Origin of the sequence: Streptomyces sp. NPDC026673, assembly GCF_040638135.1 — a bacterium.
Classification (GTDB): Bacteria; Actinomycetota; Actinomycetes; order Streptomycetales; family Streptomycetaceae; genus Actinacidiphila.
In genome coordinates, this window is sequence record NZ_JBEZXR010000003.1 from 113,797 (window position 1) to 169,953 (window position 56,157).

The window sequence follows — 56,157 nt, forward strand, 5'->3', positions numbered from 1 at the left end:
CGTGCGCCGGAGGATCCAGTAGTCGGCGATGAGGATGCCGGCCACGGTGCCGAGCAGACCGCCGACGGTGCCGAGCCAGGTGAAGATGTACGCCTGCGGGCTGGCCAGGAGCTTCCAGGGGAAGATGACGACGCCCACGACCGCGGTGATCAGCGCGCCGGTGCGGAAGGTGATCCGGCGGGGCGCGATGTTGGACAGGTCGAACGCGGGCGAGACCACGTTGGCCGCGATGTTCACCGACAGGGTGGCCACCAGGACCGTGATCAGCGCGAAGAGCACCGCGGCCCAGTTGTCGAGCTTCGCGGCGAGCGCCACCGGGTCCCAGATCGGCTCGCCGTACACCGCCTGCGAGCCGGAGGTCACCAGCACCGACAGCAGCGCGAACAGCGTCATCGTCGTCGGCAGGCCCAGGGACTGCCCCCACAACTGGGCGCGCTGGCCGGCGGCGTAGCGGGTGAAGTCGGGGATGTTGAGGGACAGGGTCGACCAGAAGCCGATCATGCCCATGAGGGCGGGGAAGAAGACCTTCCAGAAGTCGCCGCCCCAGCCGAGCGCGGACGGCTGGTCGAGCAGCGGGCCGAAGCCGCCGGCCTTGGCGCTCATCCAGATCAGCAGGGCGATGGCGCCGACGATGACGAACGGCGCGGCCCAGTTCTCGAACCGCCGGACCATCTCCATGCCGCGCACGATGATCGCGACCTGGATGATCCAGAAGACGACGAAGGACAGCCACTGGGTCCACGGGTAGCCGCCGATCGTCCCGGCGGTCGCCCACGAGTCGCCGAACAGCTTCCCGGCGAGCAGGAAGATGCCGGAACCGCCGATCCAGGTCTGGATGCCGAACCACACGCAGGCGACGGCGGCACGGACCAGGGCGGGGAGGTTGGCGCCGCGCACGCCGAACGAGGCGCGGGCGAAGACCGGGAAGGGGATGCCGTACTTGGGCCCCGCGTGGCCGGTGAGCAGCATCGGCACCAGCACGATGACATTGGCGAGGGCGATGGTGAGCACCGCCTGCTTCCAGTCCATGCCCAGGGCGACCAGGCCCGAGGCGAGGGTCCAGGAGGCGACGTTGTGGGCCATGCCGACCCACAGGGCGGTGAAGTTGTACGTGGTCCACTTCCGCTGGGCGAGCGGAACCGGGAGCAGGTCCTCGTTGGCGTACGGGCCGGACGGGACGGCGTCGGGCGGGAGCTCGACGCGGCCGTCGGCCCCGGTTCTTCCGGCAGGGGGTGGAGCGGTGGCTGTCATGGCAGCAGCCCCTTCGTTCGAGGCGGGGGAACGGGGATCGAACGTGCCGTGCGGGGGGATGGCGGAGCCGGGTGTCAGTCGCGGAGGGCGGGGATGACGGTGGAGCCGTAGACGTCGATCACGGACTCCTTGGCGTCCTGCATGTTGTACAGGGCGAACTGGTCGACACCGAGGGCCTTGAGGGCGCTCAGCTTCTCGATGTGCTGCTCGGCGGTGCCGATGAGGCAGAAGCGGTCGACGATCTCGTCGGGGACGAACGCGGTGTCGGGGTTCCCGGTACGGCCGTGGTGCGAGTAGTCGTACCCCTGGCGGGCCTTGATGTAATCCGTCAGCTCCTGGGGGACCACGCTCGACACCTCGCCGTACTTGGAGACGAGGTCGGCGACGTGGTTGCCGACCATGCCGCCGAACCATCGGCACTGCTCCCGGGCGTGGCCCAGCGCCTGCGGCGAGTCGTCCTCGGTGACATAGGCGGGGGCCGCCACACAGACCTTGACCTCCGACGGATCGCGCCCGGCGGCCACCGCGGCGTCCCTGACCGTCTTGACCATCCACTCGGTCAGATAGACGTCGGCGAGCTGCAGGATGAACCCGTCGGCCTTGGCCCCCGCGATCGCCAGCGCCTTCGGCCCGTACGCCGCCATCCACACCGGCAGCTTCGCGCCCTCCTTGATCCAGGGGATGCGGACGACGGTACCGCCAAGGTCGGCCTCACGGCCCTCGGCGAGCTCGCGGATGACGTACATGGCCTCTTCGATGCGGGCCAGCGTGTTGGGCTTGCGGCCCGCCACGCGCATCGCCGAGTCACCGCGGCCGATCCCGCAGATCGTGCGGTCGCCGAACATCTCGTTCAGCGTGGCGAAGGTGGAGGCGGTCACCTCCCAGGTACGGGTACCCGGATTGGTGACCATCGGGCCGACGACCATCCGCTCCGTCCGCGCCAGGATCTGGCTGTAGACGACGAACGGCTCCTGCCACAGCACGGCCGAGTCGAACGTCCAGCCGTGGGTGAAGCCGTTGCGCTCGGCGCGCCGCATCAGCTCGACGACCCCCGAGGCGGGCGGGTCCGTCTGCAGGACGAGACCGAAATCCATTGCTGTGCTCCCTGGGGTGGCTGGGCGAGTGGCTAGACGAGGTACTGGCAGGTCTCGCGGGTCTGGTAACGGCCGTGACCGGCCCGGCCCAGGTAGCGGTCCCCGTCGACGATCACGGTGCCGCGGGAGAGCACGGTCTCGACCCGTCCGGTGATCCGCTTGCCCTCGTAGGCCGAGTAGTCGACGTTCATGTGGTGCGTCTGTGCGGACACGACCTGCTCGGCCGCCGGATCGTAGACGACGATGTCCGCGTCCGCGCCCGGCGCGATGGTGCCCTTGCGCGGATACAGCCCGAACATCCGCGCCGGCGTCGCGCAGGCGATCTCGATCCACCGCCGACGGCTGATGCGACCCTCCACCACCGCCTGGTGCAGCAGGTCCATCCGGTTCTCCACCCCCGGCAGACCATTGGGGATCTTCGAGAAGTCCCCCCGGCCCAGCTCCTTCTGCCCCACGAAGCAGAACGGGCAGTGATCCGTCGACACCACCTGCAGGTCGTTGGTCCGCAGCCCCTTCCACAACTCCGCCTGGTGCTCCTTGGGCCGCAGCGGCGTGGAGCAGACGTACTTGGCGCCCTCGAAGTCCGGCTCGGCCAGGTTGTCCGTGGACAGGAACAGATACTGCGGGCAGGTCTCCGCGAAGACGTTCAGGCCGCGGTCGCGTGCGGTCGCCAGCTCCGCGACGGCCTGCTGCGCGGAGACGTGGACGACGTAGAGCGGGGAGCCCGCGACCTCGGCCAGCCGGATGGCGCGGTGAGTGGCCTCGGCTTCCAGCAGCTCCCGCCGGACCTCGCCGTGGTAGCGGGGGTCGGTCTTGCCCGCCGCCAGGGCCTGTTCGACCAGGACGTCGATGGCGATGCCGTTCTCCGCGTGCATCATGATCAGCCCGCCGTTGGCCGCGCCGCGCTGCATCGCCCGCAGGATCTTGCCGTCGTCGCTGTAGAAGACGCCGGGATAGGCCATGAACAGCTTGAAGGAGGTGACTCCTTCGTCGACGAGGAGATCCATCTCCTTGAGGCTGTTCTCGTTGACGTCCGACACGATCATGTGGAAGGCGTAGTCGATCGCGCAGTTGCCCTCGGCCTTGGCGTGCCAGGTGTCGAGTCCGGCGCGCAGCGACTCCCCCACCGACTGCACGGCGAAGTCCACGATCGTGGTCGTACCGCCCCAGGCGGCCGCCCGCGTGCCGGTCTCGAAGGTGTCCGAGGCGAAGGTGCCGCCGAAGGGCAACTCCATGTGGGTGTGCGCGTCGACGCCGCCCGGGATCACGTACTTCCCGGTCGCGTCGATCACGCGGTCCGCCGTCCACCCCTCGGCGACCGTACTGCCGGCGGCGGCGAGGGCGACGATCCGCTCGCCCTCGACGAGGACGTCGGCGTGGACCTCTTCTGCGGCGGTGACGACCAGTCCGCCGCGGATCAGGGTTCGGCTCACGGGTTCCCCTCCCCTCAGGCCTCGGTCAGCGGGCCGTAGGCGTCGGGGCGGCGGTCGCGGTAGAAGGCCCACTGCTGCCGGACCTCCTCGATCTTCCCGAAGTCCAGGTCCCGGACGACGAGTTCCTCCTCCTTGTCGGAGGCGACGTCGCCCACGAACTGACCGCGCGGGTCGACGAAGTAGGAAGTGCCGTAGAAGTCGTTGTCGCCGTACTCCTCCTGGCCGACCCGGTTGATGGCGGCGACGAAGTACTCGTTGGCGACGGCCGCGGCCGGCTGCTCCAGCTGCCACAGGTACGCGGACAGGCCGCGCGAGGTGGCGGAGGGGTTGTAGACCAGCTCCGCCCCGGCCAGCCCGAGCGCGCGCCAGCCCTCGGGGAAGTGCCGGTCGTAGCAGATGTAGACGCCGATCTTGCCGACGGCCGTGTCGAAGACCGGCCAGCCGAGATTGCCGGGCTTGAAGTAGTACTTCTCCCAGAAGCCCTTGACCTGCGGGATGTGGTGCTTGCGGTACTTGCCCAGGTAGCTGCCGTCGGCGTCGATCACGGCCGCGGTGTTGTAGTAGAAGCCCGCCTGCTCGACCTCGTAGACCGGCACCACCATCACCATGCGGAGCTCCTTGGCGAGCGCCTGCATCCGCACGATCGTCGGGCCGTCCGGCACCGGTTCCGCCCACCGGTAGTGCTCGGGCTCCTGCACCTGGCAGAAGTACGGGGCGTTGAACACCTCCTGGAAGCCGATCACCTGAGCCCCCTGGGCGGCGGCCTCGCGGGCGTACCGCTCGTGCAGGTCGGTCATCGACTCCTTGTCGCCGGTCCACTTCGTCTGGACGAGCGCGGCGCGCACTACTCGACTCATCGGTCTTCCCTCCGACGTCGCGGCAATGAGCGGGCCGCGAAGGTGAACTCCGGGCCGCTTGACGGCTGACATTAGGAGGCGTGCGGTACGGGGTGCAGTACCACGCTGTAACGCGATGGGGCCCTCGGCGTTCCGCCGCGTCACCTGCGCGGACACCGTTCAGAGCCGTGTGAGGAACGCCGGCACGGCAGGTGAAATCGGCGTTTCGTCCCGGGCGCCGGCGTTGCCGGCGGATGTCGCCGATCGACCGACAACAAATATGGGCTGGACAAAAAAATTTTTCGGTGAGACGGTGGAGCCATGTTGGACGTGAGCGTGATCGAGGACTCGGCGGCCGCCGCCGCCACCCTGGACCCCGTGCGGGCGCGCCTCCTCGCCGAACTGGCGGAGGGGCCCGCCTCGGCGGCGATGCTCGCCACCCGGGTCGGGCTGCCCCGGCAGAAGGTGAACTACCACCTGCGGACGCTGGAGGCGCACGGCCTGGTCGAGCTGGCCGGCGAGCGCCGGAAGGGCAATGTCACCGAGCGGCTGATGCGGGCCACCGCCGCCTCGTATGTGATCTCCCCGCTCGCGCTGGCCGCCGTCCAGCCGGACCCCGGGCGCTTCCGCGACCAGCTGTCCGCGCGATGGCTGCTGGCGGTCGCCGCCCGGCTCGTCCGCGATGTGGGCACGCTGGTCACCGGCGCGGCCCGGGCGCGCAAGCGGCTCGCGACCTACGCCCTCGACGGAGAGGTGCGCTTCGCCTCCGCCGCCGACCGGGCCGCCTTCGTGGAGGAGCTGACCCGCGGCGTCAGCGCGCTGATCGCCAAGTACCACGACGCGGAGAGCGAGGGCGGCCGCGAGCACCGCATCGTGGTCGCGCTCCACCCCACCGTGAAGGACCCCGCTCCCGCGGCCGGGGAGTCCGCGCCCGCCGTCGAGGCGTCCCCGCGAGCCGAGCTGCCGTGAGCGGCCCCTGACCCGTCACGGCCGGTCCCGCACCGCGGAGCCCACCACCCCACCACCCACCACGCCGTCCGGGCGCCCGAGCCCGTCCCACGAGGAGCGAGCAGCACCATGTCCAAGGAATTCGAGATCGTCCGCGCGTTCGAGACCGAGGCGAGTCCGGAGGAGGTCTGGGAGGCCGTCACCACCGGTTCGGCGGGCTGGTTGTGGCCCCAGGAGTTCGAGCCCCGCAAGGGCGGCGCCGCGCCCTTCGGCGGCACCCTCACCGCCTGGGACCCGCCGCACCACCTGATCGCCCGGGCGGAGAGCCCCGAGGGGGTCGACAACCAGTTCTTCAACCAGCTCGAGCACCTCATCGAGGAGCGCGAGGGCGGCGGTTCCCGGGTGCGTTACGTGCACAGCGGCATCTTCGTCGACGACTGGGACAACCAGTACGACGGAGCGAGCAAGCACACCGACTTCTACCTGCACACCCTGCGCCAGTACCTGACGCACTTCACCGGGCGGCCCGCCGCCTTCGCCACCGTGAACGGCCCCGCCGCGTCCACCGCGCCGGACGCCCTGGAGATCGTCAGCCGGGCCCTCGGGGTGCCGGACGACGCGGCCGAGGGCGCCACCGTACGGGCCGAACTGCCCGGCGCCGGACCGGTGGAGGCCGTGGTCGACTACCGCGACCCGTACTTCGTCGGGCTGCGGACCGGCGACGCGATGTACCGGGTCTTCGGCCGCAACCACTTCGGTGCCCCGGTCGGCATCAGCGTCCACGACTTCGCGCCCGGCGCCGACGGCGGGCGGACCGGCGAGCGCTGGCAGGCGTGGCTGGACGGCGTCTTCGCGTAACCGCCGCCCCGTCCCTCCACTCCCCCGCACACGGGACCGCCCCGGCTGGATCACCAGCCGGGGCGGTCCCGTGTGTGCTGCGGGTCGGGTCAGGCGAGGGTCGCCAGTGCCTCGTTGAGGGTGGCGGACGGACGCATGACGGCCGCGGCCTTGGCCGGGTCGGGCTGGTAGTAGCCGCCGATGTCGGCCGGGGAGCCCTGCACGGCGATCAGCTCGTCGACGATCGTCTGCTCCTTCTCGCTCAGCGTCTGGGCGAGCGGGGCGAAGGCCTTGGCCAGCTCCGCGTCGTCCGTCTGCTTCGCCAGCTCCTGGGCCCAGTACATGGCCAGGTAGAAGTGGCTGCCGCGGTTGTCGATGCCACCGAGCTTGCGGCTGGGCGACTTGTCCTCGTTGAGGAAGCTGCCCGTGGCGCGGTCCAGGGTGTCGGCCAGGACCTGGGCGCGGGCGTTGCCCGTGGTGGTCGCCAGGTGCTCGAAGCTGACCGCCAGCGCGAGGAACTCGCCCAGGCTGTCCCAGCGCAGGTAGTTCTCCTTGACCAGCTGCTGGACGTGCTTGGGCGCGGAGCCGCCGGCGCCGGTCTCGAAGAGGCCGCCGCCGTTCATCAGCGGCACGACCGAGAGCATCTTGGCGCTGGTGCCCAGCTCCAGGATCGGGAACAGGTCGGTCAGGTAGTCGCGCAGCACGTTGCCGGTGACGGAGATCGTGTTCTCGCCGCGGCGGATGCGCTCGAGCGAGAACGCGGTCGCCTCGACCGGGGACTTGATCTCGATCTGCAGACCCTCGGTGTCGTGCTCCGGCAGGTACTGCTTGACCTTGGCGATCAGGTTGGCGTCGTGGGCGCGCTCCTCGTCCAGCCAGAACACCGCCGGGTCGCCGGTCGCGCGGGCGCGGGTGACCGCCAGCTTGACCCAGTCCTTGATCGGGGCGTCCTTCGTCTGGCAGGCGCGGAAGATGTCGCCCGCGGAGACGGTCTGCTCCAGCACGACGTTCCCGGCCTGGTCGACCAGGCGCACCGTGCCGGTGTGCTGGATCTCGAAGGTCTTGTCGTGGCTGCCGTACTCCTCGGCCTTCTGCGCCATGAGGCCGACGTTGGGCACCGAGCCCATGGTGGCCGGGTCGAAGGCGCCGTGGGCGCGGCAGTCGTCGATGACGGCCTGGTAGATGCCGGCGTAGCTGCTGTCCGGGAGCACCGCGAGGGTGTCGGCCTCCTGGCCGTCCGGGCCCCACATGTGGCCCGACGTGCGGATCATGGCCGGCATGGAGGCGTCGACGATGACGTCGCTCGGGACGTGCAGGTTGGTGATGCCGCGGTCGGAGTCGACCATGGCCAGGGCCGGGCCCTCGGCGAGCTCGGCCTCGAAGGACGCCTTGATCTCCGCGCCCTCGGGCAGGGACTCCACGCCCTTGAGGATGCCGCCGAGGCCGTCGTTCGGGGTGAGGCCGGCGGTCGCGAAGGTCTCGCCGTACCGGGCGAAGGTCTTCGGGAAGAAGGCGCGCACGACGTGGCCGAAGATGATCGGGTCGGAGACCTTCATCATGGTGGCCTTCAGGTGCACCGAGAACAGGACGCCCTCGGCCTTGGCGCGCGCGACCTGGTCGCTGAGGAACTCGCGCAGCACGGCGACGCGCATGACGGACGCGTCCACGACCTCGCCCGCCAGGACCGGCACCGACTCGCGCAGCACGGTCGTGGTGCCGTCGTCGCCGACCAGCTCGATGCGCAGGGCGCCGGCCTCGGCGATGACCGCGGACTTCTCGGTGGACCGGAAGTCGTCGGCGGTCATGTGCGCGACGTTCGTCTTGGAGTCGGCCGACCAGGCGCCCATGCGGTGCGGGTGCGCCTTCGCGTAGTTCTTGACCGACGCGGGGGCGCGGCGGTCGGAGTTGCCCTCGCGCAGGACGGGGTTGACGGCGCTGCCCTTGATCTTGTCGTAGCGGGCGCGGACGTCCTTGTCCTCGTCGGACTTCGGGTCGTCCGGGTAGTCCGGCAGCGCGTAGCCCTGCTCCTGCAGCTCGGCGATCGCGGCCTTCAGCTGCGGGATCGAGGCCGAGACGTTCGGCAGCTTGATGATGTTGGCGGCCGGGGTCTTGGCGAGCTCGCCGAGCTCGGCGAGGGCGTCGGGGATGCGCTGGCCCTCCTCCAGGAACTCGGGGAAGTTCGCGATGATGCGCCCGGCCAGGGAGATGTCACGGGTCTCCACGGCGACTCCGGCCGTGGAGGCGTACGCCTGGATCACGGGCAGGAACGAGTACGTCGCCAGCGCCGGCGCCTCGTCGGTGTGCGTATAGATGATGGTCGAGTCAGTCACCGGGTGCTCCGCTCCACGTCTGCAACATTGCTCGACATCAAGATATCTCCTGAGCGCCTGCCACTCGAATGGGCCCTCCCCGCGGGCGGCGCGCCCCGCCGGTGGCCCGCCCGGTCCCGGCGTGCGCCCCGGACGGCCCGGTCATGGTGGCCGCCCGCATACCCGGCGGCACAACTGTGGTGTGCCACCACATGGGAGCGTGACGTGGCCGTTTCTACGGTGTGGCGACACGGAAACGTCCCCGTCCCCCCGCCCGGAAGTGGTGACCATGGCAACCCCGGCACCCGCGCCCACCGCACCCGGCTCGCTCCGCAGAATCGTCGCGGCGAGCCTCATCGGCACCACCATCGAGTGGTACGACTTCTTCCTCTACGGATCCGCCGCGGCGCTCGTCTTCAACAAGCTGTTCTTCCCCGAACAGGATCCGCTGGTCGGCACGCTGCTGTCGTTCCTGACCTACGCGGTCGGCTTCGCCGCCCGCCCGGTGGGCGCCCTCGTGTTCGGTCACTTCGGGGACCGCCTCGGCCGCAAGCGGCTGCTCGTCCTGAGCCTGCTGCTGATGGGCGGCGCGACGTTCTGCATCGGCCTGCTGCCGACGTACGCCACGATCGGGGTCGCCGCCCCGGTGCTGCTCACCGTGCTCCGCCTGGTCCAGGGCTTCGCGCTCGGCGGCGAGTGGGGCGGCGCGGTGCTGCTGGTCTCGGAGCACGGCGACGCGGAGCGGCGCGGGTTCTGGGCGTCGTGGCCGCAGACGGGCGCGCCGGCCGGCCAGCTGCTGGCCACCGGTGTGCTGTCGGCGCTGACCGCGCTGACCTCGGACGCCGCCTTCACCTCGTGGGGCTGGCGCATCCCGTTCCTGCTCTCCGGCGTGCTCGTCCTGGTGGGCCTGTGGATCCGGCTGTCGGTCGACGAGTCGCCGGTGTTCAAGACCGCGCTGGCCAGGGCGGAGGCCCGCAGGTCCGAGGAGTCCGCGATCGAGCGGCTGCCGCTGCTGGCGGTGCTCCGCGACCACTGGCGGGACGTCCTGGTGGCGATGGGCGCCCGGATGGCGGAGAACATCAGCTACTACGTCATCACGGCCTTCGTCCTCGTCTACGCCGTCACGCACGCGGAGGTGGACAGGCAGACGGCCCTGAACTGCGTGCTCATCGCCTCCGCGGTGCACTTCGCCGTCATCCCGGCCTGGGGCTCGCTGTCCGACCGCGTCGGGCGGAAGCCGGTGTACCTGATCGGCGCCGCCGGCGTGGGTCTGTGGGCCTTCCCCTTCTTCGCGCTGATCGACACCGGGAGCTTCCCGGCCCTGCTGCTGGCCATCACGGTCGGCCTGGTGCTTCACGGCGCCATGTACGCCCCGCAGGCGGCCTTCTTCTCGGAGATGTTCGCGACCCGCATGCGGTACTCCGGTGCCTCGATCGGCGCCCAGTTCGCCTCGGTGGCCGCCGGCGCGCCGGCGCCCCTCATCGCGACGGCCCTGCTCGTGGACACCGGCGGCTCGACCTACATCTCCCTGTACGTGATCCTCGCCGCCCTGATCACGCTGGTCGCGGTCGCGGTGGCCAAGGAGACGCGGGGCCGGGACCTGGACGCGATCGAGGCCGAGACCTCGCAGGACGCCCCGCTGGCCCGGTCGGCCCACGCGGGCTGACCCCGGGCGGACGCCTTCCGCACCCCCCGGTACGTGGACCCCGTCACGGTATGTCAGTGGCGGGGTCTACTGTCGTGACCGTGGGTGATGCGAGAGCGGTGACGGGGGTGCTGCACCATGTCGAGCTGTGGGTTCCAGATCTTGAGCGCGCTGACGCCGAGTGGGGCTGGCTGCTGGGTGAGCTCGGTTACGTCCGGTATCAGGAGTGGGCTGCGGGCCGCAGCTGGCGTCTGGGGACGGCCTATATCGTCGTCGAGCGGTCACCGGATCTGATCCCGGGCGTGCACGAGCGCCGCAGGCCGGGGCTGAACCATCTGGCGTTCCATGTGGCGAGCCGCGAGGAGCTGGACACCCTGGTGGCGCGCTCGCCGCTGCACGGCTGGACGCTGATGTTCCCCACGCTGCATCCGTACGCGGGCGGCGAGCAGCACTACGCCGCCTACCTGGAGAACGGCGACGGGTTCGAGGTGGAGCTGGTCGCGGGCCCGGATCAGACCTGACCGGCTGGTCGCGGCGGGTCCTCCTGCCCGGCCGAGAGCCGGTGCAGGCGCAGCGCGAGCTGGATCTCCAGCGCGCGGTCCGGGGCCTGCCAGTCGGCGCCGAGCAGATGGGAGATGCGCTCCAGGCGTTGCGCGACGGTGTTGACGTGGACGTGGAGGGCGTCCTTGGTGCGCACGGGGCTCATCCCGCTGGCGAAGTAGGCGTCCAGGGTGCGTACGAGGTCGGTGCCCCGGCGGCTGTCGTAGTCCGCGACGGCCCCGATCGTACGGTGCACAAAGCCGTCGACGTCGCGCGAGTCGGTGAGCAGCAGCCCGAGGAAGCCGAAGTCGTCACCCGAGGCCCCCTCCCCGGTGCGGCCGAGGGCCCGCAGCGTGTCACCGCAGCGCTGCGCCTCGGTGTAGGCCAGGGCGACGGCACCGGGGTGGTCGGCGGGGGCCTGGACGGCTCCGGAGGCCCCCACGGTGACGGCCGCCTGCACCGCCGTGCCCAGCTGCTGGGCGATGCGGCGCGCGGTGGCCGAGGCGTCGCAGCCCTCCTCGAGCGGGAGCAGCAGCACCGTGCCGCCGTCGCGCGCGGCGGCCAGGCCGCGGCGGGTGGCCGCGAGGTGGGAGGCGGCCGACCACAGCCGCTGCCGGTCGGCGGCGGCCCCGGAGTGCTCCTCGTCCACCCGGGCGGCCAGGACGACATGCGGGGCGTCGAGGTCGGCGTGCAGCCGGCCCGCCCGTTCGCGCAGCAGTCCGGGGTCGCGGTGGGGGGCGTCGAGGAGGTCGTCCAGGAGTTCGCCGCGGTAGCGCCGCTCGGCCTCGGCGGCGGTGCGGCGGGCGAGCAGCAGCAGGGAGGTGACCATGGCGGCCCGTTCCAGCGTGCGCTGGTCGACGGGGTCGAGTCCGGGGTGGCCGTGCAGGACGAGGGCGCCCAGGAGCTCCCCGCCGGCGGTGACGGCGGCGGTCCAGGTCTCGCCCTGCCGTACGGCGTGGCCGTCCTTGCGGGAGCGGGCGACGGCGTCGGCGAGCGCCTCCGGGACGGGGTCGCGGTCGGTGCCGACGACGCGGACGGTCCCGGAGAGCACCTCCGCGACGGCGTCCGCCACGTCGTCGACCCCGCCGCCGCGCAGGACGAGCTCGGTGAGCCGGTCGTGCACCTCGGAGGCGCGTTCCAGCACCGCGCTGTGGTTGCGGATGGTCTCGTTGGCGGTGCCGAGGTCGGCGAGCGCGGAGCGGGTCTCCTCCAGCAGGTTCGCCGTGTCGATGGCGACGGCCGCCAGCGAGGCGAGGGAGGCGAGCAGGGCGATCTGGCCGCGCTCGAAGACCCGGGCCCGGCGGTCCGCGGCGTACAGCACGCCGATGACGCCGGTGCCCAGCACGAGCGGCACGCCGAGGATCGCCACCAGGCCCTCGTCGTGAACGGCCGAGTCGATCGGGTGGGTGTGCCGGAAGCGTTCGTCGTCGAAGTAGGACTCGGTGACATAGGGCAGCGCCGTCTGCGCGACCAGCCCGCCGAGTCCCTCCCCCATTCCGAGCCGCACCCGCTGGAACTCCGCGGAGACCGACCCCTCGGTGACCCGCATGTAGGTGTCGCCCGCCTTGCGGTCGATCAGGCTGAGGTAGGCGACGTCGGTGCCGAGCAGCGACCGGGCCCGCTGCACGATGGCCTGCAGCACCGAGTCCAGGTCGCGCAGCCCCGCGAGGTCGCCGGCCGTCTCGAAGAGGGCCGACAACTCGGCCTCGCGCCGCCGCCGCCCCTCGAGTTCCGCCCGTACGCGCAGGGCCAGCAGCCTGGCCCGCTCCATCTCCGCGAGCACGGCGGGCGGCGCGCCCTCGGCCCGGGCCGCGAGCATCGGCCGCTCGTACTCCTCGGCCGGTGCCCCGCGGGCGAGCAGCCGCAGGAAGGGCGCGTCGGAAGGGCTGTGGGGGGCCATGGTTCCGCCGTGGTCGTCGGGGGCTTCGTGTGGGTCGCGGGGCACGGTGTCAGGGATACCGGCAGATCAGTGCGCCGTCCATCCACCGTCCATGGTCAGCGAGGCACCGGTGATGAAGGAGGCCTGCGGCGAGCAGAGGTAGGCGGCCAGTTCGGCGACCTCCGCCGGCTCCACCAGCCGCTTGACGGCGGAGTCGGCGAGCATGATGTCGGTGACGACGCGCTCGGGGTCGATGCCGTGCGCCGCGGCCTGGTCGGCGATCTGGCGCTCGACCAGCGGCGTGCGCACATAGGCGGGGCTGATGCAGTTGGAGGTGACGCCCCGCGTGGCCCCCTCCAGCGCGGCGGTCTTGGACAGGCCCTCCAGACCGTGCTTGGCCGAGACGTAGGCGCTCTTGTAGGCGGACGCCCGCAGGCCGTGGACGGAGGAGATGTTCACGATCCGCCCCCAGCCCTGCCCGTACATGTGCGGAAGCGCGCCGCGGATCAGCCGGAAGGGCGCCTCGAGCATCACGCGCAGCACCGTGGCGAAGACATCGGGCGGGAACTCCTCGATCGGGCGCACGAGTTGCAGCCCGGCGTTGTTGACCAGGATGTCCGTGCCCGCGGCGGCCTGCTCGGCGGTGTCGAGATCGGTCAGGTCCAGGGCCAGGGTCTCGACGGTGCCGGGGTGGCCGCCCGCGGCGGCCAGGTCCGCGAGTTCGGCCAGGCCTTCGGCGTCCCGGTCGGCGGCCCGCACCTTGGCCCCGGCGGCGGCCAGGCGCAGGACGCACGCGCGGCCGATGCCGCCGGCGGCACCGGTGACGAGCGCGGTGCGTCCGTCCAGGTCCGGCAGCGCGGACGGCGGGACGGGACCTGCTGCGGGACGGGGCGCGGGAGGCGTGAGCGTCATGCAGTGCAGGCTAGGCAGCGCGCGGATGCGGACCGATGTGTGCGCCGCCCACACTCGTGCCGCCGACGGTGGGGGCCGCGCACACTCACGCCTCGGGCGGTCCGGCGGGCTCGAACCAGGTGGGGCCCTCGGTCAGCGCGTGCTTGAGCCGCAGCCGCCCGTGGTTGCCGAGCTCGGGCAGGCCGTCCACGTCGAACCAGGCGACCTCCAGAGATTCGTCGTCGGCGACCCGGGCGTCCCCGCCGACGGCCCGGCAGCGGAAGGTGATGTCCACGTACTGGCAGCGGTCCCCGTTGGGGTAGAGCACCGGGTCGATGGTCTGGACGAGGACGACGCGCTCCGCGACCGCGCGTACGCCGGTCTCCTCCAGCACCTCGCGGACGGCGGTCTCGGCGGGCTGCTCGCCGGGTTCGGCGATGCCGCCGATCAGGGACCAGCGTCCGTTGTCCGCGCGCCGGTTCAGCAGGACGCGCCCGTCGTCGTCGAGGACGACCGCGGTGACGCCGGGCAGGAGCAGCTGCCGGTGGCCGACGACGGCCCGCAGCTCACGGAGGAATTCGGGAATCGGCACGACCCCGAGCCTACGTCGTCGGCCGCGTGCTCCCGTGGATCATGCCCGGAACACCGCACTTGTGCTTCCCGCACGGGATCTCCACATCCCGCCACCCCAGCCGTTACCGTGAGCCCCGGGGTCGGGGGGTTCCCCGGGGTCAGGGGGTACGGGTGATGGACACGCGAACAGGTGGTGCGCGGACGGGTGTCGGCGAGGATGCCGGCGGCCCGGCCGAGCGCCCGCGCTCCGGACGGACCGACGTCGTCGGCGCGCTGCTCCTCGCCGGCTGCGCGGTGTGGTCACTCGCCGCCGCGGCGGGTCGCCCGGCCCGTCCGGAAGGGGTACTCCTCGCGGTCCTCGCGGTCACCGCCGGATACGCGGCCGGGCGCATCGGCGGAGCCCTGCGGCCGGTGGCCGTACCCGCCGTGGCCGCGCTCACCGCCGTCGGTCTGATGCTCGCCCTCCCCGGTCGCCTGTCCGGCGGTCCGGACACGCCCCCGCTCGGCTATCCGAACGCCGACGCCGCGCTGATGGTGCTCGCCACCGGCGCCGCCTGCTGCGCCGCCTGGGCCACCCGGAGGCGATCGCTCCGGCTGGGACTGCGGCTGCTCGGCGCCGCCTCGGCCGCGCTGGCGCTGACCGTCGGCTCCGCCGCGGGATTCGCGGCCTGCCTCGGGGTGATCCTCTGCTCCCTGGCCGCCGACCGCACGCGGCGCGGGCTCGGTCTCGCGGGTCTGGCCGTGGCCACCCTCGTGGCGGTCGGCGGCACGTACGCGGTCGCCGTCGACGCCCTGCCCCCGGGTCTGTCGGCGTCCCTGTCCGGGCAGCTCACACCGGCCCGGGTCCGGCTGTGGCACGACGCCCTGGAGACGGCCCGGGCCAACCCCGTCAGGGGCGTCGGTCCGGGGCGCCTGTCCGAGGCCGGAACGGCGGCGCCGTCCCCGGCCGCGGCGGGCCGCCCCCCGTCGGCGCCGCTGCAGCTGGCGGCCGAGCAGGGCGTCCCCGGCGTCGCCCTGCTCGCCGGCTCCTACGCCTGGCTGCTCTGGGCCCTGCTGCGCTCGCCGCGCCCCACCCCTGTGGTCCTCACCGCGGGAGCCGCCCTCACCGGTCTGGCCATGCAGTCCGCGGTGGACCCCGTCCTCAGTTATGCCGCCGTCACCGCGGGCGCGGGCCTTCTCGCCGGCCTCGCCACCGCCCGCCCGCTCCGCGAGGCGCCGGAACGCCTTCCGGGAGCCTGAGCGGCCACCGGCCACCGGCCACCGGCCCGCGACCCGGCGACGGCCGCCACCGTGACGGCGACCTCAGCCAAGGGGTGTTGCCTCCTCCGCGGGTGGCGGCCTAGCATCGTGTTCCGGTACTGGTGAATCGATTCGACAAATCGATTCGACGACAGCAGCGCGGAGGAGCCCGATGCCCACGACGATCAAGGACGTCGCCGAGCGCGCCGGGGTCGCCCCCAGCACCGTTTCGTACGTCCTGAGCGGCTCCCGCAAGATCTCCGAGGACACCCGCCGGACCGTGCAGCAGGCCATCGACGACCTGGGCTACCACCCGCGCGCGAGCGCCCGGACACTGCGCAGCACGCGCACCAATGTGCTGGCCCTCGCGCTCCCGCGCGTGGCCGGGGGCTACCGGGCGGTCGACGGGCGCTTCGCGATCGAGATCAGCGACGCGGCCCGCCACCACGGTTACGACGTCCTGCTCACGACCGCCCAGGAGGGCGTGCCGGGGCTGCGCCGCATCGCGGGCAGCGGCCAGGCGGACGCCGCGATCCTCATGGCCGTCGAGATGGAGGACCCGCGGATCGCCGCCATGCGCGAACTGGGCTTCCCCACCGCTCTGCTCGGCCGCTCGGCCGACGACACCACGCTGCCCTGGACCGACCTGGACTGGGAGGAGGCCGCGGCCCTGGCCGTCCGCGAACTGGCCGCCGCGGGCCACCGGGACATCGCGTACCTCGCCACCACCGAGCACGAGATCCAGGCGCGGCGCGGCTACGCGATCCGCGGCGTGGCCGGTGCCCGCCGGGCGGCGCCGGAGACCGGCGCGCAGGTGCGCGTGCACCAGTCGACCCGCGACATGGCACGGCTCGGACGGCGTCTGAGCACGCTGCTGCGCGCCGAGCGGCCGCCCACGGCCCTGGTGGTCCAGCACGTCTCGGCGCTGCCGCACATCCTCGCCGCCGTGGCGGCGGAGGGCCTGCGGGTCCCCGACGACCTCGCGGTGGTGGCGGTCGGCAACCTCCCCGACGACCTGGGCGGCCAGGACCTGCCGCGTATCGAACTGCCCGTCACCGAGATGTCCGCCGAGGTGACGCGGCTCGCCGTCGAGGCGATCGCCGCACGCGCGCAGGGCACGCCCGCGACCCCGCCCGGACACCGGCTGATCCCGCCCGCGCTGGTGCCCGGCCCGCCGATCACCCCTCCCCGGACCGGGTCGGCCGGCGTCTGAGCCCGCCGCCCCGGCCGGGCGCCCGAGCCGGGCGCCCGCCCCTCCCCCGTTCCACCGTCCCGTTCGACGTATCCGCACCCAGCCAGGAGCACTACCCCATGGCCACCGAGTTCCCGGTCTTCCCAGCCGGCTTCCGCTTCGGCGCGGCGACCGCCGCCTACCAGATCGAGGGCGCCCACGACGAGGACGGCCGCGGGCCGTCCATCTGGGACACCTTCAGCCACACCCCGGGCCGCACCGCGGAGGGCGCCACCGGCGACGTCGCCTGCGACCACTACCACCGCCACACCGAGGACGTACGGCTCCTCGCCGACCTCGGCGTCGACTCGTACCGGTTCTCCGTCTCCTGGCCGCGCGTCGTGCCGACGGGCCGCGGCCCGGTCAACGCCAAGGGTCTGGACTTCTACGACCGGCTCACCGACGACCTGCTCGCGGCGGGCATCGCCCCCGCCGTGACGCTGTACCACTGGGACCTCCCGCAGGCCCTGGAGGACGAGGGCGGCTGGCGCAACCGCGCGACGGCCGAGGCCTTCGCCGCGTACTCGGCCGTCGTCGCCGAGCGTCTCGGCGACCGCGTCGAGCGCTGGATCACGCTCAACGAGCCCTACTGCTCCGCCTTCGTCGGCTACGCGGAGGGCCGGCACGCCCCCGGCGCCCAGGAGGGGACCGGGGCCCTGGCCGCCGCGCACAACCTGCTGCTCGCCCACGGCCTCGCCGTCCGCGCGCTGCGTGAGGCGGGGGCCCGCGAGGTGGGCATCACGCTCAACCTCGACCACATCGACGCCGCGAGCGACTCCCCCGCGGACCTCGCCGCCCTGCGCCGGGCCGTGACGCTGCACAACGACACGTGGACCGAGCCGCTGTTCGCGGGCCGCTACCCCGCCGGCGAGGCGGAGACCTGGGGCGCGCTCGCCGACGGCTCCTACCGCCGCGACGGCGACCTGGAGATCATCGGCGCCCCGCTGGACTTCGTGGGCCTCAACTTCTACCGCCCCATCACCGTCTCCGACGCCCCGCACCGCGAGCCCGACCCGGCCCGGCGTACCGCCGTCGACATCGGCGTGCGCGAGTCCGACCCGTACGGGACGCGGCACACGACGATGGGCTGGCCGGTGGTTCCGGAGGCGTTCACCACGCTGCTGCTGGGCCTCAAGGAGCGGTACCCGTCGCTGCCGCCCGCGTTCATCACCGAGAACGGCTCCGCCGAGGCCGACGTCCTCACGGCCGACGGCCGCGTCGAGGACACCGACCGCGTGTCCTACCTCCGCGACCACCTCCACGCGCTCGTCGCGGCGATGGACGGGGGCGTGGACGTGCGCGGCTACTACGTCTGGTCGCTGCTCGACAACTTCGAGTGGGCGCGCGGCTACGGCCAGCGCTTCGGCATCGTGCACGTGGACTACGACAACGGCGCCAAGCGGACCCCCAAGGCCAGTTACGGCTGGTACCGAGAGCTGGTCACCGCCCACCGCGCGGGACGGGAGGAGCGGAAGTGAAGTTCACCGACGGCTACTGGATGATGCGCCCGGGCGTGACGGCGAACTACGCGGCCGCCGTCGCCGACGTCACCGTCGCGGACGACCGGCTCACGCTCCACGCGCCGGTCAAGCAGGTGCGCCACCGGGGCGACACGCTCAACAGCCCGCTGCTGAAGGTGGAGTGCTGGTCCCCCGCCGAAGGCGTGATCGGCGTGCGCACCACCCACCACGCCGGGAAGGCCCACAGGGGCCCGGAGTTCGGCCTGCCGGGCGCGGCGGACGGCGGCGCGGGCAAGACCGTGCGCGACGGCTCGGTGGTCGAGCTGACCTCCGGCGAGCTGACCCTGCGCGTCGACACGGCCGGCCCGTGGCAGCTGGACTTCACCGCGGGCGGCCGCACCCTCACCTCTGCCGCCGCACGCGGCACGGGCTTCGTCACCGACGCCGACGAGCGGCACTTCATGCTGGCCCAGCTCTCGCTCGACGTCGGCGAGCTGGTGTACGGCCTCGGCGAGCGCTTCACGCCGTTCGTGAAGAACGGCCAGACCGTCGACGTGTGGCAGGCGGACGGCGGCACGATCAGCGAGCAGGCCTACAAGAACGTCCCCTTCTACCTCACCAACCGCGGCTACGGCGTCTTCGTCAACCACCCGGGCAAGGTCTCCTACGAGATCGGGTCCGAGATCGTCAGCCAGGTGCAGTTCAGCGTCGAGGACCAGTCGCTGGAGTACTTCGTCGTCCACGGGTCCACCCCGAAGGAGATCCTGGAGCGCTACACGGCTCTCACCGGGCGCCCGGCGCTGCCGCCCGCCTGGTCGTTCGGCCTGTGGCTGTCGACCTCCTTCACCACCTCCTACGACGAGGCGACCGTCAACCACTTCGTCCAGGGCATGGCGGACCGCGAGATCCCGCTGAGCGTCTTCCACTTCGACTGCTTCTGGATGCGCGAGTACCAGTGGAGCGACTTCACCTGGGACCCGGAGGTCTTCCCGGACCCCGAGGGGATGCTCGCCCGCCTCAAGGAGCGCGGACTGCGCGTCTCCGCGTGGATCAACCCGTACATCGCGCAGAAGTCGGTGCTCTTCGACGAGGGCGTGCGCGAGGGCTACCTCGTCAAGCGCCCCAACGGCGACGTGTGGCAGTGGGACCTGTGGCAGGCGGGGATGGCGCTGGTCGACTTCACCAACCCGGCCGCCCGCACCTGGTACGCGGAGAAGCTGCGGGTGCTGCTGCGGCAGGGCGTGGACGTCTTCAAGACCGACTTCGGCGAGCGCATCCCGCTGGACGTGGTCTGGCACGACGGCTCCGACCCGGAGCGGATGCACAACTACTACACGCAGCTCTACAACGAGGTCGTCTTCGAGCTGCTGCGCGAGGAGCGCGGCGAGGGCGAGGCGGTGCTCTTCGCCCGCTCGGCGACCGCGGGCGGGCAGCAGTTCCCCGTGCACTGGGGCGGCGACTGCGAGTCGACCTTCACCGCGATGGCGGACAGCCTGCGCGGCGGTCTGTCGCTGGGGCTGTCGGGCTTCGGCTTCTGGAGCCACGACATCGGCGGCTTCGAGGGCACGCCGGACCCGGCGGTGTTCAAGCGCTGGGTGCAGTTCGGCCTGCTCTCCTCGCACAGCCGGCTGCACGGCAGCAAGTCCTACCGGGTGCCGTGGGAGTTCGGGGACGAGGCCGTCGCCGTCACCCGCGACTTCACCCGGCTGAAGAACCGGCTCATGCCGTACCTGTACCGCGCGGCGCTGCAGGCCCGCGACCACGGCACGCCGATGATGCGCCCGATGGTGCTGGAGTTCCCCGGCGACCCGGCCTGCCACCACCTCGACCGGCAGTACATGCTCGGCGACGACCTGCTCGTCGCGCCGGTCTTCAGCAAGGACGGCGAGGTCGAGTACTACGTTCCCGACGGCACGTGGACGCACCTGCTGACCGGCGAACTCGTGCGGGGTCCGGGCTGGCGGCGCGAGACGCACGGCTTCGACACGCTGCCGCTGCTGGCCCGGCCCGGCTCGGTCGTGCCCTTCGGCGCGTCCGAGGAGGGTCCCGAGTACGACTGGACGGACGGGATCACCCTGCGGGTGCACACCCCGGCGGACGGCGGCGAGACGATCACCGCGGTACCGGCGCGGGACGGCTCGACGGCCGCCGTCTTCCGGGTACGCCGTACGGGTGACACGCTCACCGTCGAGGCCCAGGGCGAGCGGCCGCCTGCCGCGCCGTGGAACGTGCTCCTCGTGGGCGCGCACGACACGGACGGCGCCGAAGGCGCCGCCTCGGTCGAGCGCACCGCGCTGGGCGTGCTGCTGGCGTGCGCCGCGGGCACCGCGCGGGTCACGGCACGCTGGTCGTGACAGAACGCCGCAAGTGAGGGGTCTGTGCCCGTGGCCCGCGGGCACAGACCCCTCGGCCTGTCGGGGGCACAGGACCCGCGCCGCGGACCGGCCACGGGAACGGACCCCGCCGTGTGGGTTACGGGCGTACGCCCAGCCGGCTGCGGATGGCCCGGACGGCGCCCTCGGCGTCGTCCACCGTGACGGTGAACTGCCGGCCGTTGCCGAGATCGAGGACGACGCCGGGACCACGCCGGACCACGACCGCGGTGCCCTGCTCGGGCCGCCACCGATAGCCCCAGCCGCCCCAGTGGCGGGGGCTGACGAGGGGCACGAGGTGCGCGTCCCTGATCTCCTCCCACCGGATCCGGCGGCGGGGCACGCCGATGTGGCCACAGCGCACCTGGAGCCCGTCGCGGTCCACGTTCACGCGGACGTGGGTGAACGCGACGGTTCCGAACAGCATCAGCAGCCCCGCCGCGATGCAGCCCACCACCGACATGACCAGCGGCACGGTGCCCGAGGTGTAGGGCGAGTCCACGGCGAGCTCGATGCCGAGCGCCATGCAGGCCGCTCCCGCGGCCGCGAGGAGCCACTGGTAGCGATTGCTCGCGTGGCCCGTCCACACCTGGGATGTACGCGCGTCGTCACGCTGCGCGTCCGTCATACTGCGCAGCCTACTCATCCTGCGGCGAGTTGGCACCGTTGTGCGGACGGGAAAGGGCCGGGCCCGGATGCGCGGAGGCGGCGGTCAGCGCGCCTCGGCCGTGGCGGGAGCCGCGGCGGCGCCGAGGGACCGGCCCTCGGGGTAGGCCAGCGCCTCACGGGTGACGGCTCCGGCCCGGCCGCTGAGGATCACCGCGAGGCTCCCCCTGGCGGCGGCGTCCGGGCGCGGACCGGCGCCGATGCGGCGCAGCGTCTGCGCGGCCACGGCGTCCGCCGAGCCGTACAGCCGGGCGGGGGCGGCCAGGGCGGCCTGGATCCGCTCGGCGACCAGTTCGTAGTGGGTGCAGCCGAGGACGACCGCCTCGACGTCCGGAGGGGTCAGCGCGGCGGCGGCGGTGATGGCGGCCGCGGTCGCGGCGTCGTCGGCCCGGTCGACGGCGTCGGCGAGGCCGGGGCACGGCACCTCGGTGATGGCCGCGCCGTTGCCGAAGTCCTTGATCAGCCCGCGCTGATAGGGGCTCCCGGTGGTCGCCGGGGTCGCCCAGATGGCCACCTTGCGCGCCTCGGCGGCGGCGGGCTTGATCGCCGGGACGGTGCCGATCACCGGGATGGCGGGCTCGAGCGCGGCACGCAGCGCGGGCAGGGCGTGCACCGTGGCGGTGTTGCAGGCCACGATCAGTGCTTCCGGCCGGTGCTCGGCGGCGGCCAGGGCGCAGGCGAGGGCGTGCGCGGTGACGTCCTCGGGGGTGCGCGGACCCCAGGGCATGCCGTCGGGGTCGGAGGAGAGCACCAGATCCGCGTCGGGCCGCATCCGGCGGATGGCGGCGGCCGCGGCGAGCAGCCCGATACCGGAGTCCATCAGCGCGATCTTCACGGGGGACAACCTTACGCGATGCGATTGTCGGCCCGCCCCGGACCGCCCCGCGGCGGCAGGGCGCGGAAATGGCGGACGGGGCGGGGCGGCGGCGGCAGACTGCGGGGGTGACGTGGCTGACGTGGGTGACCGTGGTGTCGTTGCTGGCGTGGATGTGGCTGCTGCTGGCGCAGGGCATGTTCTGGCGTACGGACGTACGACTGCCGGCCGCCGGCACGAGACCCGCCAGGACCACCGAGACCACCGAGACCGCCGGGATTGCCGAGCCCCTGGAGCCCGACGGGTGGCCGGACGTGGCGGTGGTCGTCCCGGCGCGTGACGAGGCGGCGGTACTGCCGCGGAGCCTGCCGAGCGTCCTGGCGCAGCGGTACCCGGGACGTGCCGAGGTGGTCCTGGTGGACGACGGCAGCACCGACGGCACGGGGGAGCTGGCCCGCGCGCTCGCCGCGCGGGGGGACGGGCTGCCGCTGCGCGTCGTCACCCCCGGGCCGCCCCCGGCAGGCTGGACGGGGAAGCTGTGGGCGGTGCGGCACGGCATCGCGGTGGCCACCGCGTCCGGCGGCCCGGAGTTCCTGCTGCTGACGGACGCCGACATCGCGCACGGCCCGGACTCGTTGCGCCACCTGGTGGCCGCGGCGCGGGCGAACGACCTCGACATGGTGTCGCAGATGGCCCGGCTGCGGGTCGCCACCGCCTGGGAGCGGCTGATCGTCCCCGCCTTCGTCTACTTCTTCGCGCAGCTGTACCCGTTCCGCCGGGTGAACCGGCCGCGCGCCGGGACCGCCGCGGCCGCGGGCGGCTGTGTGCTGATCCGCCGCGCGGCGGCGGAGCGGGCGGGCGTGCCCGACTCGATCCGCCACGCGGTGATCGACGACGTGGCCCTGGCCCGTGCCGTGAAGCGCGCCGGCGGGCGGATCTGGCTGGGGCTGGCCGAGGAGGTGGACAGCGTCCGCCCCTATCCGGGTCTGGGCGAGCTGTGGCGGATGGTCTCGCGGAGCGCGTACGCGCAGCTGCGGCACAGCGCGGCGCTGCTCGCGGGCACGGTGCTCGGCCTGCTGCTGGTGTACGTCCTCCCCCCGCTCGCCGCGATCGGCGGGGCCCTCGCCGGGGACTGGCTGCTGTGCGCGGCGGGGGCCGCGGCATGGGCGCTGATGTGCGGTACCTACGCGCCGATGCTCCGCTACTACCGGCAGCCGTTGTGGCTCGCCGCTCTGCTGCCGTTCACGGCGGTGCTGTATCTGCTGATGACGGTGGACTCGGCGGTGCAGCACGGTCGCGGCCGCGGGGCCGCGTGGAAGGGCCGCACCTATGCGCGGCCCGACGCCTCGGCGTAGACGACGGCGAGCCGCGCGCCGACGGCGGCCGTTCCGAAACGGCGCCGGGTACGGTCGGCGAGCGCCGCGGGCCGGCGGCCGGACAGCCGGGCCGCGGCCTGCGCGAGCGCCCGGCCGAGCGCGGGTGCGTCACCGGGATCCACGAGCAGCCCCCCGTCGTGTCCGACGAGTTCCGGGAGCGCCCCGGTACGGGTGCCGACGACGGGCGTGCCGCAGCAGAGCGCGTCGAGCGCGCGCACGCAGAAGCTCTCCACGTGGCTCGCCATCAGGAAGAGATCCGCGTGCGCGACGGTGTGCAGCGCCTCGGCGCGGCCGCGGGCCCGGCGCACCGTGACGAAGTGCGCCACCCCGCACTTGCGGATCAGTTCCCTTATGTCGGCGGGGAGTTCGACCGGGCCCTCGGCGATGATGTCCAGCCGCAGCCGGGGGTCCTTGACCCGGGCGCCGGCGAAGGCCCGGACCAGCACCTCCCATCCCTCGTACGCCTCGAAGCGCCCGGCGGCCGCCACCCGTACCGGGTCCTGGCTGATCCGGGCCCGGGCCGGCACCGGCGGCAGCGCCTCGGGGCCCACGGGGTGCGGGACCAGTCGGTGCCGGCCGGGGAGCCGCAGTTCGCCGAGCCGGAGCAGCAGGGCGTCGCTGACCGCGAGGACGGCGGCGGCGTCGCGGTACAGGCGCGCGCGGGCCCGCCGCAGTGGGAGGCCGGGCAGCGGGCGCGTGGGGTGGTCGAACAGGCGCGGGTCGTCCTCGGTCAGCACATACGGAAGCCCCGCGCTCCGCGCGAGCCGGGGCAGCAGGTCGTCGGCGCCGGGCACATGGCCGTGAAGGAGATCGAACCGGCCGCACTCGGCGGCCTCGTGGCGCAGCACGCCCCCGACCCGGCCGGCGGTGACCCGGCGCGCCATGGCGCCGCCGTGGGGGACGGCGACCTGGTAGTGGTGCGGCCGCTCGGGGTCGCGGCCGGCGTAGGGGAGCCCGCGGACCGCGGGCAGGGACAACTCCCGGACGGCGACCACGTCGACCACATCGGCGACGGTGGCCGCGGCCTTGTGCCACTCCTCCGGCCGCGCCGGCCGGGTCTGCCCGAAAAGCATGGCGACACGCATGGCCCACTGTGGCATATCGGGGGCCTCCCGGGACGAAGTTCGCCGGAGTCACCGAAACGCCGCGTTCCTCCTTCGTGCGGGTGACTTGTTGGTTCGCACGCGTATCGGCGCCGTCACCCTCCGACATCACCCGGCCGGGTACTTCCACGCGACCGCGGCCAGGCGTGACGAGCGGTAACGCCGCAGGCCCAGCGCCTTTACGGGATCCGAACGGCCCGCGCGGACCGATTTCCTCCGATTCGCTCGCAATAGGGGACAGCCGTCACTCGCTGCACATGAAATGACCTGCTAATCGGTCTCCCCAACCAGCACATCGTGGGCTTAACTTATGGGCTATGACCTCCCCCCGCGGTTCTTACAGCGGTGGCTACTACACGTCGCCGTTCTTCCCCGACACCCCCATCTACGACAGCCTGGTCGCAGAGCGGGGCACCCCTCAGATCGCGCCGATCCGCGTACCGTCCGCGTACGACACCGGCAGCAATCTCCCGGCCCTGCCGGCCGCGCTCCCCGCGCTGCCCGCCGGTCCCTCCCACTCCTCCGTGCCGAGCACGCCGCAGGGCACCTACTCCGGCTACTCGGCACCCGGTTACCAGCAGCAGCCCCAGCTGCAGCAGGCGCCGGCCCCCTACATCCCGCAGCAGGCCACCGCGCCCCGGCCCGCGGCCTTCAACGGCGGGTACCCGACGCAGCAGGCCCCGCAGCAGTACCAGGGCCCGGCCGGCTACGAGCAGGTGCGCCCCGCCGCCCCGCCGCGTCCGGCGCCGCCGCGTCCGATGGCGCCCGGCGGCTACGACGAGCAGCCGTACCAGCGGCGCAACCTCGGCCAGGGCTACTACTCGGGCTGATGCCGGTGGGCGGCCCGGTCCCCGCCGACGGGTGACCGCGCCGCCTGGCACGATGGCGGAATGACGACTCCGACGCCGACACCCCGTCTCGGTTCGCTCCATGTCCACCCGGTCAAGTCACTGGGAGGACAGCGGTTGTCCGAGGCGACGGTGGAGCCGTGGGGGCTCGCCGGAGACCGCCGGTGGATGCTCGCGGACGCAGCGGGACGATGCGTCACGCAGCGAGAGCAGCCCCGGCTGACCCTGGCACGCGCGGAGTCGTCCCCCGGCGGTGGGCTGCTGCTCACCGCTCCGGGGATGCCGGTGCTGGACGTCGCCGTACCGCGGGGGGCCGCGACGGTCCCGGTGCATCTGTGGGGAGACAAGGTGGAGGCCGTTCCCGCGGGGGACGCGGCCGCCGCCTGGTTCGGCGTGTACCTGGGGATGGAGGTCATCCTCGTCCACCTCGACGACCCGGCGCACCGCCGACCCATCGATCCGGAGTACGCGCGCCCCGGCGAGACCGTCAGCTTCGCCGACGGCTTTCCGCTGCTCGTGACGACCGAGGCGTCGTTGGCCGCCCTCAACGCGCTGATCGCCGCGGGCGATCACCCGGAGGAGGGCCCGCTGCCGATGGACCGCTTCCGCCCGAACGCCGTCCTGTCGGGGACCGAGGCCTGGGCCGAGGACGCATGGGCCCGAATCCGCATCGGGGAAGTCGAGTTCCGCGTCGTGAAGCCCTGCGGGCGCTGTGTGGTGACCACGACGGACCAGCGCACCGCGGCCCGGGGCCGGGAGCCCCTGCGCACCCTTGCGCGCCACCGCCGGTTCGGGGGCAGACTGGTTTTCGGACAGAATCTCGTGCCCGTGCGACCCGGAACACTCCGGGTGGGAGACGCGTTGACAGTTATTGAGTGAACGCGTCCCAGACCGCGGCACGGTCCGGGCCCCCGGGGCGGACGTCCGCGTGAGATCGCTCTCGCCGGTCCGTGCCGCATGTGCCGTGCCGTGTGCGGTACTCGGACGGTGAAGGGGGTGCGGCCCGATGGCGGCCACGCGCGTGCGGTGGTGGCGTTGGCGGCGGAACAGCCTGCGCCGGCGCTCCGACGTGTTCGAGGCCTGTGCCGGAGTGGTCGCGACGTGCGCGATCGTCCTGGGCGCGCCGGCCGCGGGGTTGACCGCGGGGCAGGCCGTCGACCGGTCCCTGCAGGACACCGTCCGCGCCGAGCACGCCGCCCGCACCCAGGTCGGAGCCGTGGTGCTGAAGGCCGGACCGCGTGAGGCCCCCGACCCCGACCCCGAGTCCGGCCGGGTACGCGAGGAGCGCCGCGACGCGGTCGTCCGCTGGACCGCGCCGGACGGGCGGGTGCACACCGCGCAGGTGCGCGTGGCCGCGGACCACGGCAAGGGCGACCACATCACGATGTGGACCGACCGCAACGGTGCCGTGCCCGTCCCCGCTCCCCTGGACTCCCGGTCCGCCGCCACCCACGCGATGCTCGCCGGCATCGGCACGTTCCTCGCCACGTGCGTGGTGGGGTTGATGGGACGCCAGGTGCTCATGTGGCAGTTGATGCGTCGCAGGCTGGCCGAGTGGGAACGCGAGTGGGCCGCTGCGGGGCAGAGCTGGGGCCGTGCCGGAGCGGGCGGCTGACCACGCCGGGTACGTCCGTCGGCGCCACGGATCATCCGCAATCGGCCTCATCCGGCCGGATCCATCAGGTGATCCCTCGGCATCTGGGTGCTGGCGCGCACCCGGCGCGCGCTACCGTTGAGGCCCCCAGGTCGGCGCAGTGCAAGAGGACGGGGCAGAGCATCTCCATGGCACAGGGCGTGGTTCAGGTGACGCACACCAGCAGCTCGCGGTGGCGCCGCCGCACAGGGGAGTACGAGAGCCTGGCCGCCGCCCTGGAGGCGGCCGCCGAGGGCGACGTGCTCTCGGTCAACCCCGGCACGTACCGGGAGAACCTCGTCGTGGAGAAGGCCATAACGCTCCGCGCGGCCGAGGGGCCGGGCTCCGTGCGGATCGCCCCGTCGGCCGGTGTCGCCCTGACCGTGCGGGCGGCTGCGACGGTCCAGGACCTGTCCGTCGAGGGGCAGGACACCTCGGCCGCCGCCCTGCTGGTCGAGGGTGCCTCACCCGAGCTCACCGGACTGCGGGTCAACACCCGTTCCGCGGTGGGCATAGAGGTCCGCGACGGGGCCAGGCCGACCGTGCGCCGCTGCACCGTGGACAACCCCGCCGGGCTCGGGATCAGCGTTCTCGAAGCCTCCGGCGGGCTGTTCGAGGACTGCGAGGTGGTCGCCGCCGGCCAGACCGGCATCTCCGTGCGCGGCGGCGCCTCCCCGCGGCTGGAGCGCTGCCGCGTCCGCAACGCCTCCGGCGCCGGCCTCGCCCTCACCGGCGAGGGCACCGTCGCCGAGGCGGTCGGCTGCGAGGTGTACGAGGTCAAGGGCAACGGCGTCCAGGTCGCCTCGCGCGCGGCCGGGCACCTCACCGACTGCCAGGTGCACCGCACCACGGGCGACGGCATCACCCTGGACACCGACGCGGTCCTGACCCTCTCCGACTGCGACATCCACGACATCCCCGAGAACGCCGTCGACCTGCGCTCCCGTTCGGTGCTCACCCTCACCCGGACCACGGTGCGGCGCTTCGGCCGCAACGGCCTGTCCGTGTGGGACCCGGGGACCCGGGCGGACGCCAACCAGTGCGAGATCCACGAGAGTCAGGGCGACTACCCGGCGGTCTGGGTGAGCGACGGGGCGGCGGCGGTGCTCGACTCCTGCCGTGTGCGCGATGTGCCCGACGCGCTGTTCGTACTCGACCGCGGCTCGCGCGCCGACGTCGTCGACAGCGACATCTCCCAGGTCCGCAACACGGCGGTCTCGGTGAGCGACGGCGCGACCGTGCAACTCGACGACTGCCGCATCCGGGAGGCCTCCACCGGCGCCTGGTTCCGCGACCACGGCAGCGGCGGCACCCTCTCCGCCTGCACCATCGACGACACGGCGACCGGTGTCATCGTCACCAAGGGCGCCGACCCCACCTTGGAACGCTGCGTCGTCACCAACCCGGCCGAGGCCGGGTTCTACGTCTCCGCGGGCGGCCGCGGCACCTTCACCGGCTGCCGCGTCACGGGCAGCCGCGGCTACGGCTTCCACATCATCGACGGCTGCCGCTCCACGCTCACCCGCTGCCGTACGGAGCGCTGCGCGCGCGGCGGCTACGAGTTCGCCGAGCCCGGGCCGGTGACCGAGGACTGTACCGGGGACCAGAGCGGCGAGCGCCGGACCGTGCCCGAATCGTCACCCGGGCCGGCCCGGACGGCGGAACGGCAGTCCGCGCCGCAGTCGTTCGGGCTGCTCGGCGGGCTGCCCGTGACGCCGACCGATGCCGCCGCGCCGGCCGCCGCGCCCGCGCAGGCCCCGGCGGCCGACACCCGCCCGTCCGACGAGGTGCTGGCCGAACTCGACGCGCTGGTGGGCCTGGACAACGTCAAGCGCGAGGTGCGCTCCCTGATCGACCTGATCGCGGTGGGCCGCAGACGCCGCGAAGCCGGCCTCAAGGCCCCCTCCCCGCGCCGTCATCTGGTCTTCACGGGCTCCCCCGGCACGGGAAAGACCACCGTCGCCCGGCTCTACGGCGAGATCCTGGCCACGCTCGGTGTGCTGGAACGCGGCCACCTCGTGGAGGTGGCCCGTGTCGACCTGGTGGGCGAGCACATCGGATCGACCGCCATCCGCACCCAGGAGGCCTTCGAGCGCGCACGGGGCGGGGTCCTCTTCATCGACGAGGCGTACGCCCTGGCCCCCGAGGACTCCGGCCGGGACTTCGGACGGGAGGCGATCGACACCCTGGTGAAGCTGATGGAGGACCACCGCGACGCCGTCGTGGTCATCGTCGCGGGCTACACCGCGGAGATGGAGCACTTCCTCTCCGCCAACCCCGGGGTCGCCTCCCGCTTCTCGCGGACCATCACCTTCGACGACTACACCCCGGTCGAGTTGCTGCGGATCGTGCGAGCCCAGGCCGAGGAGCACGAGTACCAGCTCTCCGAGGACACCGGCGAGGCGCTGTACAAGTACTTCGTCGCGATCCCCAAGGGACCTGCCTTCGGCAACGGCCGCACCGCGCGGCAGACCTTCGAGGCCATGGTCGAGCGGCACGCGGGCCGGCTCGCCCGGATCAGCGAGCCCAGTCACAAGGAGCTGCAGCTGCTCTATCCGGAGGATCTTCCGCCGCTGGCCTGACCCTGTGCGGGCAGCACCCCCTCGGTGCTCCGGTACAGCCATTTCAGCAACGCGCCGCGCTCGGCCTCGAAGGCCGGATCGGCCTGGTAGTCGAAGTGCGTCAGCAGTGGCGCGGGCAGCGGATGTTCCTCCGTGCGCCCGTACGCCGCGGGATCGGGCAGCGGCTCGCGGTCGACGGGCGGTCCCGGCTCGTCGAGGTGCAGAGGGCCCCCGATCGGATCCGTGCGGCGCCACAGGTTGCGCCAGGCGTGCAGCTCGCCGTGGAGCGCGGTCAAGGCGGCGGGCCCGAAGTAGGTCGGGAACCAGCGCCCGTACAGCCGGCCCAGTGGTGACCCGTAGGTGAGCAGGGCGATCCGCCCCCGGGTCGCCGGATCCAGCTGCCAGACCGCCGCCGCGGCCAGGACGCTGCCCTGGGAGTGCCCGGAGAGGATGATCCGGCCGTGGTGCGTCCTGGTCCAGGTGGTCATGCGCCAGGTGAGGTCCGGGACGGCGCGTTCGGCGTAGCAGGGCGGGGCGAAGGGATGCGCGGCACGCGGCCAGAAGGTGCCGACGTCCCAGAGGATGCCGACGGTCCGGCGCGCCCCCGCGTCGCGATAGGCCCTGCGGCCGAGCGCGATCAGCGCGACCACCCCGGCGCCCACCAGCCAGGAGCCGAGGCCCTGGGCGGTCTCCGCCGTCGTGTGGACGATCCCGGGGGCGGCTGCGCTGGCCCGGCCCGGGACCGAACCGCTGATCCAGGCCCCGGCGAGCGCCCCCGCGCCCAGCAGGAAGGACACCGCCCCGATGACACCGATGAACAGCGCCGCCTGATCGGTGAGTTCGGCCCGTGCCCGGGCCATGGCGATCTGCCGGCTGCGCGCGGGTTCGTGCTCCTCCTCCGGGTAGTCCGCCTCGACCTGCGTCGTCAGTGCCCGCGTCCGGCGCAGCAGTCTCCGGCCCCGGACGACGACCACTACCGCCAGCACCAGGAGCAGCACCGGGATGGCGGAGGCCTGCCAGGACAGCAGCACGGGCGGCCCGGCGACCGCGCTCCCCCCGCCGCCCGGCGTGGCACCGCGGTCCAGCCAGTCGGCGACCCGCTGGGCGATCCCTCCCGTGAGCACCCCACCGAGCGAGCAGGCGAGCAGGGCCACCACCGGCCCGCCCAGACCGCGCAACTCCGTCGGCCCGCCTCCGGAGCGGTGCATCCGATGGGCGACGACGCCGAGCACCACGAGCAACAGCCCCTGCAGCAGGGCGAGCCAGCCGAAGGCCTCCCCGGCCGGCAGACGTCCGGTGGCGCTCCAGCCCGGCCGGTGCCAGCACGCGTATCCGGCAGCGGCCAGCAGCGCGGCCGCCGTCCCGCCCAGCATCGCCCGGGCGAGTCGCGGATCCAGGGCCTCGTCCGGTGCGTGCTCGCTGCGCCCCATGCCGCAGGTCACGGCGACCACGGCGACCGTCAACCCGGCCAGCACGCCGGTCAGCAGCCAGCCGACCGCCGCGAGCGTCCCTATCCCGCCGACGTCCATGTCGCGTCCCAGCGGCGGGACGAGCAGCGCGACCGACACGGTCAGCAGCCCGGCCGCGGTATGGGCCGCGCGGAGCCGCGCGACCAGCCGCCGCCCGTACCAGAAGCCGCGCCGGGCCAGCGGCGTGACATCCGCGCCCTCCGGCTCGCCGTCCGCGGGCGGCCCGGGCAGCGGCCGCTGGGACTCGTAGGCGTACCAGGTCCGCCGGGAGAGCCACCACAGCAGCAGGGTCAGCCCCGCGGGCAGTACGGCCCCGGCGGCGATCCGCCGCCCCGGCTCGTGGTCGGCGAGGAAGGAGAGCCAGGTCTTCCCTCCGGCGCAGGCGGCGTTGCCGGCGCACTGCCAGGCCACGAGATCCATCGCGACCTCGCAGACCGCGGCGACCAGGAGCACCGTCAGCGAGAGCGCCAGCAGGCGCACCAGCACGTCGTACGCCCGGTCCGGACCGGGCCGGGAGACCGGCGGCCGCATCCAGTGGGCCAGGTTGGCCACCATGAAGGGCAGCAGGAGCAGCCACAGCGCGCGACTACCGTCCCCCGAGGTCAGGTTGCACCAGGAGTAGGCGTCCGGCACCGGGCCGCCCCCGTACTCCTCCGGGCGGTTCTCGGCGTCGGCGTCATCGGCGCGACGGTAGATCCCGGCGGTGTCGTCACCACAGACGCGTGTGATGCGCGGATCGTTGAGCATCGTCTGCGGCGTCGTCCCGCCGACGCCGTGCACCAGCAACTCCAGCGACAGCTCCGTCCGCACCGTATCCGACCGCATCGCGATCGCCTCCCCGTACATTCCCCGTGCCGCGCGTACGGCATCGCGCGTATCCAGAATCGGGCACACGTGCCAGGACTGGACAGAGGTGTTCACGAATGCCACCCGAAGGTGTTACGCGCGTTGCGTGTGGGACCGGTCACCCCGCGCCACTCGCCCCCTGTCCGGCGGGGTCGGTCGTGGAAGGATGGCGAGACTGCCGGTCCTGGCAGCGACCGGATCACATCAGAGGATGGGACGGGACCTCGGGTGAGCGACAACCAGAACCTGCTCGCGGAACAGCGGCGTGCGCTGATCCTGGACGAAGTCCGGCGGCGCGGCGGGGTCCGGGTCAACGAGCTGACCCGCAAGCTGAACGTGTCGGACATGACCGTCCGCCGTGACCTGGACGCGCTCGCCCGTCAGGGCGTGGTCGAGAAGGTGCACGGCGGCGCCGTGCCCGTCGCCCCCGCCAGCAGCCACGAGCCGGGCTTCGAGGCGAAGGCCGGCCTGGAGCTCGGCGCGAAGGAAGCCATCGCGCGCGCGGCCGCGAAGCTGGTCACCCCGGGCAGCGCCATCGCGCTGACCGGCGGCACGACCACGTTCGCCCTCGCCCACCACCTGCTCGACGTGCCCGACCTCACCGTCGTCACCAACTCCGTGCGCGTGGCCGACGTCTTCCACGGCGCGTCGCGGGGCGCGGGCGGCGGCGAGGGCGCCGCGACGGTCGTCCTCACCGGCGGTGTGCGCACCCCCTCGGACTCCCTCGTGGGCCCCGTCGCCGATCGGGCCATCGGTTCGCTCCACTTCGACCTGCTCTTCCTCGGCGTCCACGGCATCTCGGTCGAGGCGGGTCTGTCCACCCCCAACCTCGCCGAGGCGGAGACCAACCGGCGCTTCGTCCGCTCCGCCCGCCGGGTGGTCGTCATCGCCGACCACACGAAGTGGGGCACCGTGGGCCTGAGCTCCTTCGCCACGCTGGAGGACGTGGACACCCTCGTCACGGACGCGGGCATCCCGGCGGTCCTCCGGGCGGAGATCTCCGAGCATCTGTCGGATCTGATCGTCGCGGGCGAGCCGGGGGAGGCCGGATCCGGGGATCCCGACGAGGGCCCGGCAGACAACTGACGGCACATCAATTACGGTACGGCGCATGACGCGTCGACTCCGCCCCAGCCGCCCGGTGGACCTGGACTTCCTCGCTTCGGCACCGCTCCGTCTCGTCTTCGCCGCGGACGTCGCGGCGCCGCCGGACGCCGTGCACGCCGCCCTCGCCAAGGACACCGAGGGCTGGACGTCGTGGTTCGGCGCCGTCACGGCCGCCGTTCCGACCGGCACAGGTCGCGCGATCACGCTCCGCGGAGGGGTGCGCTTTGAGGAGACCGTCCTCGCCGACGAGCCCCCGCGGCGCTTCGCCTACCGCGTCGACGCCACCAACGCACCGGGCCTGCGCGCCCTGCTGGAGGAGTGGGAGCTCTCCCCCACCCCCGCGTTCGGAACCCGTGTGCGCTGGACCTTCGCCGCCGACGGCTCGTCCGCCCTGCGCAACGTCCTGCTCCTGGCCCGCCCCGGACTCGGCGTGTCGTTCCGCTCGGCGCTCCGCGCCCTGGATCGGCGGCTGGCGGCCTGATCCCGCCCGGGAGTCGGCTCCCCGCGCCCTCGTGGGCGTCGGCCTCGGTGTCGGCGTAGCGCGGGAGCGCCTTGTCCGCGGGGTCCGCGTACGGGAGACGGACATCGGTTGCGGGCGCTCCTCGCGACGCGACCCCGCGGTATGCGTCCTTCTCCGCGCGGTGCGCGGCCACCGTCTCACCGGTACTCCGCGAGCCGGGGCCTGACGCCCACCACGATCAGGGCGGCGGCGATGCCGAGGACCACGGCGGGAACGACGGGCCGGCCGTCGAGCGCGGAGCGGGCGGCGGTCGTCCGCGCGACGAAGTCGGCCTCCTGGTCCTGGGCGAGGTCGTCCAGGGTGGTCGCGAAGTCCCAGAAGTCGAAGCCGACCTTGCCGCGCCCGATGTCCGTGAGCACCACGGCCGCCTCGTCGACGCGCCCCTCGCCCATGAGCCCGACGAGCTCGCGGTCGTCGGCACGGAAGTGCCCGTGCCGTTCGATCACGTCGGCGTAGGCGGGACGCTCGTCCGCCGCGGCGTAGGCGCCCGGGGCGAGCAGGCCGTCCAGCCGCCGGTCGAGCGCGTCGAGTTCGGCGCGCTGCTGCGGTTCGGCGCCGTTGACGAGCCAGCGGCTCTGCGTGGCGGCGGCCTCCGCGGCGACCGCGCGGGCCTGGGCGAGCCGGGACCAGGGCCGCAGTCCGTCCCGTACACCCGCGTCGAGGTCTCCGGCCGCGGCGCCGAACGACAGCACCGCGGAGAGGGATACGCCGAGGACCGCGGCCGTCGCGGCGGCCAGCGCGGGGTTGAGGACGCGCCGGTAGCGTCGCGCCAGGTCGCGCTGCCACCACAGGAGCACGACGACGGCGGTCAGGCCGAGCGCGCCGCTGGTCACGGCCGAGCGCACGGCCGCGTCCCGCGCTTCACCCGCCGCCGCGACGGCCTGGGCGTCGTAGGCGCTCGCCAGGGTCGCCACCTCGGGCAGCAGCCGGGCGTGCATGATGTCGCCCGCCTCGGCGGAGAAGGACACGGCGACGGCCGGCGGCCGGCCCGCGGGCCGCTCGTGGTGCTGCTCGTCGACGTAGGCGGCGCGACCGCTCGCGTCGTCGTAGCGGCCGAGCAGATCGAGGATGCCGCGCACCTGGGCGGCGTGGGCGTCGTCTCCGCCGAGCTGCCGGAGCAGATCGCTGACATCGGCGCGGCGCTGCTGCGCGGTGATGAGCGCGAGCAGCCGGTTGCCGACGGACACCTCGGGGTCGTCGGCCGCGTGGCCGGGCACCAGCTGGTTGGCGCGCTGGGCGTCCAGATCGGCCAACGCGAAGCGCAGTTCGGCGGCCACGGCGGCGCGGTGCGCGGTGGTGTCGCGCAGTCGCTCGGCGTCCGAGCGCACGGTGACGGCCCCGATGACCGTGGCCAGGGCAAGGACGATGACGGCGGCCAGCGCGGCCGTCGCCTGGACGACCAACCGCACCGGGGGCGGCATACGCCGGCGTCCCGCCCGGACGGGCGGCACCGGCGCCCGGGGCACCGGCGGTGCCGGCACGGCGGGCGCCGCGGGCGGCGGTACGACGGCCGGGGGCGCCACTTGAGAGAGCGTCATATCCGGACGCTAGGAGCGCCCGGGGAAGGGAAGGCGGTACTCCGGCGGCTGCCCGGTGACCACGGCGTAACAGAACGGAACGGATCATTCCGGCCGGGCGCCCGACGCCAGGAAGGCGCCGATGGCGGCGGCGTACGGCGCGATGTCCAGCCCCTGCCCGGCGACCCAGGCATCGGAGTAGTACTTGTCCAGATACCGGTCGCCGGGGTCGCACAGCAGGGTCACGACGCTTCCCGTACGTCCCGCGGCGACCATCTCCGCGATGATCCTGAAGGCGCTCCACAGTCCGGTACCCGTCGAACCGCCGGCCTTGCGACCGATGGCCGCCTCCAGGGCGCGCACCGCCGCCACCGACGCCGCGTCCGGCACTTTCATCATCCGGTCTATGGCGCCGGGCACGAAGCTCGGCTCCACCCTGGGGCGGCCGATGCCCTCGATCCGTGAACCGCGGTCGCAGCAGACGGAGTCGTCGCCGCTCACCCAGCCGTCGAAGAAGACCGAGTTCTCCGGGTCGGCGACGCACACCAGGGTGTCGTACTGCATGTAGTGGACGTAGCGGGCGATGGTGGCCGAGGTGCCGCCGGTCCCGGCGGTCGCCACGATCCACGCCGGGCAGGGGTTCCGCTCCAGCCGGAGCTGCTGGTAGATCGACTCGGCGATGTTGTTGTTCCCGCGCCAGTCGGTGGCCCGCTCGGCGTAGGTGAACTGGTCCATGTAGTGGCCGCCGGTCTCCTCCGCGAGGCGGGCGGAGACCTCGTAGACCGTCCGGGGGTCGTCCACCAGATGGCACCGGCCGCCGTGGAACTCGATCAGCCGCTGCTTCTCCCAACTGGTTGTGCGCGGGATGACGGCGACGAACGGCACGCCGATCAGATCGGCGAAGTACGCCTCGGAGACCGCCGTCGAGCCGCTGGAGGCCTCGATGACGGGCTTGCCCGGCCGGACCCAGCCGTTGCACAGACCGTAGAGGAAGAGCGAGCGGGCCAGGCGGTGCTTGAGGCTGCCGGTGGGGTGGGTCGACTCGTCCTTCAAGTAGAGGTCGATGCCCCAGGCTTCGGGAAGCGGAAAGCGCAACAGGTGCGTGTCGGCGGAGCGGTTGGCGTCCGCCTGGACCTTGCGCACGGCCTCCTTGAGCCACCGGCGGTAGTCGGGGTCGGTCCGGTCCATGTCGACGGTGGGCATGGCCCCGGCCGTCCCCGTGCGGTTGTCGCTGTCACCCTTCCGGTTGCTGCCCACCTGCGCCACCTCCGGTTCGCGCCTGTCTGCCGATCATAGGCAGTCGCTGGTGCGCTGCCGCCCCGAGCGGGCAGACTTCGACCGGACGAAGGAGGGGATGCGCCGTGGCCGAAGCGGAGTTCACCGCCACCGGGGTACGGATCGGACGGCGGCTGCGGTCGCTCACGCGGGGCGGACAGGTCCTGATCCAGGACGGCCGCCTGGTGCTGCTCACCAGCCGCGGACGGGAGATCGACAGCGCGCCGGTGGAGGACGTCCACGCCCTGACCCCGCGTTTCGCGGTGAGACGGCGCGCCCTTGCGCGGCTCAACGGCACCGGCTATCTGCTGACCTTGCGCAAACAGGGCGCGGCGTCGGCGGACCGGTTCCTGGACGCCCTGCGCACGGCACGGGAGAGGGTCGCGCGCCACTGAGCCGGGAGCGGAACGGCACTCTCCGCGTACACGGAGTTGCGGTAAGCATCCATCGGGGTGATCCTTGAGTGGCGTCACGGAGTCACTGCAGCAGTCACTCACAGCAATCCCGCAAAGGTGTTCCCATTCCATGCGGGCGGGGCATGCCCCGATCACAGGGGCGCGCCCTCCGCGGAGGGAGTCGCAGCCGTGATCAGCTCAGAAGGCAATAAGCGGCAGTGCGCTCTGGAACTTGAGGCACTGCCGTCCCGGATCCAGCAGGTACGCCGTATCGTCGCCGCACAGCTGCGGTACTGGCGGCTGGACCCCCTGATCGACCCCACTCTGCTGGGTATCACCGAACTGCTCGGCAACGTCCACCGCCACGCCCGGCCGGACAAGCGCTGTTCCGTCGAGCTGAGCTTCGCCTCGGGCTGGCTGACCGTCGCCGTCTCGGACAACGATCCGCGCCTGCCGCGGGTCCGCGACTTCGAGCCTCTGGCCACCTGCGGCCGCGGACTCGCCATGGTCGTGTCCATGAGCGACAGCTGGGGCACCGAAGCACTCAACGACGGTGGCAAGGTCGTCTGGTTCACGCTCCGGGCCGAGGCCACGGTCTCGCCGAGGGCGATGACCGGACAGGTGTCGGAGGCCGTCGTCCGCAAGATCGCGCCGCGGACGCTCCCGGTCGTCCCCGAGACGCCGGAGGCCTGGCCCCCGGTCCTCGATCGCCTGGTCCCGGCCGCGGCCGAACCAGTGCTGGTCTGACGCGCGGCCGCCGCACCCCACGCGGGGCACGGCGGCCGTGGCCCCCGGGCCGTCGTCGGCGGAGTCACTCCGCGGCGATGGCCCTCAGTACGTCCAGGCGCGCCGCACGCCGGGCCGGGCGCCATCCGGCCAGGACGCCGGCGAGCAGCCCGACCAGCAGGACGACCGCGAGACGGCCCGGCGGCACCGCGAAGACACCGGTGCCGGCGCTGTCGGACGCCTCGACCAGTGCCCAGCCGAGGAAGCCGCCGAGCGCCATGCCGCCGGCCGTGCCGAAGACGGCGACCAGTACGGACTCCCAGCGGACCATGGCCCGCAGTTGGGCCCTGGTCTGCCCGACCGCTCGCAGCAGCCCGAGTTCGCGGGTCCGCTCGTGCACCGCGAGGGTGAGGGTGTTGGCGATCCCGAGCAGCGCGATGAGGACGGCCAGCGTGAGCAGGGCGTAGACGAGGGTCAGCATGATGTCGATACCCGAGGCGGCCGAGGCGGCGTATTCGTCGCGGGTCCGCACCTCGGGGTCGCCGTACGCGCGGGCGACCGTCCGCACCGCCGCCTTGCCGTCGTCGATCGCGACGCCGTCCGCGAAGCCGACGGCGACGAGGTCGTCGGAATCCCGCGCCTTGTGCGGTTCCCAGGCGGCCCGGGTGACGACGTAGTCGCCGCAGAGGCCGGCCTCCTGGTAGACGGCGCGCACGGTGAAGGTCCGCCGTGCGCCGTCGGCGAAGGCCAGCACCATGGTGCTGCCCGGCTTCCACCGGCGCCTGTCCGCCTCCTCGCGCGAGACGGCGATGCCGTCCCGGCCGAGCCCGCTCAATGAGCCTTCGACGGTCCCCAGGTCGAGCACACGGGTCAGGGCGACGGGGTCGGTGACGGTGAGCCGCCGCCCACCGCCGTCCACTTCGGCGACACCCTTGCCGAGCCCGACCGCCGTCGCCACCTCGGGCAGCTTCGCCACGGCGGGCGCGAGCCCCGGGCTGAGGCCGCCTGCGCCGGCGCCGAACCCCGAGGCGGTCAGGGCGACATCGCCGGCGAAGGCGCGGTCCACCGTCGCGTCCATGGTGGCCTTCAGAGAGGCGCCGAAGACCGTGAAGAGCGACACCACGGCGACGCCGATCATCAGCGCGGTGGCGGTGGCCGCCGTGCGCTTCGGACTTCGCTCGGCGTTGCGCCGGGCCAGCGCCCCGGTGACGCCGCGCAGCCGGGCCGGCGGTGCCCCCAGCACGCGTACGGCGTACGAGGAGGCGACCGGCCCCAGGACGACGAACGCGACGACGACGAGCGCGGCGCCCGCGGAGGTGAGCCACACACGGGGTGTGCCCGCCGCGCCCGCCACGGTCGCCGCGACCCCGACGGCCGCCAGGACGGCCCCCAGTGCCGCCCGTCCACGCGACGCGCCGGAGTCGTCCACCGCCGTCTCGCGCAGCGCGGCGAGCGGCGTCGTCCGCCCGGCCCGGACGGCCGGCAGCACGGCGGATCCGGTGCAGACGACCAGGCCGACGGCGAGCGGTACGGCCATCGCGGTGGTGCCGATGACCAGGCTCCCCTCAGGGAACGGGAATCCGACGGCCGGGAACAGCGCCTGGAGTCCCGCCGCGATGCCGATCCCGCCGAGAAGTCCGGTGCCCGAGGCGGCCGTCGCGACGACCACGGCTTCGGCGAGCGTCGAGCCGAGCACATGGCGGCGGGACGCGCCGAGGGCCCTCAGCAGGGCGTTCTCCCGGGTGCGCTGGGCGACGACGATCGCGAACGTGTTGTGGATGCTGAAGGTCGCGACCAGCAGCGCGATCCCGGCGAAGACCGTGAGCAGGGTCGTGAACAACGACAGGAATCGGCCCGAGACCTGGTCGAGGTTCTCTTCCGTGGCCTGCCGGCCGGTGATCGCCTCGACGCCTCGCGGCAGCACGCCCGCGACCCGCTGCGCGAGTTGCTCCTGGCCGATCCCGGCGGCCGCGCGGACCTTGATCGTCGACGCCCGGCCGGGAGCCGGCATCAGATACCGCTCGGCGTCGGCTCGGGTGAGCCCGGTGAAGGTGGACTGCCCCATGCCGTCCTCGCCGCCGAAGGTGGCCAGCCCGACGATCGTCACCCGCAGCGGGTCGGGCGTGCGCAGCACAGTGGTGTCGCCGAGACCCAGTCCGCCCTGCTCTGCCGCCGCCCGGTTCACCACTGCCTCCCCCGGCTCCCTGGGGGCGCGGCCTTCGGCGAGGGCGTACGGGTTGAGCCCGGCGTCGTCAATCCAGTTCCCGGCGAGGGTGGGCGGGCCCTGGCCGCCGACGGGTTCGCCGTCACGGCCGATCAGCCGGCCGGCGCCCTCGATGTCCGGCGCCACGGCCGCCACCCCCGGCACCTCGCGCAGCCTCGTCACCAGTGCGCTGTCGACGGGTTCGCGGGTGCCCTGTCCCTCGCCGGGGACGGTGATGACGTCGGCGCTCCGGACGACCACGTCGGTGCCCGCGTTGGCACGTCCGAAGAGGGAGTCGAAGGCGGCGCGCAGGGTGTCGCCCATGACCATGGTGCCGGCCAGGAAGGCCACGCCCAGGAAGACCGCCGTGAAGGTGCCGGCGAACCGGCGCTTGTGGGCGCGCAGTGAGGAGAGGCCGAGTCGCAGGGCGGCCCGCGCGGATCGGCCCGAGGCGCTCATGAGGTCACCCGCTGCCGCGGGGCGGGGCCCTCTCCCCCGGCCCGGGCGGTGTCGAAGGCCTTCATGCGGTCGAGGACCTTCTCCGCGGTTGGGTCGGGCATCGTGTCGACGAGGCGTCCGTCGGCCAGGAAGACCACCTCGTCGGCGTGGGCCGCGGCCACGGAGTCGTGGGTGACCATGACGACGGTGCGGCCCATGTCACGGACCGCCCGCCCCAGCAGCCGCAGCACCTCCTCTCCGGAGCGCGAGTCGAGGTTGCCGGTGGGCTCGTCGGCGAAGACGACCTCGGGTCGTCCGGCCAGCGCGCGAGCCACGGCCACCCGCTGCTGCTGCCCGCCGGAGAGCTCGCTCGGGCGGTGCAGCAGCCGGTCGCCCAGGCCCACCACGTCGACCAGGGCGTCCACCCACTCGCGGTCCGGCCTGACACCGGCCAGATCCTGGGGCAGCGTGATGTTCTCGGCCACGGTCAGAGTGGGCAGCAGGTTGAAGGACTGGAAGACGAAGCCGATCCGTTCCCGGCGCAACAGCGTCAACTGCCGGTCGCCGAGGGCCCCCAGCTCCGTGTCGCCGATCCAGGCGGTCCCGGAACCCAGGGTGTCCAGTCCGGCGGCGCAGTGCATCAGCGTGGACTTGCCGGATCCGGAAGGGCCCATGATCGCGGTGAACCGTCCGGCCGGGAAACCGACCGTGACACCGTCCAGAGCGCGCACCCGCGCGTCGCCCACCCCGTAGGTCTTGACGGCGTCGACGACGCGGGCGGCGAGGGTCATCGCTCCCCGTCCTTGGAGAGACGGCCGAACTGCTCGTCCAGCACGGACAGCCGGCGCCAGTACTCGTCCTCGTCGATCTCCCCCGCGGCGAAGCGGCGGCCCAGCACCGCGATCGGCGAGTGCTCGCCGATCGCGGCGCGGGCGTGCCAGGGACCGCGCCCGAGACCCCGGCGCCATGCGGTGCGGCGCAGCAGGAACACGGCGCCGCCGATGACGACGGCCCAGATCAGCGGGAAGAACAGGATCCACGGGCCGGGTCCGCCGTCCCAGTGGTCGGCGAGTGACGTCGTTGCGAGGGCGTCCATCGGGAATCGTCTCCTTGGTGAGGTCGTCGTGCTTCTCGACATCACGAGCCTGCTCCGCGGGTGTCTCCGGGTCGTCGTACGGCCGGCGGCACCCCGGATACCCCCCGGGGAGTACCGGGACTGTCGGTGGCTGCGCCTAGCATGCGGATCATGTGGCAATGCACAGGTCTGCGGTGGGTTTCCGGGGGCCCGGCCTGGACCTGGTGGCACCCCGGGTACGGCGACCGGCGCAGTCCCGTGCGCCTCGGGGAGTCGCTGGCACTCGCCGTGGAGCCGGGCGCGGTGCGTCACTGCACCGGCGTGTGGCGCTCCGGGCGGTGGACACCCTGCCCGCGCGCCGAGGAGCTTCCGCCGCAGGCCCGCCGTGATCAGTGCGAACAGTGCGCCGCGCTGGACCGCTCCCGGTCCGTCGCCGCCGACACCAGGCTGGACGACCCGCGGCCCTTCGCGGTGTATCTGGCGTGGTTCGGCCCGGGATTGGCCAAGGTCGGCATCACGGCCGCCGAGCGGGGCAGTGCCCGCCTGCTCGAACAGGCCGCGATCTGCTTCACCTTCCTCGGCCGCGGTCCGCTGATGGCCGCGCGTCGTGCCGAGTCGGTCCTGGGGACGGCGCTGGGCATCCCGGACCGGGTGGCCACGGCCGCGAAGCGTGCCGCGCGCGCGAACCTGCCGCCCGCGCACCTGCGGGCGGCCGAGTTGAGTGCGCTCCATGAAGCGGCGACGGCAGTGCCCGAGTGGCGCGACACACTGGCGCCGACCGGCTTCCAACCCGTCGACCACGCGACGGTGTTCGGACTGGAGCCCGAGGCTCCGCAGGCCGCCGCCGCGGTGACCGGTCTCGCGCCGGGCACCGCCCTGACCGGCACGGTACGGGCCGTGGCCGGAGGTGACGTCTACCTCCGCGCCCCCGGGCCGGCCGCTCCTGTCGTACTGCTCGATTCCCGGCTGGTCCCGGGGTGGCCGCTCAGCGCGTCGGCGCGAGGGCTGCCGGCGCCGCCCGCAAAGGCGCTGACGCCGCCGGCCGAGCCTCCGGAGCCGCTGTTCTGACTTCCGGCGGAGCGCCGTGACTCAGGCGCCTAGGGCCGTCAGCGGATCGTCCAGCACGGGCTGCCAGGCCAGTTCGGCGGCCCCGACCAGGCTGTTGTGGTCGAGGGCGCAGGCGAGCAGGGGGATACCGCCGCTCCGTCCCCACAGGCTGCGCTCGGCGACGACGGTGCGCAGCCGCTCCGGGTCGGCGTCGAGCAGCCACCGGTGCAGGCCGCCCAGCAGGATCCGGTCGGGGTTGAAGACGTTGATCAGTCCCGCGAGTCCCTGGCCGAGGCGGTCGATGAGACAGTCCGCGGCGCGGCGCACCGCGGGGTCGTCGTACTCCTCGCGCAGCAGGGCGCGGCACTGGTCGGGCAGCGACCCGTCGGGGCCGGGAACCCGTCCGGCGGCCTCGAGGAAGGCGAGCGGGTCGACCTCCACGTCGAGGCAGCCGCGGCTGCCGCAATGGCAGGGCCGGCCCTCGGGGTTGACGGTGAGGTGGCCGACCTCGAGGGCGAGTCCGGAGCTTCCGGTGTGGAGCTTTCCGTGCAGCACGAGGGCGCCGCCCACACCGCGGTGGCCGGTGGCGACGACCAGCAGGTGCTCGGCGCCCTGCCCCGCGCCGTGCCGGTGCTCGGCCAGTGCCGCGACGTTGACGTCGTTGCCGACGAAGCACGGCGGCGGCGCTCCGTTGGGGGCGACGATGCCGGCCCGTTCGACCTGCTCGCGGAAGATGTCCAGCACGGGCGCGCCCGCGGGCCAGGCGAGGTGCAGGGGGTTGAGGGCGGCGCCCTCCGGCTCGGCTACGGCGGAGGGGACGGCGAGACCGGCGCCCGCGCACTCCCGGCCGGAGGCGCCCAACAGCGCCACGCCGGCCTCGACGACGGCCGCGAGGACCTGCGCGGGATCGGCGGGCACGGTCATGGCGACGGGCGCGGACGCGAGGATGTGGCCGCCGAGGCCGACCAGGGCGGCGCGGAAGCCGTCGGAGTGGATCTGCGCGGCGAGGACGACCGGTCCCTCGGGGTTGACGGCGAGCCGGTGCGAGGGCCTGCCCTGCGCACCGACCGGACCACCCGGCCGGGTGTCGACCCGGATCAGCCGCAGCGCCTCGAGTTCGGCGGCCACGGCCCCGGCCGTCGCCCGCGTCACGCCGAGTTCGGCGGTGAGTACGGCGCGGGTGGGCGCACGCCCGGTGTGCACGAGCGCGAGCGCGGGACCGAGCGCACCGCGGCCCCGCTCCAACCTTGTCCGAGTCTGGGTCACAGTCCTATTCTCACTTTGTGCCGAGCCTAAACAAAATACGGAGCGTACTCACCCGGCAAGATCACGCAAGTCCCCCGCTTCCGCTGCGCCGCCTCAGGATCGCGCTGACCGCCTTCTTCGCCCTCGACGGATTCGTCTTCGCCGGCTGGGTCGTTCGCATCCCGGCCGTCAAGGAGCAGGTCGGCGCCTCGGCGGGGGCGCTCGGCCTCGCGCTGCTCGGCGTGTCGGCGGGCGCGGTCGCCACGATGATCCCCAGCGGACGGTTGTGCCGGCGGTACGGGGCCCGGCAGGTCACCATCGTCACCGCCGCGATCCTGTCACTGAGCGTCGCGCTGCCTCCGTTCACCGGCTCCCCCCTCGCCCTGGGCCTCGTCCTTCTCCTGCTCGGCGTCGGCTTCGGAGGCATGAATGTCGCGATGAACAGCTTCGCCGTCGACCTGGTCGCCGCACTGCGGCGCCCCATCATGCCCGGTTTCCACGCGGCGTACAGCCTCGGGGGCCTGATCGGCGCGGGTGTGGGCGGACCGCTGGCGGCCCGGCTGACTCCGACCCAGCACCTCCTCGGCGTGGCGGCGTTCGGCCTGGTGGCCACCGCGCTGCTCGGAAGGCTCCTGCTCGGCCACGCGATCCCCCGCCCCGCCGAACCCGCCCTCCCCGCGGAGGCCAGGGACGCCACCCGGGGCGACACCCCCGTCGCCGCCCCTCCCGGCGGCACCCGGCGGTTGGTCGCCGTCTTCGGGCTGATCGCGCTGTGCACGGCCTACGGCGAGGGCGCGCTCGCCGAATGGGGTCCGCTGCATCTGCAGGAGGACCTGCACACCGGCCCCGCCCTCGCGGCCGCCGGGTATGCCGCGGTCGCCCTCGCGATGACCGTCGGACGGCTCTCCGGCACCGCCCTCCTGCTGCGGCTCGGGCCGACCCGGTCGGTGGTCCTGGGCGGGCTGACGGCATGTGCCGGCATGCTGCTGGGGGCACTCGGCCCCACGACCTGGCTCGTCCTGACCGGCTTCGCGCTCACCGGGCTCGGGCTCGCCAACGTCTTCCCCGTGGCCATCGGACGGGCCGGCGCCCTGGGCGGCCCGGGCGGCGTGGCCACCGCCTCGACGCTGGGCTACGCGGGCTTCCTGCTCGGACCGCCCACCATCGGATTCCTCGCCGACGCCTTCGGGTTGCCGGTCGCACTGACCACGGTCGCCGCCCTGGCGGCCGTGGCCGCCGTGGTCGCGCACACGACGCGGCACGCCTCGGCGGCCGCCGGGGTCTGACACGTCGTATCCGGTTTTCCGGGCCACGTGGCGAGGGCCGTGCCCGGCAGGGCCCCGCGGGTCGCACACCCGCCGGAGAGACAGGCCGGCTCCCCGAAGGCTCCGTGCCGCGCCCGGGTTGTGGACCGGGAGCGCGCGTCACGCTTCCGTGTGCCCCAAACCGCCCTCCGGCGCAGGCGTCGCCACGCGCACCGCGTCCGGCCGGGCCCGGTTGTCGGTGCCCGGTGCCACAATCACGCCATGGAGACAGCCGAGTTCATCGAGGTGCTGCGGCGCGACGGAGGGCTGCTCGCCGACGCCGCGGAGGCGGCCGGCCCCGACGCGCGGGTGCCGTCCTGCCCGGGGTGGCGGGTGCGTGATCTGGTCCGCCATCAAGGAGCGGTGCACCGCTGGGCGACGCGCTTCGTCGCCGAAGGACGTACACGGCCCGAGCCGATCGCGGCCGAGACCCCCGAGGACGACGCCCAGCTGGTGCCCTGGTTCCGCGAGGGCCACGAGCGGCTGGTCGCGGCGCTCGATGCCGCTCCCGCCGACCTGGAGTGCTGGTACTTCCTCAAGGCCCCCTCCCCCCTGGCGTTCTGGGCGCGGCGCCAGGCGCACGAGACCGCCGTGCACCGGGTGGACGCGGAACTGGCCCTGGGCAGAACGCCCTCCCCGGTGGAACCGCGGTTCGCGGCCGACGGGATCGACGAGTTGCTCGCGGGCTTCCACATACGGGAGCGGAGCCGCGTCCGCAGCGAGAAGCCCGTGACGCTCCGTGTGCGGACGGTCGACACCGACACCGCGCGGGACGACTGGCTCGCGCGCGTCTCGGCCGGACCCATGGTGGTCGAGCGCCCCGCGTCGGGCGAGGCGGACTGCACGGTGAGCGGCACCGCCGAGGAGCTCTACCTCACCCTCTGGAACCGAGGGCCCTACGAGAAGTTGCAGGTGACGGGGGACGCCTCGTTGCTCGACCTGTGGCGGCGCACCGCGGGGATCGGCTGACGCCCTCACCCGGCACAGCCCGCCCTCCCCTATTACCCGCCAGTAACTTCGCGTGCTACCGTCTGCGCATGGCACGACGTTCGCTCACGCCCGCCGCCCTGCGGCGCGCGATCTCCTGGTGGCCGCCCTACCTCTTCTCCGGCGTCCACGTCCTGCACATCGCCGACGACTGGAGTGCGGCGCGGGTCCGCCTCCGGCTCCGCTGGTTCAACCGCAACTACGTCGGCACCCACTTCGGCGGGTCGCTCTTCTCGATGAGCGACCCGTTCTGGATGCTGCTGGCCATGAACCGCCTGGGCCGCGACTATCTGGTGTGGGACCGCGCGGCGGAGATCGAATTCGTCTCGCCCGGCAGGGGTGACGTGTTCGCGGACTTCACACTGACCGAGGACCGGCTCGAGGAGATCAGGGACCTCACCGCGGACGGGGAGAAGGCCCTGGTGTGGTTCGAGAACGATGTCGTCACCAAGGACGGGACGGTCGTGGCGAAGGTCCGCAAGCAGCTCTACGTGCGCCGCAAACGCGATGCCCGCCGATAGGGCGGGAGCCGGCGGCGCCGTTCACCGTCAGACCTGACCGAGCATCCGCTCGAGGACGGCGCGCTGCACGGGCTTGACCTCCTCGTGGCGCGCCCGCCCGGCGTCGGTCAGCGCGACCTGCACCCCGCGCCGGTCCTCACTGCAGATCCCCCTACTGACGAGGCCTTCCTTCTCCAGCCTGCCGACCAGCCGGGAGAGCGCGCTCTGACTCAGGTGGACGCGATCGGCGAGCTCCTGCACCCGGTAGGTGCAGCCGCCCTCGTCCGGGTTGCCCTCGGCGAGGAGGTCGAGCACCTCGAAGTCGCTCGCGCCGAGTCCGTGCGGGTGCAGCTCACGGTCGAGTTCGCACGCGGTGCGCGCGTGCAGGGAGAGGACCTCCCGCCACCGCTCCACGAGCACATGCTCACTCTTCACGCCGGTCATGGCCGCAGGATAGCAGAAAATCAACACTACATGTACACGCATTAAATGCGCTTGCATTTGATGCATATGCATGTAGTGTTCCTCGGCATGACCTCTCCGCACACCACCGTGCCCGCATCCGGCGAGCACTGGAGCCCTCGGCAGTGGGGCACCCTGCTGGTCCTCTGCGCCGCGCTCTTCCTCGACGCCCTGGACGTCTCGATGGTAGGCGTGGCACTGCCGTCCATCGCCGACGACCTCGACCTGTCCACCTCGTCGCTGCAGTGGATCGTCAGCGGCTACATTCTCGGCTACGGCGGCCTGCTGCTGCTCGGGGGCCGTGCCGCCGACCTGCTCGGCCGGCGCCGGGTCTTCCTCGTCGCACTGGGCGTGTTCGCCGCGGCCTCCCTGCTCGGCGGACTCGTCGACTCCGGCGAACTGCTCATCGCCAGTCGCTTCATCAAGGGCCTGAGCGCGGCCTTCACCGCACCGGCGGGCCTGTCGATCATCACCACGACCTTCGCCGAGGGCCCGGTCCGCAACCGCGCCCTCAGCATCTACACCACCTGCGGCGCGACCGGCTTCTCCATGGGGCTGGTCCTGTCCGGCCTGCTCACCGAGGTGGGCTGGCGCTGGACGATGCTGCTTCCGGCGCCCGTCGCGGTGCTGGCCCTCCTGGCCGGCCTCCGGCTGATCCCTTCGAGCCCCCGCGAGAAGCACTCCGGCCGGGGCTACGACCTGCCGGGCGCCCTCACCGGCACCGGCGCGATGCTGCTGCTGGTCTTCACCGTCGTCCAGGCCCCCGAAACCGGTTGGGCCTCGGCACGGACCCTGCTCTCCTTCGCGGCCGTGGCCGTACTGCTGGCCTCCTTCGTCGTGATCGAGCACCGCAGCAGCCACCCTCTGATCCGGCTGGGCGTCCTGCGTTCGCCGCACCAGATCCGCGCCAATCTCGGCGGCGCCGCGTTCTTCGGGTCGTACGTGGGCTTCCAGTTCCTCGTCACCCAGTACATGCAGTCGCTGCTGGGCTGGTCGGCGCTGCAGACCGCGCTGGCCTTCCTGCCCGCGGGAGCGCTGGTGGCGCTCGCGTCCACCCGCATCGGCCCGCTGGTGGACCGCTTCGGCACCCCCCGGGTGATCGCCACCGGATTCACCCTGCTCTTCCTGGGCTATGTGCTCTTCCTCCGCATCGACCTCACCCCGCGGTTCGCCGCGGTGATCCTGCCGTCCATGCTGCTGCTGGGCGCCGCGTGCGCGCTGGTCTTCCCGTCGCTCAACATCCAGGCCACCAACGGCGTGCGCGACGAGGAGCAGGGCATGGTCTCCGGCCTGCTCAACACCTCCTTCCAGGTGGGCGGCGCCATCTTCCTGGCGGTCGTGACCGCGGCCATCACCGCGGGGGCCGACGACGGCCCCGCCACCCCGCAGGCCGTGCTCGACAGCTTCCGCCCCGGGCTGGTCGTCGTCAGCGCGATCGCCCTGGCCGGTCTGCTGATCACCCTCACGGGGCTGCGCCGCAGGGCCTCGTACGGATTCGTCGTGACCTCCTCCGACACCACCTCGGAGGCCGTCGCGCCGGCCGGCGAGGAACGGAAGATACCGGTGGCCGACTGAACGGCCCACGGCCGCCGGGACCCGCGCGCGCAGCGTTCGCGCGGGCCCCGGCGGCTCAGCCGAGCCAGCCGGGCCGCACCAGACCGGATTCGTAGGCGAGGACGACGAGTTGGGCCCGGTCACGGGCGCCGAGCTTCACCATGGTGCGGCTGACATGCGTCTTGGCGGTGAGCGGGCTGACCACCAGGCGCCGCGCGATCTCCTCGTTGGACAGCCCGATCCCGACCAGGGCCATCACCTCGCGCTCGCGCTCGGTGAGCCGGTCGAGTCCCGCCGCGGCCGAGGGCTCCTTGGATCGGGCCGCGAACTCGGCGATGAGCCGCCGGGTCACGCCGGGCGAGAGCAGCGCGTCGCCGTCCACCACCGCCCGCACGGCGCGGATCAGTTCATCCGGCTCGGTGTCCTTGACCAGGAAGCCCGAGGCGCCCGCACGAATGGCCTCGAAGACGTACTCGTCGAGCTCGAACGTGGTCAGGATGACCACCTTGACGCCGGTCAGCGCCGCGTCCTCGGTGATCCTGCGGGTCGCCTCGAGACCGTCCATGACGGGCATACGGATGTCCATCAGCACGGCGTCCGGGCCCAGTTCGCGGACCAGGCGCAGCGCCTCGGCCCCGTCGGAGGCCTCGCCCACGACCTCGATGTCGGGCTGGGCGTCCAGCAGGGCGGCGAAGCCCGCGCGCACCAGGAGCTGGTCGTCGGCGAGCAGGACCCTGGTCATGGGCACTCCTTGTCGGAGACGGAGGTCGTCGCGGCGCCGGGGCCGATCGGCAGGCGGGCCAGGACGCGGAAGCCGCCGTCGGTTCGTGGTCCCGCCTGGACCGCGCCGCCGAGGGCCGCGGCCCGCTCACGCATGCCGAGCAGCCCGTTGCCGCCACCGGTGTCCCCCGGTGGGTCCGCGGTGGTGGTGGGGCCGTCGTCGTCGACCAGCAGCTCGATCTCGTCCAGGCGGCGGGTGACGCGTAGGCGGGCGGTGCGGGCGCCGGAGTGCCGGATGACGTTGGTCAGCGCCTCCTGGACGATGCGGAACCCCGCCAGGTCCACGCCGGGCGGCAGCGCGGTGGAGCCGCCGTCGCGGGTGAGCTCGACGGCGAGTCCCGCTCCCGCGGCCTGCTCGAGCAGTTCGGGCAGCCGGTCCAGGCCCGGGGCGGGCGACCGGGGGGCCTCCCCCGGGCCGCGCAACGTACCGAGCACCTGGCGCACCTCCCCGAGGGCCTCCTTGCTGGCCGCCTTGATGGTGGTCAGCGCCTGCCGTGCCTGCTCGGGGCGCTCGTCCATGAGGGCGAGGGCCACTCCGGCCTGCACATTGATGACCGAAATGCTGTGGGCGAGGACGTCGTGCAGCTCGCGCGCGATGCGCAGCCGTTCCTCGTCGGCGCGGCGTCGCTCGGCCTCGGCCCGCTCCCGCCGGTCCCGGACGAACTGCTCCCTGCGCAGCCGCCACAACTCCGCGACGGCGAGGATCGCCAGCAACCAGGCCGCGGCACCCGACAGCTGGGCCCACGAGGCGCCCGCGTCGCCCGCGGGCGGCAGCCGGCGGTACAGCCACGTCGTGAGGAGCAGATACGCCGTGTACAGGGCGCCCGCGATGATCAGGACCGCTCTGCGGTGTCCGGCGGCGACGGCGGTGAAGCAAGCCGCGATGAGGCTGAGGAAGACCGGTCCGTACGGGTAGCCGGCGGCGAGGTACGCGAGCGTCACCGCCGAGACGGCGGCGGCCACGGCGACGGGCGCGCGGTTCCGCCACAGCAGCAGCACGGGCCCAGCGATCAACAGGGCGTAGCCGAGGTGGTCGAGGGCGATGCGCGCGGTCTCGTCGTGCGACGCGGCCGTGGTACCCACGACCTGGACGAGGGCGATGAGCAACGACGAGACCCACGGATGGCGCGTGCCGTCGCCGCGGCCGTGGTCACGGCCGGGCGCCGCGGGCCGCCACCGCGGTCCCCACGGCGGGCCGCCGCCCGGTGTCACGTCGTCCGTCGTCATGCCGCCACGCTAGACGGGCGCGCGGCCGGCCGGCGTCCGGTGGGCGGCGTGACCGCGTCTACTCCCCGGGGAGTAGACGCTCGCGGCGGAGCCCCACCTGATGTGCCAGGCCCGCGACGGCGTGGTCGAAGAAGTCGTCCCGCGCCTCGACGACGTTGTTGAACTGGCCGAAGACCTCGAAGCTGACGAGGCCGAAGAGCTGCGCCCACGCGGCGATCAGGGAGGGGATCACCCGTGCCGGCAGATCGCCGTCCAGGTCCTTGCTGAGCCGCCAGGCGTCGGCGTGGACGGCCTCGGCCAGCGGGGCGTCCGGCGGGGGCACGGCGAGGGTCCCGGCGGCGTGCGCCGTGTCGGCCACGGTCAGGAGCGCGAGCCCGACGCGGGAGGCCGGTCCGATCGTGTCCAGCGGGGCGGAGTAGCCGGGCACGGGCGAGCCGTAGATCAGGGCGTACTCGTGCGGATGGGCGAGGGCCCAGCGGCGCACGGCCCGGCAGACCCTGCTCCACTGCTCCACCGGGTCGGCCTCGCCGGAGTGGGCCAGGGCCTCCTCCGCGGCGGCCCCCACCGCGTCGTAGGCGTCGACGATGAGGGAGGTGAGCAGCTCGTCCCGGCTCGGGAAGTAGCGGTAGAGCGCGGACGACACCATGCCCAGCTCCCGCGCGACGGCGCGGAGCGAGAGCCTGGAGGCCCCCTCGTCGGCGAGCTGCCGGCGCGCCTCTTCCTTGATGGCCGCGGTCACTTCGTCGCGGGCCCGTTCCCTGGCCGTTCGGATGACGCTCATGCGATCAGTGTAGGCACGAATGGAGCGGCGGCCAAGAATGTGAGCAGTGCTCTTGCCGATGAGGTCGAGCTCGTGCACACTGTTCTCAGGAGAGAGCACCGCTCTCATTCACGGAGGAGTCCTCATGTCCGAGCACGTCATGAAGCCCGGTTGGTTCACGGTCAACGTCCTCAACCGCTCCATCGCCTGGCTGACCCGGCGCGGGCTCAGCGTGTGGGGGTCCCGGGTGCTGGCCGTCCGCGGCCGCAAGAGCGGGGAATGGCGGCGCACCCCGGTCAACCTGCTGGTGGTGAACGGGGAGCGCTACCTCGTGGCCCCCCGCGGGCACGTCCAGTGGACGCACAACATGCGGGCGGCCGGCGGCGGGCGGCTGCTACTGGGCAAGAGGGTCGAGGAGTTCAGCGCGGCCGAGGTCGCCGACGACGCCAAGCCCGAACTGCTGCGTGCCTACCTCAAGCGCTGGAAGGCCGAGGTGGGCGTCTTCTTCGGCGGCGTCGGCGCGGAGTCCTCGGACGACGAACTCCGCGCCATAGCCCACAAGCATCCGGTGTTCCGCATCACGGACCTGCGGCCCGTCAGCTGAAGCGGACCTCCACCTTCTCGAACCCCAGCGAGGTCAGGAGGCGTTCCAGCATGGCCCGGGTGTTGTTCTCCGCCCGCTTCGCCAGCTCCGTCGACTTGGCCGCCGCCTGGATCTTCTTGACGGCGAGCTGCTGGACCTGCTGCTCGTCCCCGGGGTGCGAGGAGAAGAAGTCGCCGAGCCGGTCGAAGAATCCGCGCTCCTGGGCGACCAGATAGGAGCGGTCGGGGTCCAGCGAGGCCCGCTCCAGGCGGGCGTGGGGCAGGGTGAGGACGGCGGAGGTCCGGTCCTCGGAGACCGTGACGCCCTTCGGGCCCACGTCGCCGAGGTCCACGTAGGCGTCGACGCTGCCGGCCCCCACGTAGAGCGTGCGCCTGCCGCGCACGGCGTCGGGAAGGAACTTGGCGTCCTTCTCCAGGTCGACCACGACCTGGAAGTCGCCACTCGCCCCCTCGAAGCGGCTCATGTCCTGGATCGCCTTGAGCACCACGGGACCGCTGCGGTCCTTGGTCTCCTCGGCGAAGGGATCGGGCAGACCCGGTATCAGATCGGCGCGCGCGACCAGGAACAGAAGTCCGCCGAGCACCACCAGCCCGGTGAGCGTGCGCAGCCACCACGGCAGTCTTCCGTCTACGTTCCTCAAGGGCATGACGAGGACACCTCCCACAACGTCTCTGCCCCTCAACTCCGCCTTTATGACGCCCGGGAGGGTGCCATGAGGAGGTCAACGACGGTCGAACGACTCCAGCGCGCGACGGGCCAGCGGATGAGTACGGACCAGCTCGGCGAGCGAGCTGGAACCGCGGGTGATCTTAGCGAAGGCATTCCATGCCGGGGGCAGGGTTGTGAGAGCGGCGTGCAGCAGACCGGGACGTTTCTCGAAGACGCTCAACATGCGGCGGCCGACGCCCATTTCGACACCGAGTCCGGCCTTGACGGCGAAGGCGTAGTTGAGGGCCTGGCGACGCGCGTCCACCGCGTCGTGCGCCTCGGCGATCCGTACCGCCCACTCCCCCGCCAGACGGCCCGAACGCAGCGCGAAGGAGATGCCCTCGCGGGTCCACGGCTCCAGCAGGCCCGCCGCGTCACCGCAGACCAGCACCCGGCCGCGGGAGAGCGGGGAGTCGTCCGCGCGGCAGCGGGTGAGGTGGCCGGAGGAGACGCTCGGCTCGAAGCCGGCCAGCCCCAGCCGGCCGACGAAGTCCTCCAGGTAGCGCTTGGTGGCGGCGCCGTCGCCGCGCGCCGAGATGACACCGACGGTCAGGGTCTCGCCCTTCGGGAAGACCCAGCCGTAACTGCCGGGCAGCGGGCCCCAGTCGATGAGCACCCGGCCCGCCCAGTCCTCGGCGACCTCGGCGGGCACCGGGATCTCGGCCTCGAGCCCCAGATCGACCTGGGCCATCTTGACGCCGACGTGGGCGCCTATCCGACTCGCCGAGCCGTCGGCGCCGACGACGGCTCGGGCGAGGATCGTCTCGCCGTCGTTGAGGACCACCGCGACGGTGCGCCGGTCCGGGACGGAGGTGCCGTGCTGCTCGACCCGGGAGACCGAGGCCCCGGTCCGCAGCCGCGCGCCCGCGTCGACGGCCGCGTCGACGAGTTGCGCGTCGAACTCGGGCCGGTTGATGAGCCCGAAGAGCATCTGCCGGGACCGGCGGGTCCGGCCGAGCCGCCCGTTGAGGGTGAAGGTCACCGCGTGCACACGGTCGCGCAACGGGAGTTCGAAGCCCGGTGGCAGCGCGTCGCGGGAGGGGCCGATGATGCCGCCGCCGCAGGTCTTGTAGCGTGGCAGTTCGGCCTTCTCCAGCAGGAGGACCCGGCGTCCCGCACTGGCCGCGGCGTAGGCCGCCGAGGCCCCGGCCGGCCCGGCACCCACCACGACGACGTCCCACACCGGCGTGCCGTCGCCGCCGTCCGCCGAACCGCCGTCCTGCGCCTCGTACTCGCTGCTCACGTGTGCTTCCGCTCCCGTTCGACCCGCCGACTGCCGTCGCCCCTGCTCAGCCGCATACTAATCCGCGGGGTGAGGGGGGCCGCCTGTGGCACCATCGATCACGACCACCAGGCCGCGAACACCCCGTTCGATCCGCTACACCCTCCAGGAGCGCCCATGTCCGCCGCACCACTCGCCGCAAGCGTCGCCGCACTGATGCCGCGGGCCCGGACCGAGCTGGCCGAGCTGGTGTCGTACCGCTCGGTGGCGGACCCCCGGCAGTTCCCGAAGAGCGAATGCGAGCGGGCCGCGGCCTGGGTCGCGGACGCGCTGCGCGGCGAGGGCTTCGAGGACGTCGCCCTGCTGGACACCCCCGACGGCACGCAGTCGGTGTACGGCTACCTCCCCGGCCCGGAGGGCGCGCCCACGGTGCTGCTGTACGCGCACTACGACGTGCAGCCGCCGCTGGACGAGGACGGGTGGCTGTCGCCGCCGTTCGAGCTCACCGAGCGGGACGGCCGCTGGTACGGACGCGGCGCGGCGGACTGCAAGGGCGGTCTGATCATGCACCTCACCGCGCTGCGCGCGCTGCGCGAGAACGGCGGTGTGCCGGTCGGTGTGAAGATCATCGCCGAGGGGTCGGAGGAGCAGGGCACCGGCGGCCTGGAGCGGTACGCCGAGGAGCACCCCGAGCTGCTGGCGGCGGACGCCATCGTGATCGGCGACTCCGGCAACTTCCGGGTGGGCCTGCCGACCGTCACCGCGACCCTCCGGGGCATGGCGCTGGTCGACCTCAAGGTGACGACCCTGGAGGGCAATCTGCACTCCGGCCAGTTCGGCGGTGCCGCGCCGGACGCGCTCGCCGCACTGGTCCGCATCCTGCACACGCTGCACGACGACGCGGGCGCCACCACGGTCGAGGGCCTCACCGGGGACTCCGCCTGGGACGGGCTGCAGTACGAGGAGGCGGCCTTCCGCTCCGACGCCAAGGTGCTGGACGGCGTGAGCCTGATGGGCACCGGCACGGTCGCGGACCGCATCTGGGCCCGCCCGTCCGTCACCGTCATCGGCATCGACGCCCCTCCGGTGGTGGGCGCCACGCCCTCCGTGCAGGCGACCGCGGGCGCGAAGGTGAGCCTGCGCGTCCCGCCGGGCGTGGACGCCCAGCACGCGGCCAAGCTGCTCATCTCCCACCTGGAGGCGGCCGCCCCCTGGGGCGCCCGGGTGGAGGCCACGCAGGTCGGAAGCGGCCAGCCGTTCCGCGCGGACACCTCCAGCCCCGCCTACGCCTCCATGGCCGAGGCGATGCGCGCCGCTTACGGCACGGAGATGGAGATCGCCGGCATGGGTGGCTCGATCCCGCTCTGCAACACCCTGGCGACGCTCTACCCCGAGTCGGAGATCCTGCTGATCGGCCTGAGCGAGCCGGAGGCACAGATCCACGCGGTGAACGAGAGCGTCTCCCCCGAGGAACTGGAGAAGCTCTCGCTCACCGAGGCGATCTTCCTTCAGAAGTACGCCGCCGCCAAGGCGGTCTGAGCCCCGTGGGCGGCTGCGGCGCGCAGGGCGCGTCTCAGCCGCCCACCGGCACCCCGGCCTCGAGGTTGAGCACCGTGGCCCGTTCACGCGCCCGCAGCGCCCAGCGAAGCCGGGTGAGCCGGACCGGCGGCAGCATGGAGGCGGCCTCGTCCTCCGTGGCGAAGCGCCAGCCGCGCAGCTCGGCGCCGGGCAGCAGCAGGCGCTCCGCGTCGGCGGCGGGCAACCGCCCGCCGTCGAAGAGCAATCGCAGACCCCCGTATCCGGGCGGCAGCGGCGGCTCCCAGTCGACGACCAGAAGCCTGGGCACCACCGGGAGACGCAGGCCGAGTTCCTCGGCGACCTCCCGCATGCCCGCCCGGGCGGGCGGCTCGCCGGGCTCGACCACCCCGCCGGGGAACTCCCAGCCGGGCTTGTAGGTCGGGTCGACCAGCAGCACCCGGTCGTCCTCGTCGAAGAGCAGCACGCCCGCGGCGAGGGTCTCGGCGGTGGGCTCCGGGGTCTGCACGATGTCGCAGGAGCCGGCGCCCTCCCGTATCGCGTCGGCGATGCGCCGGGCCGTCGCGAGGGGGCTCAGCCCGTCGGTGTCGACGACATGGGCGTCCACCGTGAGCCAGGACAGCGCCTCGCGGTAGGCGGGCAAATGGTCCAAGCACCACGCCCGGATCCCGGCGCTGTCCTCGGGGTCGTCGGGAATGTCGGCGCGCTGCTCGATGCGCTCGCGCAGAACCGTTTCCTCCGCATGCAGCAGCACATGCCGCACGGCGATCCTGCGGGCCGCGAGCCCGCCGAAGATCTCGTCCCGGTACTCCTGGCGCAGCAGGGCCATCGGCACCACCAGCGGCCCGCCGCCTATCTCGGCGAGCAGCGCGGCCGCGGTGTCGACCACCAACCTCCGCCACGCGGGCAGCTCCTGGTAGTCGGAGACCTCGCCCAGCCGCTTCTCCGGGAGCATCAGCCGCAGTCCGCTGCCGATGAGTTCCGGATCGTAGAGCACGCTGCCCGGCAGCAGTTCGAGCAGTTCGCGTGCCGCAGTGGTCTTGCCCGCGCCGAACGTGCCGTTGAGCCAGACGATCACGGTGCCCCCTCTTCCGTAGCCTGGTAGCCCCCT

Annotated in this window: 50 protein-coding genes (2 of these 50 cut by a window edge); 24 read left to right on the top strand and 26 right to left on the bottom strand. The window is 73.2% G+C overall.

The window, feature by feature from the left end; translation table 11 throughout:
- The 4 genes from AB0F62_RS03545 to AB0F62_RS03560 form a co-directional block, all read right to left on the bottom strand.
- Positions 1 to 1,251: the 5' portion of an NCS1 family nucleobase:cation symporter-1 gene (locus tag AB0F62_RS03545; protein WP_361791704.1), read on the bottom strand. It extends 282 nt beyond the left edge of the window; 1,251 of the gene's 1,533 nt are visible here — the first part of the coding sequence; it begins with the start codon at positions 1,249 to 1,251; its stop codon lies beyond the left edge, outside the window.
- 74 nt (positions 1,252 to 1,325) lie between these two features.
- Positions 1,326 to 2,345: a TIGR03842 family LLM class F420-dependent oxidoreductase gene (locus AB0F62_RS03550; protein WP_361791706.1), complete on the bottom strand. Its 1,020-nt coding sequence runs from the start codon at positions 2,343 to 2,345 to the stop codon at positions 1,326 to 1,328.
- 32 nt (positions 2,346 to 2,377) lie between these two features.
- A complete protein-coding gene (hydA, locus tag AB0F62_RS03555) occupies positions 2,378 to 3,778 on the bottom strand; it encodes a dihydropyrimidinase (RefSeq protein ID WP_361791708.1) in 1,401 nt (466 codons plus the stop codon).
- Between the two features lie 14 nt (positions 3,779 to 3,792).
- Positions 3,793 to 4,635 carry a nitrilase-related carbon-nitrogen hydrolase gene (locus AB0F62_RS03560; protein ID WP_361791710.1) on the bottom strand — a complete coding sequence of 281 codons (843 nt, stop codon included), beginning with the start codon at positions 4,633 to 4,635 and terminating at the stop codon, positions 3,793 to 3,795.
- Between the two features lie 300 nt (positions 4,636 to 4,935).
- On the opposite strand from AB0F62_RS03560, the gene AB0F62_RS03565 reads away from it, so the two are divergent.
- Positions 4,936 to 5,583 carry a helix-turn-helix domain-containing protein gene (locus AB0F62_RS03565; protein WP_361791712.1) on the top strand — a complete coding sequence of 216 codons (648 nt, stop codon included), beginning with the start codon at positions 4,936 to 4,938 and terminating at the stop codon, positions 5,581 to 5,583.
- Positions 5,584 to 5,691: 108 nt separating this feature from the next.
- Entirely contained in the window at positions 5,692 to 6,420 is a 729-nt protein-coding gene (locus AB0F62_RS03570; RefSeq protein ID WP_361791714.1) for an SRPBCC domain-containing protein, read from the top strand.
- Positions 6,421 to 6,509: 89 nt separating this feature from the next.
- Here AB0F62_RS03570 and AB0F62_RS03575 read toward each other — a convergent pair whose 3' ends face one another.
- Positions 6,510 to 8,729: an NADP-dependent isocitrate dehydrogenase gene (locus AB0F62_RS03575; RefSeq protein WP_361791716.1), complete on the bottom strand. Its 2,220-nt coding sequence runs from the start codon at positions 8,727 to 8,729 to the stop codon at positions 6,510 to 6,512.
- Positions 8,730 to 8,997: 268 nt separating this feature from the next.
- Between AB0F62_RS03575 and AB0F62_RS03580 the strand changes: the two genes are divergently transcribed.
- Both AB0F62_RS03580 and AB0F62_RS03585 read left to right on the top strand, forming a co-directional pair.
- Positions 8,998 to 10,374 carry an MFS transporter gene (locus tag AB0F62_RS03580; protein ID WP_361791718.1) on the top strand — a complete coding sequence of 459 codons (1,377 nt, stop codon included), beginning with the start codon at positions 8,998 to 9,000 and terminating at the stop codon, positions 10,372 to 10,374.
- 80 nt (positions 10,375 to 10,454) lie between these two features.
- Positions 10,455 to 10,874 (top strand): VOC family protein, encoded by a 420-nt coding sequence (locus AB0F62_RS03585; protein WP_361791720.1) that lies wholly within the window; start codon positions 10,455 to 10,457, stop codon positions 10,872 to 10,874.
- On the opposite strand, the gene AB0F62_RS03590 is transcribed toward AB0F62_RS03585, so the two are convergent.
- From AB0F62_RS03590 to AB0F62_RS03600, 3 genes are all read right to left on the bottom strand, one after another.
- Positions 10,865 to 12,793 carry a GAF domain-containing protein gene (locus AB0F62_RS03590; protein ID WP_361792021.1) on the bottom strand — a complete coding sequence of 643 codons (1,929 nt, stop codon included), beginning with the start codon at positions 12,791 to 12,793 and terminating at the stop codon, positions 10,865 to 10,867. The two genes, AB0F62_RS03585 and AB0F62_RS03590, sit on opposite strands and share 10 nt — an antisense overlap.
- 66 nt (positions 12,794 to 12,859) lie before the next feature.
- Positions 12,860 to 13,684: a 3-hydroxybutyrate dehydrogenase gene (locus tag AB0F62_RS03595; RefSeq protein WP_361791722.1), complete on the bottom strand. Its 825-nt coding sequence runs from the start codon at positions 13,682 to 13,684 to the stop codon at positions 12,860 to 12,862.
- 85 nt (positions 13,685 to 13,769) lie between these two features.
- Positions 13,770 to 14,255, bottom strand: coding sequence for an NUDIX domain-containing protein (locus tag AB0F62_RS03600; protein ID WP_361791724.1), 486 nt, complete (start codon positions 14,253 to 14,255; stop codon positions 13,770 to 13,772).
- A gap of 155 nt (positions 14,256 to 14,410) precedes the next feature.
- Between AB0F62_RS03600 and AB0F62_RS03605 the strand changes: the two genes are divergently transcribed.
- From AB0F62_RS03605 to yicI, 4 genes are all read left to right on the top strand, one after another.
- Entirely contained in the window at positions 14,411 to 15,475 is a 1,065-nt protein-coding gene (locus AB0F62_RS03605; RefSeq protein WP_361791726.1) for an O-antigen ligase family protein, read from the top strand.
- 172 nt (positions 15,476 to 15,647) lie between these two features.
- Positions 15,648 to 16,688 carry a LacI family DNA-binding transcriptional regulator gene (locus AB0F62_RS03610; RefSeq protein ID WP_361791728.1) on the top strand — a complete coding sequence of 347 codons (1,041 nt, stop codon included), beginning with the start codon at positions 15,648 to 15,650 and terminating at the stop codon, positions 16,686 to 16,688.
- 98 nt (positions 16,689 to 16,786) lie between these two features.
- Entirely contained in the window at positions 16,787 to 18,184 is a 1,398-nt protein-coding gene (locus AB0F62_RS03615; protein ID WP_361791730.1) for a GH1 family beta-glucosidase, read from the top strand.
- Entirely contained in the window at positions 18,181 to 20,520 is a 2,340-nt protein-coding gene (gene yicI / locus AB0F62_RS03620) for an alpha-xylosidase (RefSeq protein ID WP_361791732.1), read from the top strand. Before AB0F62_RS03615 ends, yicI begins: the two co-directional genes overlap by 4 nt.
- A gap of 118 nt (positions 20,521 to 20,638) precedes the next feature.
- Here yicI and AB0F62_RS03625 read toward each other — a convergent pair whose 3' ends face one another.
- On the bottom strand, positions 20,639 to 21,166 hold the full coding sequence (locus AB0F62_RS03625) for a hypothetical protein (protein ID WP_361791734.1): 528 nt from the start codon (positions 21,164 to 21,166) through the stop codon (positions 20,639 to 20,641).
- An 84-nt stretch (positions 21,167 to 21,250) separates the two neighbouring features.
- A complete protein-coding gene (locus AB0F62_RS03630; protein ID WP_361791736.1) occupies positions 21,251 to 22,039 on the bottom strand; it encodes an aspartate/glutamate racemase family protein in 789 nt (262 codons plus the stop codon).
- A 152-nt stretch (positions 22,040 to 22,191) separates the two neighbouring features.
- Between AB0F62_RS03630 and AB0F62_RS03635 the strand changes: the two genes are divergently transcribed.
- A complete protein-coding gene (locus AB0F62_RS03635; protein ID WP_361792023.1) occupies positions 22,192 to 23,373 on the top strand; it encodes a glycosyltransferase in 1,182 nt (393 codons plus the stop codon).
- Here AB0F62_RS03635 and AB0F62_RS03640 read toward each other — a convergent pair.
- The gene (locus AB0F62_RS03640; protein WP_361791738.1) at positions 23,346 to 24,479 is read right to left on the bottom strand and encodes a glycosyltransferase; all 1,134 of its coding nucleotides are present in this window, start codon (positions 24,477 to 24,479) and stop codon (positions 23,346 to 23,348) included. The genes AB0F62_RS03635 and AB0F62_RS03640 overlap by 28 nt on opposite strands.
- A gap of 335 nt (positions 24,480 to 24,814) precedes the next feature.
- Here AB0F62_RS03640 and AB0F62_RS03645 point away from each other — a divergent pair, with 335 nt between their 5' ends.
- The 4 genes from AB0F62_RS03645 (at position 24,815) to AB0F62_RS03660 (ending at position 29,560) form a co-directional block, all read left to right on the top strand.
- Positions 24,815 to 25,327 carry a DUF6643 family protein gene (locus AB0F62_RS03645; protein WP_361791740.1) on the top strand — a complete coding sequence of 171 codons (513 nt, stop codon included), beginning with the start codon at positions 24,815 to 24,817 and terminating at the stop codon, positions 25,325 to 25,327.
- Positions 25,328 to 25,387: 60 nt separating this feature from the next.
- Positions 25,388 to 26,224, top strand: a complete 837-nt coding sequence (locus AB0F62_RS03650) for an MOSC N-terminal beta barrel domain-containing protein (protein WP_361791742.1) — start codon at positions 25,388 to 25,390, stop codon at positions 26,222 to 26,224.
- A gap of 127 nt (positions 26,225 to 26,351) precedes the next feature.
- The gene (locus AB0F62_RS03655; protein ID WP_361791744.1) at positions 26,352 to 26,960 is read left to right on the top strand and encodes a hypothetical protein; all 609 of its coding nucleotides are present in this window, start codon (positions 26,352 to 26,354) and stop codon (positions 26,958 to 26,960) included.
- Positions 26,961 to 27,127: 167 nt separating this feature from the next.
- On the top strand, positions 27,128 to 29,560 hold the full coding sequence (locus AB0F62_RS03660) for a right-handed parallel beta-helix repeat-containing protein (protein ID WP_361791746.1): 2,433 nt from the start codon (positions 27,128 to 27,130) through the stop codon (positions 29,558 to 29,560).
- Here the strand turns inward: AB0F62_RS03660 and AB0F62_RS03665 are convergent.
- Positions 29,530 to 31,833 carry a hypothetical protein gene (locus tag AB0F62_RS03665; RefSeq protein ID WP_361791748.1) on the bottom strand — a complete coding sequence of 768 codons (2,304 nt, stop codon included), beginning with the start codon at positions 31,831 to 31,833 and terminating at the stop codon, positions 29,530 to 29,532. The two genes, AB0F62_RS03660 and AB0F62_RS03665, sit on opposite strands and share 31 nt — an antisense overlap.
- Before the next feature lie 249 nt (positions 31,834 to 32,082).
- Here AB0F62_RS03665 and AB0F62_RS03670 point away from each other — a divergent pair, with 249 nt between their 5' ends.
- Together AB0F62_RS03670 and AB0F62_RS03675 are read left to right on the top strand one after the other, a co-directional pair.
- Positions 32,083 to 32,940 (top strand): DeoR/GlpR family DNA-binding transcription regulator, encoded by an 858-nt coding sequence (locus AB0F62_RS03670; protein WP_361791750.1) that lies wholly within the window; start codon positions 32,083 to 32,085, stop codon positions 32,938 to 32,940.
- A 25-nt stretch (positions 32,941 to 32,965) separates the two neighbouring features.
- Positions 32,966 to 33,442, top strand: a complete 477-nt coding sequence (locus tag AB0F62_RS03675; protein WP_361791751.1) for an SRPBCC family protein — start codon at positions 32,966 to 32,968, stop codon at positions 33,440 to 33,442.
- Between the two features lie 176 nt (positions 33,443 to 33,618).
- Here the strand turns inward: AB0F62_RS03675 and AB0F62_RS03680 are convergent, their stop codons facing one another.
- On the bottom strand, positions 33,619 to 35,019 hold the full coding sequence (locus tag AB0F62_RS03680; protein ID WP_361791753.1) for a hypothetical protein: 1,401 nt from the start codon (positions 35,017 to 35,019) through the stop codon (positions 33,619 to 33,621).
- An 84-nt stretch (positions 35,020 to 35,103) separates the two neighbouring features.
- Entirely contained in the window at positions 35,104 to 36,201 is a 1,098-nt protein-coding gene (locus AB0F62_RS03685; protein WP_361792025.1) for a PLP-dependent cysteine synthase family protein, read from the bottom strand.
- Between the two features lie 158 nt (positions 36,202 to 36,359).
- On the opposite strand from AB0F62_RS03685, the gene AB0F62_RS03690 reads away from it, so the two are divergent.
- Positions 36,360 to 36,668: a hypothetical protein gene (locus AB0F62_RS03690; protein ID WP_361791755.1), complete on the top strand. Its 309-nt coding sequence runs from the start codon at positions 36,360 to 36,362 to the stop codon at positions 36,666 to 36,668.
- A 189-nt stretch (positions 36,669 to 36,857) separates the two neighbouring features.
- A complete protein-coding gene (locus AB0F62_RS03695; protein WP_361791757.1) occupies positions 36,858 to 37,415 on the top strand; it encodes an ATP-binding protein in 558 nt (185 codons plus the stop codon).
- 64 nt (positions 37,416 to 37,479) lie between these two features.
- Here the strand turns inward: AB0F62_RS03695 and AB0F62_RS03700 are convergent, their stop codons facing one another.
- Genes AB0F62_RS03700 through AB0F62_RS03710 form a run of 3 tightly spaced genes read right to left on the bottom strand, consistent with a single transcriptional unit; the run spans position 37,480 to position 41,131 of the window.
- Positions 37,480 to 40,056 carry an FtsX-like permease family protein gene (locus AB0F62_RS03700; protein WP_361791759.1) on the bottom strand — a complete coding sequence of 859 codons (2,577 nt, stop codon included), beginning with the start codon at positions 40,054 to 40,056 and terminating at the stop codon, positions 37,480 to 37,482.
- Positions 40,053 to 40,826: an ABC transporter ATP-binding protein gene (locus tag AB0F62_RS03705; protein WP_361791761.1), complete on the bottom strand. Its 774-nt coding sequence runs from the start codon at positions 40,824 to 40,826 to the stop codon at positions 40,053 to 40,055. The genes AB0F62_RS03700 and AB0F62_RS03705 overlap by 4 nt, the downstream gene beginning before the upstream one ends.
- A complete protein-coding gene (locus AB0F62_RS03710; RefSeq protein WP_361791763.1) occupies positions 40,823 to 41,131 on the bottom strand; it encodes an SHOCT domain-containing protein in 309 nt (102 codons plus the stop codon). The genes AB0F62_RS03705 and AB0F62_RS03710 overlap by 4 nt, the downstream gene beginning before the upstream one ends.
- A 150-nt stretch (positions 41,132 to 41,281) precedes the next feature.
- Here AB0F62_RS03710 and AB0F62_RS03715 point away from each other — a divergent pair, with 150 nt between their 5' ends.
- Positions 41,282 to 42,178 carry a DUF2797 domain-containing protein gene (locus AB0F62_RS03715; RefSeq protein ID WP_361791765.1) on the top strand — a complete coding sequence of 299 codons (897 nt, stop codon included), beginning with the start codon at positions 41,282 to 41,284 and terminating at the stop codon, positions 42,176 to 42,178.
- A 21-nt stretch (positions 42,179 to 42,199) separates the two neighbouring features.
- On the opposite strand, the gene AB0F62_RS03720 is transcribed toward AB0F62_RS03715, so the two are convergent.
- A complete protein-coding gene (locus tag AB0F62_RS03720; protein WP_361791767.1) occupies positions 42,200 to 43,423 on the bottom strand; it encodes an ROK family protein in 1,224 nt (407 codons plus the stop codon).
- Positions 43,424 to 43,440: 17 nt separating this feature from the next.
- On the opposite strand from AB0F62_RS03720, the gene AB0F62_RS03725 reads away from it, so the two are divergent.
- From AB0F62_RS03725 to AB0F62_RS03735, 3 genes are all read left to right on the top strand, one after another.
- Positions 43,441 to 44,688, top strand: coding sequence for an MFS transporter (locus tag AB0F62_RS03725; RefSeq protein WP_361791769.1), 1,248 nt, complete (start codon positions 43,441 to 43,443; stop codon positions 44,686 to 44,688).
- Between the two features lie 240 nt (positions 44,689 to 44,928).
- Positions 44,929 to 45,675, top strand: coding sequence for a maleylpyruvate isomerase family mycothiol-dependent enzyme (locus AB0F62_RS03730; protein ID WP_361791771.1), 747 nt, complete (start codon positions 44,929 to 44,931; stop codon positions 45,673 to 45,675).
- 68 nt (positions 45,676 to 45,743) lie between these two features.
- On the top strand, positions 45,744 to 46,214 hold the full coding sequence (locus AB0F62_RS03735) for a DUF4442 domain-containing protein (protein WP_361791773.1): 471 nt from the start codon (positions 45,744 to 45,746) through the stop codon (positions 46,212 to 46,214).
- A gap of 27 nt (positions 46,215 to 46,241) precedes the next feature.
- Here the strand turns inward: AB0F62_RS03735 and AB0F62_RS03740 are convergent, their stop codons facing one another.
- Positions 46,242 to 46,637, bottom strand: a complete 396-nt coding sequence (locus AB0F62_RS03740; protein WP_361791775.1) for a MarR family transcriptional regulator — start codon at positions 46,635 to 46,637, stop codon at positions 46,242 to 46,244.
- An 87-nt stretch (positions 46,638 to 46,724) separates the two neighbouring features.
- On the opposite strand from AB0F62_RS03740, the gene AB0F62_RS03745 reads away from it, so the two are divergent.
- Entirely contained in the window at positions 46,725 to 48,230 is a 1,506-nt protein-coding gene (locus AB0F62_RS03745) for an MFS transporter (RefSeq protein ID WP_361791777.1), read from the top strand.
- 55 nt (positions 48,231 to 48,285) lie between these two features.
- On the opposite strand, the gene AB0F62_RS03750 is transcribed toward AB0F62_RS03745, so the two are convergent.
- Genes AB0F62_RS03750 through AB0F62_RS03760 form a run of 3 tightly spaced genes read right to left on the bottom strand, consistent with a single transcriptional unit; the run spans position 48,286 to position 50,997 of the window.
- The gene (locus AB0F62_RS03750) at positions 48,286 to 48,951 is read right to left on the bottom strand and encodes a response regulator transcription factor (RefSeq protein WP_361791779.1); all 666 of its coding nucleotides are present in this window, start codon (positions 48,949 to 48,951) and stop codon (positions 48,286 to 48,288) included.
- A complete protein-coding gene (locus tag AB0F62_RS03755; RefSeq protein WP_361791781.1) occupies positions 48,948 to 50,216 on the bottom strand; it encodes a sensor histidine kinase in 1,269 nt (422 codons plus the stop codon). The genes AB0F62_RS03750 and AB0F62_RS03755 overlap by 4 nt, the downstream gene beginning before the upstream one ends.
- Positions 50,217 to 50,274: 58 nt before the next feature.
- Entirely contained in the window at positions 50,275 to 50,997 is a 723-nt protein-coding gene (locus tag AB0F62_RS03760) for a TetR/AcrR family transcriptional regulator (protein ID WP_361791783.1), read from the bottom strand.
- 124 nt (positions 50,998 to 51,121) lie between these two features.
- Between AB0F62_RS03760 and AB0F62_RS03765 the strand changes: the two genes are divergently transcribed.
- Positions 51,122 to 51,580 (top strand): nitroreductase family deazaflavin-dependent oxidoreductase, encoded by a 459-nt coding sequence (locus tag AB0F62_RS03765; RefSeq protein ID WP_361791785.1) that lies wholly within the window; start codon positions 51,122 to 51,124, stop codon positions 51,578 to 51,580.
- Here AB0F62_RS03765 and AB0F62_RS03770 read toward each other — a convergent pair.
- A complete protein-coding gene (locus tag AB0F62_RS03770; protein WP_361791787.1) occupies positions 51,573 to 52,226 on the bottom strand; it encodes a DUF4230 domain-containing protein in 654 nt (217 codons plus the stop codon). The genes AB0F62_RS03765 and AB0F62_RS03770 overlap by 8 nt on opposite strands.
- Positions 52,227 to 52,301: 75 nt before the next feature.
- Complete coding sequence (locus AB0F62_RS03775) at positions 52,302 to 53,531, bottom strand: geranylgeranyl reductase family protein (protein WP_361791789.1); 1,230 nt, start codon at positions 53,529 to 53,531, stop codon at positions 52,302 to 52,304.
- Positions 53,532 to 53,687: 156 nt separating this feature from the next.
- Here AB0F62_RS03775 and AB0F62_RS03780 point away from each other — a divergent pair, with 156 nt between their 5' ends.
- Entirely contained in the window at positions 53,688 to 55,049 is a 1,362-nt protein-coding gene (locus AB0F62_RS03780; protein WP_361791791.1) for a dipeptidase, read from the top strand.
- A gap of 34 nt (positions 55,050 to 55,083) precedes the next feature.
- On the opposite strand, the gene AB0F62_RS03785 is transcribed toward AB0F62_RS03780, so the two are convergent.
- Together AB0F62_RS03785 and AB0F62_RS03790 are read right to left on the bottom strand one after the other, a co-directional pair.
- Positions 55,084 to 56,124 carry an NUDIX domain-containing protein gene (locus AB0F62_RS03785; protein WP_361791793.1) on the bottom strand — a complete coding sequence of 347 codons (1,041 nt, stop codon included), beginning with the start codon at positions 56,122 to 56,124 and terminating at the stop codon, positions 55,084 to 55,086.
- A gap of 31 nt (positions 56,125 to 56,155) precedes the next feature.
- Positions 56,156 to 56,157, bottom strand: partial view of a hypothetical protein gene (locus AB0F62_RS03790; protein WP_361791795.1) — a 2-nt sliver only. Its footprint extends 250 nt past the window's final position; a 2-nt sliver of its 252-nt coding sequence is all that appears in the window; the start codon falls outside the window, past its right edge — the gene reads right to left on this strand; its stop codon straddles the right edge of the window (only 2 of its three bases are visible, at positions 56,156 to 56,157).

Excerpts from the sequence above, each read along its gene's own strand:
- AB0F62_RS03615 (WP_361791730.1), top strand. The coding sequence starts at position 16,787 with ATGGCCACCGAGTTCCCGGTCTTCCCAGCCGGCTTCCGCTTCGGCGCG.
- AB0F62_RS03675 (WP_361791751.1), top strand. The coding sequence starts at position 32,966 with ATGACGCGTCGACTCCGCCCCAGCCGCCCGGTGGACCTGGACTTCCTC.
- AB0F62_RS03660 (WP_361791746.1), top strand. The coding sequence starts at position 27,128 with ATGGCACAGGGCGTGGTTCAGGTGACGCACACCAGCAGCTCGCGGTGG.
- AB0F62_RS03705 (WP_361791761.1), bottom strand. The coding sequence starts at position 40,826 with ATGACCCTCGCCGCCCGCGTCGTCGACGCCGTCAAGACCTACGGGGTG.
- AB0F62_RS03715 (WP_361791765.1), top strand. The coding sequence starts at position 41,282 with ATGTGGCAATGCACAGGTCTGCGGTGGGTTTCCGGGGGCCCGGCCTGG.
- AB0F62_RS03550 (WP_361791706.1), bottom strand. The coding sequence starts at position 2,345 with ATGGATTTCGGTCTCGTCCTGCAGACGGACCCGCCCGCCTCGGGGGTC.
- AB0F62_RS03640 (WP_361791738.1), bottom strand. The coding sequence starts at position 24,479 with ATGCGTGTCGCCATGCTTTTCGGGCAGACCCGGCCGGCGCGGCCGGAG.
- AB0F62_RS03700 (WP_361791759.1), bottom strand. The coding sequence starts at position 40,056 with ATGAGCGCCTCGGGCCGATCCGCGCGGGCCGCCCTGCGACTCGGCCTC.
- AB0F62_RS03770 (WP_361791787.1), bottom strand. The coding sequence starts at position 52,226 with ATGCCCTTGAGGAACGTAGACGGAAGACTGCCGTGGTGGCTGCGCACG.
- AB0F62_RS03740 (WP_361791775.1), bottom strand. The coding sequence starts at position 46,637 with ATGACCGGCGTGAAGAGTGAGCATGTGCTCGTGGAGCGGTGGCGGGAG.
- AB0F62_RS03745 (WP_361791777.1), top strand. The coding sequence starts at position 46,725 with ATGACCTCTCCGCACACCACCGTGCCCGCATCCGGCGAGCACTGGAGC.
- AB0F62_RS03780 (WP_361791791.1), top strand. The coding sequence starts at position 53,688 with ATGTCCGCCGCACCACTCGCCGCAAGCGTCGCCGCACTGATGCCGCGG.
- AB0F62_RS03755 (WP_361791781.1), bottom strand. The coding sequence starts at position 50,216 with ATGACGACGGACGACGTGACACCGGGCGGCGGCCCGCCGTGGGGACCG.
- AB0F62_RS03635 (WP_361792023.1), top strand. The coding sequence starts at position 22,192 with ATGTGGCTGCTGCTGGCGCAGGGCATGTTCTGGCGTACGGACGTACGA.
- AB0F62_RS03650 (WP_361791742.1), top strand. The coding sequence starts at position 25,388 with ATGACGACTCCGACGCCGACACCCCGTCTCGGTTCGCTCCATGTCCAC.
- AB0F62_RS03730 (WP_361791771.1), top strand. The coding sequence starts at position 44,929 with ATGGAGACAGCCGAGTTCATCGAGGTGCTGCGGCGCGACGGAGGGCTG.
- AB0F62_RS03645 (WP_361791740.1), top strand. The coding sequence starts at position 24,815 with ATGACCTCCCCCCGCGGTTCTTACAGCGGTGGCTACTACACGTCGCCG.
- AB0F62_RS03595 (WP_361791722.1), bottom strand. The coding sequence starts at position 13,684 with ATGACGCTCACGCCTCCCGCGCCCCGTCCCGCAGCAGGTCCCGTCCCG.
- AB0F62_RS03685 (WP_361792025.1), bottom strand. The coding sequence starts at position 36,201 with ATGCCCACCGTCGACATGGACCGGACCGACCCCGACTACCGCCGGTGG.
- AB0F62_RS03560 (WP_361791710.1), bottom strand. The coding sequence starts at position 4,635 with ATGAGTCGAGTAGTGCGCGCCGCGCTCGTCCAGACGAAGTGGACCGGC.
- AB0F62_RS03680 (WP_361791753.1), bottom strand. The coding sequence starts at position 35,019 with ATGACGCTCTCTCAAGTGGCGCCCCCGGCCGTCGTACCGCCGCCCGCG.
- AB0F62_RS03665 (WP_361791748.1), bottom strand. The coding sequence starts at position 31,833 with ATGCGGTCGGATACGGTGCGGACGGAGCTGTCGCTGGAGTTGCTGGTG.
- AB0F62_RS03590 (WP_361792021.1), bottom strand. The coding sequence starts at position 12,793 with ATGGCCCCCCACAGCCCTTCCGACGCGCCCTTCCTGCGGCTGCTCGCC.
- AB0F62_RS03625 (WP_361791734.1), bottom strand. The coding sequence starts at position 21,166 with ATGACGGACGCGCAGCGTGACGACGCGCGTACATCCCAGGTGTGGACG.
- AB0F62_RS03735 (WP_361791773.1), top strand. The coding sequence starts at position 45,744 with ATGGCACGACGTTCGCTCACGCCCGCCGCCCTGCGGCGCGCGATCTCC.
- AB0F62_RS03570 (WP_361791714.1), top strand. The coding sequence starts at position 5,692 with ATGTCCAAGGAATTCGAGATCGTCCGCGCGTTCGAGACCGAGGCGAGT.
- AB0F62_RS03610 (WP_361791728.1), top strand. The coding sequence starts at position 15,648 with ATGCCCACGACGATCAAGGACGTCGCCGAGCGCGCCGGGGTCGCCCCC.
- AB0F62_RS03710 (WP_361791763.1), bottom strand. The coding sequence starts at position 41,131 with ATGGACGCCCTCGCAACGACGTCACTCGCCGACCACTGGGACGGCGGA.
- AB0F62_RS03765 (WP_361791785.1), top strand. The coding sequence starts at position 51,122 with ATGTCCGAGCACGTCATGAAGCCCGGTTGGTTCACGGTCAACGTCCTC.
- AB0F62_RS03655 (WP_361791744.1), top strand. The coding sequence starts at position 26,352 with ATGGCGGCCACGCGCGTGCGGTGGTGGCGTTGGCGGCGGAACAGCCTG.
- AB0F62_RS03605 (WP_361791726.1), top strand. The coding sequence starts at position 14,411 with ATGGACACGCGAACAGGTGGTGCGCGGACGGGTGTCGGCGAGGATGCC.
- AB0F62_RS03565 (WP_361791712.1), top strand. The coding sequence starts at position 4,936 with ATGTTGGACGTGAGCGTGATCGAGGACTCGGCGGCCGCCGCCGCCACC.
- AB0F62_RS03580 (WP_361791718.1), top strand. The coding sequence starts at position 8,998 with ATGGCAACCCCGGCACCCGCGCCCACCGCACCCGGCTCGCTCCGCAGA.
- AB0F62_RS03760 (WP_361791783.1), bottom strand. The coding sequence starts at position 50,997 with ATGAGCGTCATCCGAACGGCCAGGGAACGGGCCCGCGACGAAGTGACC.
- AB0F62_RS03750 (WP_361791779.1), bottom strand. The coding sequence starts at position 48,951 with ATGACCAGGGTCCTGCTCGCCGACGACCAGCTCCTGGTGCGCGCGGGC.